52 protein-coding genes, 1 rRNA gene and 1 riboswitch are annotated in these 55,410 nt (G+C 71.7%); of the genes, 25 read left to right on the forward strand and 28 right to left on the reverse strand.

Going from position 1 to position 55,410, the window contains the following annotated elements; all coding sequences use genetic code 11:
- Positions 1–84 (reverse strand): 16S ribosomal RNA (locus IE168_RS05170); the annotation flags it as partial.
- A gap of 550 nt (positions 85–634) precedes the next feature.
- Between IE168_RS05170 and IE168_RS05175 the strand changes: the two genes are divergently transcribed.
- Complete coding sequence (locus IE168_RS05175) at positions 635–1,087, forward strand: DUF192 domain-containing protein (protein ID WP_189495912.1); 453 nt, start codon at positions 635–637, stop codon at positions 1,085–1,087.
- 48 nt (positions 1,088–1,135) lie between these two features.
- Here the strand turns inward: IE168_RS05175 and IE168_RS05180 are convergent, their stop codons facing one another.
- The gene (locus tag IE168_RS05180; protein WP_189495914.1) at positions 1,136–1,366 is read right to left on the reverse strand and encodes a rubredoxin; all 231 of its coding nucleotides are present in this window, start codon (positions 1,364–1,366) and stop codon (positions 1,136–1,138) included.
- Between the two features lie 35 nt (positions 1,367–1,401).
- On the opposite strand from IE168_RS05180, the gene thiE reads away from it, so the two are divergent.
- The 3 genes from thiE to IE168_RS05195 are packed head-to-tail and all read left to right on the forward strand — an operon-like array spanning position 1,402 to position 4,287.
- Positions 1,402–2,109: a thiamine phosphate synthase gene (gene thiE / locus IE168_RS05185; protein ID WP_189495916.1), complete on the forward strand. Its 708-nt coding sequence runs from the start codon at positions 1,402–1,404 to the stop codon at positions 2,107–2,109.
- Positions 2,106–3,407 carry a glutamate-1-semialdehyde 2,1-aminomutase gene (hemL, locus tag IE168_RS05190; RefSeq protein ID WP_189495918.1) on the forward strand — a complete coding sequence of 434 codons (1,302 nt, stop codon included), beginning with the start codon at positions 2,106–2,108 and terminating at the stop codon, positions 3,405–3,407. The genes thiE and hemL overlap by 4 nt, the downstream gene beginning before the upstream one ends.
- A complete protein-coding gene (locus tag IE168_RS05195) occupies positions 3,391–4,287 on the forward strand; it encodes an ion transporter (RefSeq protein WP_189495920.1) in 897 nt (298 codons plus the stop codon). Before hemL ends, IE168_RS05195 begins: the two co-directional genes overlap by 17 nt.
- Positions 4,288–4,305: 18 nt before the next feature.
- Here the strand turns inward: IE168_RS05195 and IE168_RS05200 are convergent, their stop codons facing one another.
- The 3 genes from IE168_RS05200 to IE168_RS05210 form a co-directional block, all read right to left on the reverse strand.
- Positions 4,306–5,511 (reverse strand): acetylornithine transaminase, encoded by a 1,206-nt coding sequence (locus IE168_RS05200; protein ID WP_189495922.1) that lies wholly within the window; start codon positions 5,509–5,511, stop codon positions 4,306–4,308.
- A gap of 70 nt (positions 5,512–5,581) precedes the next feature.
- Positions 5,582–6,403, reverse strand: a complete 822-nt coding sequence (locus IE168_RS05205) for an SDR family oxidoreductase (RefSeq protein WP_189495925.1) — start codon at positions 6,401–6,403, stop codon at positions 5,582–5,584.
- 72 nt (positions 6,404–6,475) lie between these two features.
- Positions 6,476–7,141 carry a protein kinase family protein gene (locus tag IE168_RS05210; RefSeq protein ID WP_189495927.1) on the reverse strand — a complete coding sequence of 222 codons (666 nt, stop codon included), beginning with the start codon at positions 7,139–7,141 and terminating at the stop codon, positions 6,476–6,478.
- A 51-nt stretch (positions 7,142–7,192) separates the two neighbouring features.
- On the opposite strand from IE168_RS05210, the gene IE168_RS05215 reads away from it, so the two are divergent.
- A complete protein-coding gene (locus IE168_RS05215; protein ID WP_229823138.1) occupies positions 7,193–9,193 on the forward strand; it encodes a bifunctional DedA family/phosphatase PAP2 family protein in 2,001 nt (666 codons plus the stop codon).
- Here the strand turns inward: IE168_RS05215 and IE168_RS05220 are convergent.
- From IE168_RS05220 to IE168_RS05230, 3 genes are all read right to left on the reverse strand, one after another.
- On the reverse strand, positions 9,190–9,765 hold the full coding sequence (locus tag IE168_RS05220; protein ID WP_189495931.1) for an LON peptidase substrate-binding domain-containing protein: 576 nt from the start codon (positions 9,763–9,765) through the stop codon (positions 9,190–9,192). The two genes, IE168_RS05215 and IE168_RS05220, sit on opposite strands and share 4 nt — an antisense overlap.
- A 78-nt stretch (positions 9,766–9,843) precedes the next feature.
- Positions 9,844–11,220: a UDP-N-acetylmuramate:L-alanyl-gamma-D-glutamyl-meso-diaminopimelate ligase gene (gene mpl / locus IE168_RS05225; protein ID WP_268245188.1), complete on the reverse strand. Its 1,377-nt coding sequence runs from the start codon at positions 11,218–11,220 to the stop codon at positions 9,844–9,846.
- Positions 11,217–11,783 (reverse strand): adenylate kinase, encoded by a 567-nt coding sequence (locus IE168_RS05230; protein ID WP_189495933.1) that lies wholly within the window; start codon positions 11,781–11,783, stop codon positions 11,217–11,219. The genes mpl and IE168_RS05230 overlap by 4 nt, the downstream gene beginning before the upstream one ends.
- A gap of 136 nt (positions 11,784–11,919) precedes the next feature.
- Between IE168_RS05230 and IE168_RS05235 the strand changes: the two genes are divergently transcribed.
- Positions 11,920–13,176 carry a 6-phosphofructokinase gene (locus IE168_RS05235; RefSeq protein WP_189495935.1) on the forward strand — a complete coding sequence of 419 codons (1,257 nt, stop codon included), beginning with the start codon at positions 11,920–11,922 and terminating at the stop codon, positions 13,174–13,176.
- Positions 13,177–13,194: 18 nt separating this feature from the next.
- Here IE168_RS05235 and IE168_RS05240 read toward each other — a convergent pair whose 3' ends face one another.
- On the reverse strand, positions 13,195–13,698 hold the full coding sequence (locus tag IE168_RS05240; protein WP_189495937.1) for a hypothetical protein: 504 nt from the start codon (positions 13,696–13,698) through the stop codon (positions 13,195–13,197).
- Positions 13,699–13,898: 200 nt separating this feature from the next.
- Between IE168_RS05240 and IE168_RS05245 the strand changes: the two genes are divergently transcribed.
- Positions 13,899–15,947: a sodium-translocating pyrophosphatase gene (locus tag IE168_RS05245; RefSeq protein WP_189495938.1), complete on the forward strand. Its 2,049-nt coding sequence runs from the start codon at positions 13,899–13,901 to the stop codon at positions 15,945–15,947.
- A gap of 107 nt (positions 15,948–16,054) precedes the next feature.
- On the opposite strand, the gene IE168_RS05250 is transcribed toward IE168_RS05245, so the two are convergent.
- Positions 16,055–16,600: a hypothetical protein gene (locus IE168_RS05250; protein ID WP_189495940.1), complete on the reverse strand. Its 546-nt coding sequence runs from the start codon at positions 16,598–16,600 to the stop codon at positions 16,055–16,057.
- A gap of 202 nt (positions 16,601–16,802) precedes the next feature.
- The gene (locus IE168_RS05255; protein WP_189495942.1) at positions 16,803–18,377 is read right to left on the reverse strand and encodes a M91 family zinc metallopeptidase; all 1,575 of its coding nucleotides are present in this window, start codon (positions 18,375–18,377) and stop codon (positions 16,803–16,805) included.
- Positions 18,378–18,582: 205 nt separating this feature from the next.
- Between IE168_RS05255 and ppa the strand changes: the two genes are divergently transcribed.
- Positions 18,583–19,116 carry an inorganic diphosphatase gene (gene ppa / locus IE168_RS05260; RefSeq protein WP_189495944.1) on the forward strand — a complete coding sequence of 178 codons (534 nt, stop codon included), beginning with the start codon at positions 18,583–18,585 and terminating at the stop codon, positions 19,114–19,116.
- A gap of 45 nt (positions 19,117–19,161) precedes the next feature.
- On the opposite strand, the gene IE168_RS05265 is transcribed toward ppa, so the two are convergent.
- The gene (locus tag IE168_RS05265) at positions 19,162–19,842 is read right to left on the reverse strand and encodes an ion channel (protein ID WP_189496416.1); all 681 of its coding nucleotides are present in this window, start codon (positions 19,840–19,842) and stop codon (positions 19,162–19,164) included.
- A gap of 145 nt (positions 19,843–19,987) precedes the next feature.
- Between IE168_RS05265 and IE168_RS05270 the strand changes: the two genes are divergently transcribed.
- Both IE168_RS05270 and IE168_RS05275 read left to right on the forward strand, forming a co-directional pair.
- Positions 19,988–20,776 (forward strand): RNase A-like domain-containing protein, encoded by a 789-nt coding sequence (locus IE168_RS05270; protein ID WP_189495946.1) that lies wholly within the window; start codon positions 19,988–19,990, stop codon positions 20,774–20,776.
- Between the two features lie 21 nt (positions 20,777–20,797).
- Positions 20,798–21,088 (forward strand): contact-dependent growth inhibition system immunity protein, encoded by a 291-nt coding sequence (locus IE168_RS05275; protein ID WP_189495948.1) that lies wholly within the window; start codon positions 20,798–20,800, stop codon positions 21,086–21,088.
- A gap of 124 nt (positions 21,089–21,212) precedes the next feature.
- Here IE168_RS05275 and IE168_RS05280 read toward each other — a convergent pair whose 3' ends face one another.
- Both IE168_RS05280 and thiC read right to left on the reverse strand, forming a co-directional pair.
- Positions 21,213–21,800, reverse strand: a complete 588-nt coding sequence (locus IE168_RS05280) for a DUF4136 domain-containing protein (protein ID WP_189495950.1) — start codon at positions 21,798–21,800, stop codon at positions 21,213–21,215.
- Positions 21,801–21,921: 121 nt separating this feature from the next.
- Positions 21,922–23,835 carry a phosphomethylpyrimidine synthase ThiC gene (gene thiC, locus IE168_RS05285; protein WP_189496418.1) on the reverse strand — a complete coding sequence of 638 codons (1,914 nt, stop codon included), beginning with the start codon at positions 23,833–23,835 and terminating at the stop codon, positions 21,922–21,924.
- 80 nt (positions 23,836–23,915) lie between these two features.
- Positions 23,916–24,016, reverse strand: a riboswitch (TPP riboswitch).
- 88 nt (positions 24,017–24,104) lie between these two features.
- Between thiC and IE168_RS05290 the strand changes: the two genes are divergently transcribed.
- A complete protein-coding gene (locus IE168_RS05290; RefSeq protein ID WP_189495952.1) occupies positions 24,105–26,051 on the forward strand; it encodes a S9 family peptidase in 1,947 nt (648 codons plus the stop codon).
- 46 nt (positions 26,052–26,097) lie between these two features.
- On the opposite strand, the gene IE168_RS05295 is transcribed toward IE168_RS05290, so the two are convergent.
- Positions 26,098–26,451 (reverse strand): hypothetical protein, encoded by a 354-nt coding sequence (locus IE168_RS05295; protein ID WP_189495954.1) that lies wholly within the window; start codon positions 26,449–26,451, stop codon positions 26,098–26,100.
- Between the two features lie 110 nt (positions 26,452–26,561).
- Here IE168_RS05295 and IE168_RS05300 point away from each other — a divergent pair, with 110 nt between their 5' ends.
- Positions 26,562–27,521: a homoserine kinase gene (locus tag IE168_RS05300; RefSeq protein ID WP_229823140.1), complete on the forward strand. Its 960-nt coding sequence runs from the start codon at positions 26,562–26,564 to the stop codon at positions 27,519–27,521.
- 103 nt (positions 27,522–27,624) lie between these two features.
- On the opposite strand, the gene IE168_RS05305 is transcribed toward IE168_RS05300, so the two are convergent.
- Together IE168_RS05305 and IE168_RS05310 are read right to left on the reverse strand one after the other, a co-directional pair.
- Positions 27,625–30,816 (reverse strand): efflux RND transporter permease subunit, encoded by a 3,192-nt coding sequence (locus IE168_RS05305; protein WP_268245189.1) that lies wholly within the window; start codon positions 30,814–30,816, stop codon positions 27,625–27,627.
- Entirely contained in the window at positions 30,813–31,925 is a 1,113-nt protein-coding gene (locus IE168_RS05310) for an efflux RND transporter periplasmic adaptor subunit (RefSeq protein ID WP_189495958.1), read from the reverse strand. The genes IE168_RS05305 and IE168_RS05310 overlap by 4 nt, the downstream gene beginning before the upstream one ends.
- 94 nt (positions 31,926–32,019) lie before the next feature.
- On the opposite strand from IE168_RS05310, the gene IE168_RS05315 reads away from it, so the two are divergent.
- The 3 genes from IE168_RS05315 (at position 32,020) to IE168_RS05325 (ending at position 34,829) form a co-directional block, all read left to right on the forward strand.
- A complete protein-coding gene (locus tag IE168_RS05315) occupies positions 32,020–32,676 on the forward strand; it encodes a TetR/AcrR family transcriptional regulator (protein WP_189495960.1) in 657 nt (218 codons plus the stop codon).
- Positions 32,677–32,805: 129 nt separating this feature from the next.
- Positions 32,806–33,459 (forward strand): protein-L-isoaspartate O-methyltransferase family protein, encoded by a 654-nt coding sequence (locus tag IE168_RS05320; RefSeq protein WP_189495962.1) that lies wholly within the window; start codon positions 32,806–32,808, stop codon positions 33,457–33,459.
- 23 nt (positions 33,460–33,482) lie between these two features.
- Complete coding sequence (locus tag IE168_RS05325; RefSeq protein ID WP_189495964.1) at positions 33,483–34,829, forward strand: TolC family outer membrane protein; 1,347 nt, start codon at positions 33,483–33,485, stop codon at positions 34,827–34,829.
- A gap of 27 nt (positions 34,830–34,856) precedes the next feature.
- Here IE168_RS05325 and waaA read toward each other — a convergent pair whose 3' ends face one another.
- Positions 34,857–36,161 (reverse strand): lipid IV(A) 3-deoxy-D-manno-octulosonic acid transferase, encoded by a 1,305-nt coding sequence (gene waaA / locus IE168_RS05330; protein WP_189495966.1) that lies wholly within the window; start codon positions 36,159–36,161, stop codon positions 34,857–34,859.
- Between the two features lie 68 nt (positions 36,162–36,229).
- Between waaA and lpxL the strand changes: the two genes are divergently transcribed.
- Entirely contained in the window at positions 36,230–37,135 is a 906-nt protein-coding gene (lpxL, locus tag IE168_RS05335) for an LpxL/LpxP family Kdo(2)-lipid IV(A) lauroyl/palmitoleoyl acyltransferase (RefSeq protein ID WP_189495968.1), read from the forward strand.
- On the opposite strand, the gene IE168_RS05340 is transcribed toward lpxL, so the two are convergent.
- The 5 genes from IE168_RS05340 to IE168_RS05360 all read right to left on the reverse strand — a co-directional run bounded on the left by IE168_RS05340 (position 37,129) and on the right by IE168_RS05360 (position 41,476).
- A complete protein-coding gene (locus tag IE168_RS05340) occupies positions 37,129–38,484 on the reverse strand; it encodes an O-antigen ligase family protein (protein WP_189495970.1) in 1,356 nt (451 codons plus the stop codon). The genes lpxL and IE168_RS05340 overlap by 7 nt on opposite strands.
- Entirely contained in the window at positions 38,468–39,595 is a 1,128-nt protein-coding gene (locus tag IE168_RS05345) for a glycosyltransferase (protein WP_189495972.1), read from the reverse strand. The genes IE168_RS05340 and IE168_RS05345 overlap by 17 nt, the downstream gene beginning before the upstream one ends.
- A 25-nt stretch (positions 39,596–39,620) precedes the next feature.
- Entirely contained in the window at positions 39,621–39,815 is a 195-nt protein-coding gene (locus IE168_RS05350; RefSeq protein ID WP_189495975.1) for a zinc-finger domain-containing protein, read from the reverse strand.
- A 78-nt stretch (positions 39,816–39,893) separates the two neighbouring features.
- A complete protein-coding gene (locus IE168_RS05355) occupies positions 39,894–40,724 on the reverse strand; it encodes a cupin domain-containing protein (RefSeq protein ID WP_189495977.1) in 831 nt (276 codons plus the stop codon).
- Positions 40,725–40,726: 2 nt separating this feature from the next.
- The gene (locus IE168_RS05360) at positions 40,727–41,476 is read right to left on the reverse strand and encodes a malonic semialdehyde reductase (protein ID WP_268245193.1); all 750 of its coding nucleotides are present in this window, start codon (positions 41,474–41,476) and stop codon (positions 40,727–40,729) included.
- On the opposite strand from IE168_RS05360, the gene IE168_RS05365 reads away from it, so the two are divergent.
- From IE168_RS05365 to IE168_RS05375, 3 genes are all read left to right on the forward strand, one after another.
- On the forward strand, positions 41,399–42,394 hold the full coding sequence (locus tag IE168_RS05365; protein ID WP_189495981.1) for a mitochondrial fission ELM1 family protein: 996 nt from the start codon (positions 41,399–41,401) through the stop codon (positions 42,392–42,394). The two genes, IE168_RS05360 and IE168_RS05365, sit on opposite strands and share 78 nt — an antisense overlap.
- An 86-nt stretch (positions 42,395–42,480) precedes the next feature.
- Positions 42,481–42,966: an Mpo1 family 2-hydroxy fatty acid dioxygenase gene (locus IE168_RS05370; RefSeq protein ID WP_189495983.1), complete on the forward strand. Its 486-nt coding sequence runs from the start codon at positions 42,481–42,483 to the stop codon at positions 42,964–42,966.
- An 84-nt stretch (positions 42,967–43,050) separates the two neighbouring features.
- On the forward strand, positions 43,051–43,938 hold the full coding sequence (locus IE168_RS05375) for a DMT family transporter (RefSeq protein ID WP_189495985.1): 888 nt from the start codon (positions 43,051–43,053) through the stop codon (positions 43,936–43,938).
- Between the two features lie 11 nt (positions 43,939–43,949).
- Here the strand turns inward: IE168_RS05375 and IE168_RS05380 are convergent, their stop codons facing one another.
- On the reverse strand, positions 43,950–44,837 hold the full coding sequence (locus IE168_RS05380) for an NAD-dependent epimerase/dehydratase family protein (protein WP_189496422.1): 888 nt from the start codon (positions 44,835–44,837) through the stop codon (positions 43,950–43,952).
- A gap of 140 nt (positions 44,838–44,977) precedes the next feature.
- Between IE168_RS05380 and IE168_RS05385 the strand changes: the two genes are divergently transcribed.
- From IE168_RS05385 to IE168_RS05410, 6 genes are all read left to right on the forward strand, one after another.
- The gene (locus IE168_RS05385) at positions 44,978–47,809 is read left to right on the forward strand and encodes a monovalent cation/H+ antiporter subunit A (RefSeq protein WP_189495987.1); all 2,832 of its coding nucleotides are present in this window, start codon (positions 44,978–44,980) and stop codon (positions 47,807–47,809) included.
- Complete coding sequence (locus IE168_RS05390; RefSeq protein ID WP_189495990.1) at positions 47,809–48,171, forward strand: Na+/H+ antiporter subunit C; 363 nt, start codon at positions 47,809–47,811, stop codon at positions 48,169–48,171. The genes IE168_RS05385 and IE168_RS05390 overlap by 1 nt, the downstream gene beginning before the upstream one ends.
- On the forward strand, positions 48,168–49,718 hold the full coding sequence (locus IE168_RS05395) for a monovalent cation/H+ antiporter subunit D (protein ID WP_189495992.1): 1,551 nt from the start codon (positions 48,168–48,170) through the stop codon (positions 49,716–49,718). Before IE168_RS05390 ends, IE168_RS05395 begins: the two co-directional genes overlap by 4 nt.
- Positions 49,715–50,203 (forward strand): Na+/H+ antiporter subunit E, encoded by a 489-nt coding sequence (locus IE168_RS05400; protein WP_189495993.1) that lies wholly within the window; start codon positions 49,715–49,717, stop codon positions 50,201–50,203. Before IE168_RS05395 ends, IE168_RS05400 begins: the two co-directional genes overlap by 4 nt.
- Positions 50,204–50,271: 68 nt before the next feature.
- Positions 50,272–50,514 carry a K+/H+ antiporter subunit F gene (locus tag IE168_RS05405; RefSeq protein ID WP_229823188.1) on the forward strand — a complete coding sequence of 81 codons (243 nt, stop codon included), beginning with the start codon at positions 50,272–50,274 and terminating at the stop codon, positions 50,512–50,514.
- The gene (locus tag IE168_RS05410; protein ID WP_189495995.1) at positions 50,511–50,888 is read left to right on the forward strand and encodes a Na+/H+ antiporter subunit G; all 378 of its coding nucleotides are present in this window, start codon (positions 50,511–50,513) and stop codon (positions 50,886–50,888) included. Before IE168_RS05405 ends, IE168_RS05410 begins: the two co-directional genes overlap by 4 nt.
- 22 nt (positions 50,889–50,910) lie before the next feature.
- Here the strand turns inward: IE168_RS05410 and IE168_RS05415 are convergent, their stop codons facing one another.
- From IE168_RS05415 to hppD, 4 genes are all read right to left on the reverse strand, one after another.
- Positions 50,911–51,864 carry a sodium:calcium antiporter gene (locus tag IE168_RS05415; RefSeq protein WP_189495998.1) on the reverse strand — a complete coding sequence of 318 codons (954 nt, stop codon included), beginning with the start codon at positions 51,862–51,864 and terminating at the stop codon, positions 50,911–50,913.
- Between the two features lie 59 nt (positions 51,865–51,923).
- The gene (locus IE168_RS05420) at positions 51,924–52,550 is read right to left on the reverse strand and encodes a lectin (protein ID WP_229823143.1); all 627 of its coding nucleotides are present in this window, start codon (positions 52,548–52,550) and stop codon (positions 51,924–51,926) included.
- Positions 52,551–52,635: 85 nt separating this feature from the next.
- Entirely contained in the window at positions 52,636–53,916 is a 1,281-nt protein-coding gene (hmgA, locus tag IE168_RS05425; protein WP_189496428.1) for a homogentisate 1,2-dioxygenase, read from the reverse strand.
- 330 nt (positions 53,917–54,246) lie between these two features.
- Positions 54,247–55,350, reverse strand: coding sequence for a 4-hydroxyphenylpyruvate dioxygenase (gene hppD, locus IE168_RS05430; protein ID WP_189496000.1), 1,104 nt, complete (start codon positions 55,348–55,350; stop codon positions 54,247–54,249).
- Between the last annotated feature and the right edge of the window lie 60 nt (positions 55,351–55,410).

The following is a 55,410-nucleotide window of genomic DNA, read 5'->3' on the forward strand; positions in this document are numbered from 1 at the left end:
AGCTCCCCTGTGCTGCCGTTCGACTTGCATGTGTTAGGCCTGCCGCCAGCGTTCACTCTGAGCCAGGATCAAACTCTTCACTTGAAGTTTTCAGGCCGAAGCCCAAAGTCTTGAGTGCAGTCGTTCAAACCCCGAGCTCCAATTACCCGCTTGCATTTGCATGCATTTGAATCTTTGTTGCTCTTGGTGCGAACGTCTGCAAGATGGACAACCATCCACCGGCCAGACGCCCGCACAAGTCACCTGCGCACACTGTCAAAGATCACCGGAAGTGGCCTCAGCGCCTCCTTCCTTCAACCCCTCCGCTTCCGTCGGGGCGAGCCGCACATTATAGCGCGACTTTCGCGTCCGTCAACACCCTGCCGGGTGGAAACTTCCGCCTCCCGTCGCGGCCAGGCCGACTGGCCGATCCCGCTGGGGAGCCGCACATGTTAGCGCGGTTTCGAAGAACGTCAACACCCTGTGAGGGATCTTTCCGACTTCGCCCCGCGCCTCGCGCCGTGCCGGCCACGCCGTGCGGGGCGCGCATTGTGCACGCTTCACCCGGGCATGGGAAGGGGGCATGCACTGCAGACTTGACCGTACCGCGCCACTCCACGAGTGTTGGCGCTTTCCATCCCTTCAGGTGTCCGAAATGCGTGCTTTTGGCCTGTACCTGACGCTGGCGTGCGCGAGCGTTCTTGCCACCGCATGCGCGAGCGACGAGCCGTGGGTCGAGCTGGGCGGAGAGCGGTTCACCGTGGAGCTGGCCAACGACAACGCGTCGCGCGCCCGTGGCCTGATGTTCCGCGACTCGCTGGCCGAAGGGCACGGGATGCTGTTCATCCACGACAGCGAGGAACGCCAGGCCTACTGGATGAAGAACACGCGGATCCCGCTCGACATCCTCTATTTCGACTCGTCGCTGCGACTGGTATCGCAGCAGCGCGATGTCCCGCCCTGCTCCGCCGGCGACCGCTGCCCGCCCTATCCGAGCAACGCGCCGGCGCTGTACGTGCTGGAGCTCAATGCCGGGGAAGCCCGGCGCCTGGAGCTGAAGACCGGTGTGGTCATGGAGCTGGCGCCCGGCATCCTGCCCGAGCGCTGAGCGGCCGCACGCCGCATCACCGGACCGGCCGCCGCGACGGCCGGCGCATCAGACCACCATCATCTCGAAGTCGTCCTTGGTCACGCCGCAGTCCGGGCAGGTCCAGGTGTCGGGGACGTCTTCCCAGCGCGTGCCCGGCGCGATGCCTTCCTCGGGAATGCCAAGGGCTTCGTCGTAGATGAAGCCGCAGACGACGCACATCCAGGTGCGGCGGGCGGTGCTGGTCTCGTTCATCGGATAATGGCTTGCGGCTGCTGCGTCCGCGACGCGGGCGGCCATTGTCCCACCACCCTCCGGCAACAGGAAACCACGCCATGGGCGCTCCCGCCGCAACCGCCACGCCGGTACGCGACCTCCGGCGCGGCCTCTACCTGCTGACCCCGGATGAACGCGACACCGCGCGCCTGCTCAGCCGCGTCGGCGCGGTGATCGGCCAGGCGTCGCTGCTGCAGTACCGGAACAAGCTCGCCGACGCCGCACTGGCACGGGCGCAGGTCGCGGCGCTGCTGCCGCTGTGCCGCGCGAACGGCGTGCCGCTGCTGGTGAACGACGACTGGCGCCTGGCCGCGGCGGAGGGTGCCGATGGCGCGCACCTGGGCGAGGACGATGGCGACCTGGCCGCGGCACGCGCCACGCTCGGCCCGCACGCCATCCTCGGCGCATCGTGTTACGACAGCCTCGCCCGCGCGGACGCGGCGGCGGCGGCCGGCGCCAGCTACGTCGCCTTCGGCGCCTGCTTCCCCTCGCCCACCAAGCCCGCTGCCCGCCGCGTGGCGCCCGAGGTGCTCCGGGAAGCCCGGCGTTCCGGCCTGCCGGTGGTGGCCATCGGCGGGATCACCCCGGACAATGCCCGCAGCGTGGTCGAGGCCGGCGCCGACCTGCTGGCGGTGATCAGCGGCGTATTCGACGCGACCGACCCGGTGGCCGCCGCAGGCGCCTACCTGCGGGCGTTCGAGGCCCCACTCCCACCCCTTCCACATGCGACGCGGCCCATGGCCGCACACAGGAACCATTCGAAATGAAGCACGAGACGTCACAGGCCCTGTTCTCCCGCGCCACGGCGCTCATTCCCGGCGGCGTGAATTCGCCGGTGCGCGCGTTCAAGTCCGTGGGCGGCGAGCCGTTCTTCGTCGAGCGCGCGGACGGCGCGTTCCTGTACGACGTCGACGGCAACCGCTACATCGACTACGTCGGCTCCTGGGGCCCGATGATCGTCGGCCACAACCATCCGCGCGTGCGCGAAGCCGTGGCCGACGCGATCGGCAACGGCCTGTCCTACGGCGCGCCCTGCGCGGCGGAAGTCACCATGGCCGAAACCATCACCCGCCTGGTGCCGTCCTGCGAAATGGTGCGCATGGTCAACTCCGGCACCGAGGCCACCCTGTCGGCGATCCGGCTCGCGCGCGGCGCCACCGGCCGCCAGCGCATCGTCAAGTTCGAAGGCTGCTACCACGGCCACGGCGACTCGTTCCTGGTCAAGGCCGGCAGCGGCATGCTGACCCTGGGCGTGCCGACCTCGCCGGGCGTGCCCGCCGGGCTGAGCGAACTCACCTCGACCATCAGCTACAACGATTTCGACGGCGCGACGCAGCTGTTCGAACAGATCGGACCCGAGATCGCGGCCGTGATCATCGAGCCCGTGGTCGGCAACGCCAACTGCCTGCCGCCACGCGAGGGCTATCTGCGGCACCTGCGCGAGCTGTGCACGCGACACGGCGCGCTGCTGATCTTCGACGAGGTGATGACCGGCTTCCGGGTGGCCCTGGGCGGCGCGCAGGCCCGCTACGGCGTCACGCCGGACCTGACCACCTTCGGCAAGATCATCGGCGGCGGCATGCCGGTCGGTGCCTACGGCGGACGTCGCGACCTGATGCAGCAGATCGCGCCCGCCGGCCCGATCTACCAGGCCGGCACGCTCAGCGGCAATCCGGTGGCGATGGCCGCGGGCCTGGCGATGCTGGAACTGGTGCAGGAACCGGGCTTCCACGACCGCCTCGAGGCCACCGCCAACACGCTGTGCGACGGCTTCGAGGAGGCCGCGCGCGCGGCCGGCGTGCCGCTCACCACCAACCGCGTCGGCGCCATGTTCGGCCTGTTCTTCACCGATGCGAAGGTCGACACCTACGCCGGTGCGACCGCCTGCGACATCGGCGCCTTCAACCGCTTGTTCCACGCCATGCTGGAGCGCGGCGTGTTCCTGGCGCCGTCCGCGTACGAGGCCGGCTTCATCTCCAGCGCCCACGACGACGCGGTGGTGGAAGCGACGCTGGAGGCCGCGCGCGGCGCGTTCAGGGCCGTCGCCGATGCAGCCACCCGCTGACGTGGAACATCCGGCCGAAGCCGGGCCGAGCCCGTTCGAGCGCGACTTCCTGCCGGCGTCGGAGCAGGGCGCGCGCCACCTCTGGTACCGGCGGATCTTCCACCACGACGCGCCCGACGAGCGCAACTTCGACCTCGTCCTGATCCTGGTGATCCTCGCCAGCGTGGTGGTGGTGATGCTCGACAGCGTGCCGGCGGTCAAGGCGCGCTGGCACGCCTGGCTGTATGCCCTGGAATGGCTGTTCACGCTGGCCTTCGCCTTCGAGTACGCCGTTCGCCTGTGGGTGGTGAAGCGCCCGCTGCGCTACGCGACCAGCTTCTTCGGCGTGATCGACCTGCTGGCCATCCTGCCCACGTTCCTGTCGCTGCTGTTTCCCGCCAGCGCATCGTTCGCCGTGATCCGCGCGCTGCGCCTGCTGCGCGTGTTCCGGGTGCTGAAGCTGGTGGAGTACTCCAGCGAGGCCGGCGTCCTGATCCAGGCGCTTCTGCGCAGCCGGCGCAAGATCTTCGTGTTCATCGCCACGCTGCTGACCATCGTGGTGATCTTCGGTGCGCTGATGTACGTCGTCGAAGGCCCGGAGCACGGCTTCACCAGCATCCCCACCGGCATGTACTGGGCGATCGTGACCGTGGGCACCGTGGGCTTCGGCGACGTCGCCCCGGCCACCGGCTTCGGCCGCTTCATCACCTCGGTGCTGATCGTCATCGGCTACAGCATCATCGCGGTGCCGACGGGCATCTACACCGCCGAGCTCGCGCGCTCCCTGCAGCCGCGGCGGCGGCAGGTCCGCTGCACCGAATGCGGACTACCCGACCACGAGGCCGACGCCTGGCACTGCCGCAAATGCGGCCGGGCGCTGGCGCCCGAAGACGCCGACTGAACCGCGCCGGCGGGGTGCTCAGCGCAGGGCGGCCTCGAGCCGCTCGAGTCCTTCGGCCACGTCCGCGCCGGTGATGGTCAGCGCAGGCACGAAACGCAGCACGTCCGGCCCCGCCTGCAGCAGCAGCAGGCCCTGCGCCGCGGCGCGGTCGAGGATCTCCGCCGCGCGGCCGGCATGCTCCGGCCGCAGCACCGCGCCCAGCATCAGCCCGCGGCCACGGACCTCCTGGAACAGGCCGTGCCTGGCATCGATGGCCGACAGGCCCTCGCGCAGCGCGGCCGCCTGCCGCGAGACGTTCTCCACGACCGCGGACGACGCGATCTTGCGCAGCGCCACGCGCGCCACCGCCGCGGCCAGCGGATTGCCGCCGAAGGTGGTGCCGTGGTCGCCGAACCGCATCGCGTCCGCGGCCTGCGGGCCCACCAGCATCGCGCCGATGGGGAAGCCGCCGCCCAGCGCCTTGGCCAGGGTGACGATGTCCGGCACCACGCCGTCGTGCCAGTGCGCGAACAGCTCGCCGGTGCGGCCCATGCCGCTCTGGATCTCGTCGAGCACCAGCAGCGCGCCGTGGCGGTCGCACAGCGCGCGCACGGCCTGCAGGAAGCCGGGCGCCGCCGGCAGCACGCCACCCTCGCCCTGCACAGGCTCGAGCATGACCGCGGCGACGTCGCCACCGGCCATCGCGGCCTCCAGCGCGGCGACGTCGTTGAAGTCCACGTAGCGGAAGCCGCCGGGCAGCGGCTCGTAGCCGGCCTGGTACTTCGGCTGCGCGGTGGCGGTGACGGCCGCCAGCGTGCGGCCATGGAAGCTGCCGCGGAAGGTGACGATGGTGCGGCGCGCGGCCTCGCGGCCCTGCCCCGCGGCCCATTTGCGCACGAGCTTGATGGCGGCCTCGTTGGCTTCGGCGCCGGAGTTGCAGAAGAACACACGCTCGGCGAAGCGCGAGGCCTGCACCAGTTCCTGCGCCAGGCGCAGCGGCGGCTCGCTGTGGAAGACGTTGCTGGTGTGCCAGAGCCTGCCGGCCTGCTCGACCAGCGCGGCCACCAGGTCAGGATCGGCATGCCCGAGGCTGCAGACCGCGATGCCGGCGGAGAAGTCGATGTAGTCGCGGCCTTCGCTGTCCCAGACGCGCGCGCCCTGGCCGCGCTCGAGCACCAGCTCGCGCTGGCGGTAGACCGGCAGGTAATGGTCGCGGCCGAGGGCCAGCAGGTCGTTCAGGGACATGGGAGCGGTGCGTGCGGATGGACCGGGCATTGTCTCACCCCGCCCGCGGATGCCGGGCCGCGCGCCGCGCTCAGTCGAGGAACAGGTCGGGGAACAGCGGCTTCGAGGAGTCCACGGCATATCCGGACAGGTCGGTGACGCCGGCTTCGGCCAGCACCTCGTCGTCGATCAGGAAGCGGCCGCTGAACCCCTTGGCCTCGCGCACCAGCACGGCGTGCGCGGCGTCGGCCATGATCTCGGGCCGGCGGCCGTTGCCGGGCTCCACGCCCGGAATCATGTTCAGCGCATCGGTACCGATGATGGTGCGCGGCCACAGCGCGTTCACCGCCACGCCCTTCGGCCCGAACTCGGCGGCCAGGCCCAGCGTCACGAAGCTCATGCCCATCTTCGCCAGCGTGTAGCCGGTGTGCGGGCCCCACCACTTCGGATCCAGCGACGGCGGCGGCGCCAGCGTCAGGATGTGCGGGTTCGGCGCCTCCAGCAGATGCGGCAGGCAGGCCTGCGCGCAGAGGAAGCTGCCGCGCGCGTTGACCTGCTGCATCAGGTCGAAGCGCTTCATCGGCGTGTCGAGCGTGCCGCGCAGCCAGATCGCGCTGGCGTTGTTGACCAGGATGTCGATGCCGCCAAAGGCGTCGACGGCGGCCGCGACCGCTGCGCGCACCTGGTCCTCCTCGCGGATGTCGCACTTCAGCGCCAGGCCCTGGCCGCCGGCTTCGGTCACCGCCTGGGCGGCGGTGTGGATGGTGCCGGGGAGCTTCGGGTTCGGCACGTCCGACTTGGCCACGATGGCCACGTTGGCGCCATCGCGCGCGGAACGCAGCGCGATCGCGAGCCCGATGCCGCGCGAAGCGCCGGTGATGAAGAGGGTCTTGCCGGCAAGGGAAGCAACCATGGGCGAACGTCCTTCCTGTGGAAGCGGCTACAGCCGCGATGCGGTGATGATAGGGCAGGGGACGCCCGCGGCTCAGGGCTTCGGGCCCTGGCCCTCGTTGTCCTCCCACTTGAGGATGCGGCGGGTGACGAAGCGATAGACCGGCTTGCCGGTGGCGAACCAGGCCTCGCGAAGCCACGACCGGCGTTTCAGCACGCGACGCTCGACCGGGGTGATCGAACCCGGGCAATAGGTGCGCTTGTGCTTGAGCAGGTGGCGCAGGTCCTCGCGCGCGAGCAGGCGCATCCAGCGCGAGCGCGGGTCGCCGCGCACGGCGAGCTGGAAATCGATGAGCGCCGGGCGTCCGTCCTCGAGCACCAGCCAGTTCGCCTCCTTGGCGAGGTCGTTGTGGGCGAGGCCGCGGCGATGCAGCTGCTGCAACAGCCTGCGCGCGCGCCGGAAGTAGGCGAGATCACCGCGCGGCGGGCGCTGGTACATCGCATCGCCGGCCATGAAGCTGCGGTCGAGCACGCGCCCGTCCCAGCGCAGCAGCTGCGGTACGTCGGCCATGCCCGCCACCGCGCGCAGCCCCCGCGCCTCGCGCCGGGCCAGCCACCAGGCCGGCACCCGCAGCCACCACGGCACGTGGCGCAGGTCGCGGCGCACGAACACGGCGCCCGCGGAGTCGCGCATCAGCGCGATGCGCCCGAAGCTGTCCGCCTTCAGCGCCGCGACTTCGACTGAACCCCGATGATCCATGGCGGCATTGTAGGCGGCGCAAGCGCGACGCCGGCTGCCATAATCTCGCCGGTGAGTGCCTGGTTCGACAGCCTCGTTGCCTGGATCGGCGCCCATCCCGTGGCCGCCGGCGTGGCCATATTCCTGGTCGCCTTCTGCGACGCGGTGATCATCCTCGGCGCGATCGTGCCGGCGCTGCCGCTGCTGTTCGCGATCGGCGTGCTGATCGGCCTGGGCGAGATCTCCGGCCCGTACGCCGTGGCCTGCGCCGCGGCCGGCGCCTTCCTGGGCGACGCCAGCAGCTACTGGATCGGCCACCGCTGGGGGCCGCGGCTGCGCGCCACCTGGCCGTTCAGCAAGTACCCGCAGTTGCTCGAGCGCGCGGAGCTGCTGTTCCGCCGCAACGAGACCAAGGGCATCTTCATCGCGCGCTACGTCGGGCCGGTGCGTCCGTTCGTGCCCGCCATCGCCGGCATGGCGCGGATGCCGCTCCGCCGCTACCTCCCGGCCAGCGTCGTCGCCGCGATCAGCTGGGCGGTGCTGTTCCTGGCCCCGGGCTGGCTGTTTGGCGAGGCGTACGAGGCCGTGGCCGCGGTCGCCGACCGGCTGGCGCTGGTGGTCGGCGCCCTGCTGGCGGCGATCGCCCTGGCCTGGGCGCTGGTGCTCTACACCTACCGCTGGTTCGCCAACCACGCCGACGCCCTGCTGGCCCGCGCCCTGCGCTGGACCCGCGACCATCCGCGGCTGGGGCGCTACGCGGCCGCGCTGATCTCGCCCAACCGGCCGGAGTCGGCCTCGCTGGCGCTGCTCGCAGCCTGCCTGCTGGCGATCGGCGTCGCCTGGTTCACCCTGCTGGCCACCATGCTCGCCCGCGGCGGTCCACTGGCGCTGGACCTGCGCATCCACGAGGCGATGTACGCGCTGCGCAATCCGCTGGCCGACCGGCTGATGGCGGCGCTGGCCTCGATCGGCGACCCGGTGGTGCTGGCGCTGCCGATCGCGCTGTCCACGCTGTGGCTGCTGTGGCGCCGGCGCTGGATGGCGGCGGCGCACTGGCTGGCGGCGCTGGCCTTCGGGCTGGCGCTGACCGCGGCGCTGGAGGCCGCCATCGACATGCCGCGGCCACCCACCGCGCTCAGCGGCTTCGGCTTCCCGGCGGTCGGGCTGACGATGACCACGATCACCTTCGGCTTCTTCGCGGTGCTGATCGCGCGCGAGCTGCCGGGCCGGCAGCGGGTCTGGCCCTACCTGGTCTCGGGCGCGGTGGTGGCGGTGCTGGGCTTCGCGCGCCTGTACCTGGGCGCGCACTGGCTGACCGACCTGGTCGGCGGGATGCTGCTGGGCATCGCCTGGCTGCTGGCGCTGGGCATCGCCTACCGCCGCCACGTGGCGCGCTCGTTCTGGATGCGACCGCTGGCGGCGCTGTTCTACGGTGCGTTCACCGTGGCCGCGCTGTGGCATGCGCCGCGCGCGGTCGATCCGTTGCTGGAGCGCTTCGCGCCGACGCCGCCGCCGGCCAACATCGACCTCGACACCTGGTGGCAGGACGGCTGGGCCGAACTGCCCTGGCAGCGCAACGAGCGCGATGCCAGCCGGCGCTGGCCGCTGGACGTGCAGGTGGCCGGGCCGCTGGACCCCATCGAACGCCACCTGGCCGCCCGCGGCTGGCGCACCCAGCCCCAGGCCGACTGGCGCGCGGCCCTGCTCCTGCTCGACGACGACACCCCGGCGCAGGCCCAGCGGGTGCTTCCGGCCACGCTCGGCGCCAGTGCCGAGGCGCTGCTGATGCGGCGCAGCCTCGACGACGGCCGCCTCGTGGTGCTGCGCCTGTGGCGCGCGCCGCGGCAGCCGCGCGACGGCACGCCGCTGTGGATCGGCACGGCGCAGACGCTCACCCACGTGAGGCCGTTCGACCTGTTCGGCCTGTGGTCCCCGGATCCCGACGCCAGCGGCGCCTATTCGCTGCTGCGCGGCGACCTGGCCGGGCTGGAGCAGCAGGAGGATCCGCACCCGGCCTCGGGGGAGCCCGTGCTGCGCCTGCGGACGCCGCGCGTGCCCGCGCCTTCGCCCTAGCCGATCAGTTCGAGCAGGCCGTCGAGCCGCTTGTGCGGATCATCGACACCGAGCATCGCGGCGCGACGCTCCTCCGGCATCGGCAGCATCTCGAGCAGGCGCCAGCCCACCCACACCGCGTCCTCGATGCTGCCGTCCGCGCCCGGCGGACGCCCGACCTGGTCGAAGATGCGCTCGAGCAGGGTGCCCAGCAGCGCGTGCTCCGGCCGCAGCCGGGCCACGGACGGCACCTCCCCGAGCCACTCCACGCGGGCTTCGACCAGGCCGCTGTCGCGCACCGACGTGGCCAGCACGCGGAACCTGCGCTCGCCGCGCACGCGCAGGGTGAGCAGGCCGTCGTCGTCGGTGCCGAAGTCCTCGATCACCGCTTCGGTGCCGAACTCGGCCGGGACCGCCGGCGCGCCGACCTCGTCGCCCTCGGCGATCAGGCAGATGCCGAAGCCGTGGCCGCTGCGGCCGCACTCGCCGACCATGTCCAGGTAGCGCGACTCGAACACGCGCAGGCCCATCACCGCGCCGGGGACGAGCACGGCCTGCAGGGGGAACAGCGGAAGCATGGGAATCCCGGCCATCGCCGACAGTCTACCCAGCGGACGTCAAGGCGAGGCGGCGGCCGCGCCGGCCGCGACGCGCAGGCGCACGGCCACGGCTCACTCGCCGCGCAGCATCGCCAGGAAGCGCCGCGGCGCGCCGTCGAAGCCGCCATTGGACATGAACACCACGTGGTCGCCCGCGCGCGCCAGCGCGCGCAGGCTGGCCAGCAGCGCATCCGCGTCGGGCACCGCGACGCCTTCGCCGCGCAGCGCCCCGACCACCGCGCCGGCGTCCCACTCCAGCGACGGACGGTGCAGGAACACCACCGCGTCGGCCAGCGCCAGCGACGGCGCCAGCGCGTCTGCGTGCGCGCCCAGCCGCATAGAATTGCTGCGCGGCTCCATCGCGACCACGATCCGGCCGCCGGCACCAACCCGGGCGCGCAGGCCTTCGAGCGTGGTGGCGATCGCGGTCGGGTGGTGGGCGAAGTCGTCGTAGACGCTGATGCCGCCCTCCTCGCCCAGCAGCTCCATCCGGCGCTTGACGCTGCGGAACGCGGACAGGGCCGGCAGCACCGAGGCCACGTCCACGCCCACCGCGTCGCAGGCCGCCAGCGCGCCGAGCGCGTTCATCACGTTGTGGCGGCCGAGCAGCGGCCAGCGCACCTCGCCCACGAGCGCGCCGGACCTGAGCACTTCGAAGGCGCTGCCGTCCGCGGCCAGCAGGCGCGCCTGCCAGTCCAGGGCCACGCCCGGCACGGGATCGATGCCGAAGCGCACCACCGGCGTCCACCAGCCCATCGCCAGCACTTCGGCCAGGTGCGCGTCCTCGCCGTTGACCACCAGCCGGCCGCGGCGCGGCACCGTGCGCACGAAGTGGTGGAACTGGCGCTGGATCGCAGCCAGGTCGGGGAAGATGTCGGCGTGGTCGAACTCGAGGTTGTTGAGCACCGCCACCAGCGGCCGGTAGTGCACGAACTTCGAGCGCTTGTCGAAAAAGGCGGTGTCGTATTCGTCGGCCTCGACCACGAACTCGCGGCCCTGGCCGATGCGCGCGGACACGCCGAAGTCCTCGGCCACGCCGCCGATCAGGAAGCCCGGACTGCGGCCCGCGGCCTCGAGCAGCCAGGCCAGGATGGTTGTCGTGGTGGTCTTGCCGTGGGTGCCGGCCACCGCGATGGTGTCGCGGCCGGGCAGCACGTGGTCGCGCAGCCATTCGGCGCCCGAGGTGTACGCGGGGCCACGGTCGAGCACGTGTTCGACCGCAGCGTTGCCGCGCGAGAGCGCGTTGCCGATCACCACCTGGTCGCAGCCGGGCGAGATGTGCGCGGGGTCGTAGCCCTGGCGCAGCTCGATGCCGAGACGCTCGAGCTGGGTCGACATCGGCGGATACACCGCCTGGTCGCTGCCCTCGACCGCGTGGCCGAGCTCGCGCGCCAGCGCCGCCACCCCGCCCATGAAGGTGCCGGCGATGCCGAGGATGTGCAGCTTCACTGCCGTTCGAAAGCGGCCAGGATGCGGCCGAAGACCTCGTCCAGCGTGCCCACGCCGTCCACGACGGCGAGCTTGCCGGCGTCGCGGTAGTAGCCGATCACCGGCGCGGTCTGGTCGTCATAGACCTGCAGGCGTTTGCGCACCGACTCCGGGTTGTCGTCGGCGCGGCCTTCGGCCTGCGCGCGGCCGGCGAGGCGGTCGATCAGCAGCTCGTTGTCGACTTCGAGCTGGACGGCGATGTCCATCGGCTGGCCGATGCGCTCGAGCAGGGCGTCCAGCGCGGCGGCCTGGGCCAGGTTGCGCGGATAGCCGTCGAGGATGAAGCCGTTGTCCATGTCGTCGCGCGAGAAGCGGTCCTCCAGCATGCCGAGCAGGATGTCGTCGGACACCAGCTCGCCGCGGGCCATCACTTCCTTCGCCTGCAGGCCCAGCGGGCTGCCGGCCTTGACCTCGGCGCGCAGCAGGTCGCCGGTCGACACGTGCGGCACCTGCAGGTGCTCCTTCAGGCGCGTGGCCTGCGTCCCTTTGCCGGAACCCGGCGCACCAAGCAGTACCAGTCGCATCGAACGCTCCAATCTGATCGCGGGGCGTGGACCGGGCGGAGCGTAGAATCCCCGCCTGCGGCCTTCACCGTGCCAGCTTACCCATCGCTCCCCCGCTCCGAAACCCCCAGCTTCCACCCATTTGCCCGGACCCGAGATGCCCCAAGGTACCCTCTTCTATGCGCAGTCCGGCGGCGTCACCGCCGTCATCAATGCCACCGCCTCGGCGGTGCTGACCGAGGCCCGGGCGCGGAAGGTGCGCGTGCTGGCGGGGCGCAACGGCATCCTCGGCGCGCTGCGCGAGGAGCTGTTCGACACCTCGAAGGAGTCCGCAGCGGCGGTGCGCGCCCTGGCCCATACGCCTGGCGGCGCCTTCGGTTCCTGCCGCTACAAGCTGAAATCGCTCGAGGCCGACCGTCCGAAGTACGAGCGTCTGCTCGAAGTGCTGCGCGCGCACGACGTGCGCTGGTTCCTCTACAACGGCGGCAACGATTCCGCCGACACGGCCAACAAGGTTTCGCAGCTGGCCGCCGAGTTCGACTATCCGCTGACCTGCATCGGCGTACCCAAGACCGTCGACAACGACCTGGTGGTCACCGACTGTTGCCCGGGCTTCGGCTCGGCGGCCAAGTACACCGCCGTCTCGGTGCGCGAGGCGGCGCTGGACATCGCCGCGATGGCCGACACCTCGACCAAGGTCTTCGTCTACGAGGCCATGGGCCGGCACGCCGGCTGGCTGGCCGCGGCCGCGGGGCTTGCCGGCGACGGCCCGGACGCCGCGCCGCACATCATCCTGTTCCCCGAGCGCAGCTACGAGGAGGCCGATTTCCTGGCGCGCGTGCAGAAGGTGGTCGACCGCGTCGGCCACTGCGTGGTCGTCGCCAGCGAGGGCATCCGCACCGCCGACGGCACCTTCGTGGCCGACGCCGGCGGCGGCAAGGATTCCTTCGGGCATACCCAGCTCGGTGGCGTGGCCTCGTACCTGGCGGGCCGGGTCAAGGACCGGCTGGGCCTCAAGGTGCACTGGACCCTGCCCGACTACCTGCAGCGCTCGGCGCGCCACATCGCCTCGCAGACCGACCTCGACCAGGCGATGGCCGTGGGCCGGGCCGCCGTGCGCTACGCGCTGGAAGGCCGCAACGCCACGATGCCGGCGATCATCCGCACCTCCAGCGCGCCGTATCGCTGGAAGATCGAACCCGCGCCGCTGGACCGGATCGCCAACCGCGAGAAGACCATGCCGAAGGGCTTCATCCGCCGCGACGGCTACGGCATCACGGCAGCCGCCCGCGCCTACCTGGAGCCCTTGATCCGCGGCGAGGCCTATCCGCCCTACGGGCGCGACGGCCTGCCGAAGTACGTGGCGCTGAAGAACACGCTGGTGAAAAAGAAGCTGGCGGCCTGGGAGGGCTGAACCCGGCCGGCCTGCGGACTAGCCTCCGCAGGCCTCGCCTTCCACGCCCATCTCGGCGGCGAACATCGGGATCGCCGCCAGCTTGCCGCCGGCGGCGGCCTGCTTCGCATCGTCGAGATAGACACGCGACTGGCCCTGGCCGTCGAGCTTGACCGCCTGCTCGACCGGGCGGCGCCAGACGCGCACCACCGCCTGCTGCGAGGCGCAGCCGGCATTGGGCACGCGGATCAGGTCATTGAACAGCCAGCCATCGGCCTGGGACGGCTTGGCCTTGGCCGCATCGACGAAGCGCGCGCGCGGCTGGCAGCTCGGGCTGGTGCGCACCACGGCGAAGCGGTAGGGCTCGGCGGCATCGCCGGTGAACGCGCCCTCGATGCGCGCGCAGGCCTCGGGGATCTGGCGCAGGGTGTGCACCACGCCGACCTGCTGCGGCTGGACCGCGTCGCGGGTGATCTCGGGCCTGGGGTCGGCGGCCAGGGCCGGCGCGGTGGCGGCCAGCAGGGTCAGGATGGCAAGGCGCATCGCATGGACTCGCACGGATGGGGGTGCGGCGCAGGCTCGCACGGGCCGCCTGAATCAGGCCTCCACGCCTCGCGCGGCGGCCCCCGCAACGCCCGCCGGACGCGCTGCAGCGCGGCAATACCGGTTCCGGGGGCTATGCCATAGTCGGGCGGCACGTGCTCCAACCGGTTGTTTCCGTCCACACCCTGGGGAGGGTTTCAATGCTCGAGCAACAAGGCTTGTGGCTGGCGCTTGCGTGCGCCGGCCTCGCGATCGTCTACGGCATCTTTTCCGTGCGCTGGATCCTGGCGCGTCCCGCGGGCAATGACCGTATGCAGCAGATTGCCGCGGCGATCCAGGAAGGCGCCGGCGCCTACCTGCGGCGGCAGTACACCACCATCGCCATCGTCGGCGTGGTGCTGTTCCTGGTGATCGGCTTCGTACCGGCGCTGGGCTGGCCCACGGCGATCGGCTTCGCCATCGGCGCGGTGCTCTCGGGCCTGGCCGGATTCATCGGCATGTTCGTTTCGGTGCGCGCCAACGTGCGCACCACGCAGGCGGCGACCGTCGGCCTCAACGAGGCGCTGGCGGTCAGCTTCCGCGGCGGCGCGGTCACCGGCCTGCTGGTGGTCGGCCTGGGCCTCTTGGGCGTGGCCGGCTACTTCATGTTCGTGGTCGGCGACGGGCGCGACGCGCTCTCGGTCGAGGCGGCGCTGCAGCCGATGATCGGCCTGGCCTTCGGCTCATCCCTGATCTCGATCTTCGCGCGCCTGGGCGGCGGCATCTTCACCAAGGGCGCCGACGTCGGCGCGGATCTCGTGGGCAAGGTCGAGGCCGGCATCCCCGAGGACGACCCGCGCAACCCGGCGGTGATCGCCGACAACGTCGGCGACAACGTCGGCGACTGCGCGGGCATGGCCGCGGACCTGTTCGAAACCTATGCGGTCACCATCATCGCCTCGATGCTGATCGGCGGCATCTACTTCACCGGATCCGCTTCAGACCCGGGCTACGGCTGGGCAGGCGTGGTCTATCCGCTGGTGCTGGGCGCGGTGTCGATCGTGGCTTCGATCATCGGCACCTTCTTCGTCAAGGCGCGGCCGGGCGGGAAGATCATGAACGCGCTGTACCGCGGCCTGGGCGTGTCCGGCGTGCTGGCGGCGGTCGCGTTCTGGTTCGTCACCGACAGCATGTTCGGCGCCGAGACCGGCATGCCGCTGTTCTGGTGCGCGATCGTGGGCCTGGTGCTGACCGGCCTGCTGGTGGTGATCACCGAGTACTACACCGCGACCGAGTACGCGCCGGTGCAGGACGTGGCGCGCGCCTCGGAAACCGGCCACGGCACCAACGTGATCGCGGGGCTTGCGGTGTCGATGAAGTCGACGGCGGCGCCGGTGATCGTGGTGGCCGCGGCGATCTGGACCTGCTACTCGGTCGCCGGCCTGTACGGCCTGGCGATCGCGGCCACCGCCATGCTGTCGATGGCCGGCATGATCGTGGCGCTCGATGCCTACGGCCCGATCACCGACAACGCCGGCGGCATTGCCGAGATGAGCGGCCTGGATCCCGCGATCCGCGAAACCACCGACGCGCTCGACGCCGTGGGCAACACCACCAAGGCGGTGACCAAGGGCTATGCGATCGGCTCGGCCGGCCTGGCCGCGCTGGTGCTGTTCGCCGACTACGCGCACAAGCTGGAAGGTTCGGGCCGCGCCGTGAACTTCTCCATCGACAACCCGAACGTGGTGATCGGCCTGCTGATCGGCGGCATGATTCCCTATCTCTTCGGCGCGCTCGCGATGCAGGCCGTGGGCCGCGCGGCCGGCGCGGTGGTGGAGGAAGTGCGTCGCCAGTTCCGCGAGATCCCCGGCATCATGGAAGGCACCGGCAAGCCGCAGTACGACCGCGCGGTGGACCTGCTGACGAAGTCGGCGATCCGCGAGATGGTCATTCCCTCGCTGCTGCCGCTGGTGATCCCGATCATCGTCGGCCTGACGCTGGGTGCGGACGCGCTCGGCGGCCTGCTGATGGGCACGATCGTGACCGGCCTGTTCCTGGCGATCTCGATGTGCACCGGCGGCGGCGCCTGGGACAACGCCAAGAAGTACATCGAGGAAGGCCACCACGGCGGCAAGGGCTCCGAGGCGCACAAGGCCGCGGTGACCGGCGACACCGTGGGCGATCCCTACAAGGACACCGCAGGCCCGGCGGTGAACCCGCTGATCAAGGTCACCAACATCGTGGCCCTGCTGCTGGTGCCGCTGCTGTAGTCCGGCATGCCCGGGCTCCCGGCATGGGCGCCCGGCTGGACACGAAGAAGGCGGCCCCCGGGCCGCCTTCTTCCATCGCGAACCTCCGCCTGCGCATCCGCGCGGGCTTACGGCGCCTCGAACGCTCCCGCCGCCACGTCGAACCACGGCGTGCACAGTCGCTGCTGCGCCTGGGCCATCTCGAACGGAGCGGTCCAGACCGCCACCTCGCCGGCGGACTCGGACGCCTGGAACTGCGCCTCGTCGAACGGCGCCACCCCCAGGCACCAGCGCACCCGGCCCGGGGCGTCCCCCGCGGCGAGCGACAGGTCGAACGCGAACGCGCCGTCCAGGGCGTCGCCCGCCGCCAGCCTGGCAGCCAGCGGCACCGGCGGCACGGTCGGCGTGGGTTGCGGCAGCGCGCGCGCCACATGGGTCAGGACCAGCCCGTCCGCCCCGGCCTCGAACCGCGGCGGCGGAACCTCGCCGGCCACCAGCCGCTTCGTCAGCACCGCGTGCCGGTCGCCGCGGTCGAACACGGCCAGGGGCGCCTGCCCGGTATTGCTGATGCGATAGCGCACGGCCAGCGCGCTCCCGTCGGGGTCGAACGCGACCTCGAGCAGTGCGCCGTCGCCTTCCACGGTGGTCCGGGCCACCTGGTCTTCCTCATGCATCCGCGTGGACTCCGTCGTGGCCTGTGCCTCAACAGCATGCGGAGCCAGCAGGGCTGCGGACAAGAGGGCCAGCGTGGCGCCTGTTCGCGGGTTCGGACTCATCGGCATGACTCACCTGTGGGTGACGGGGCGACAGGATGTCTGAAATGCCCGGAGCCCGCGATGAACGCGGGCTCGGGGATGGTGCGGGACTGCGGCTGGCTCAGAGCGCGTAGCTCGGGCGATCCGGCAGGCCCAGCTCCTCGCGCAGCCCGTTCTCGGTCAGATGATCGGGATTGGCGGTGGTCGGCTTGGTGCTGGGGTCGCCGTCGAAGTCATAGGCGGGGGCGGAAGTCTCCAGGCCCACGGCCTGGCGCTCGGCGTTGGGCACGCGGCCGGAGTCAGGGCCCTCGCCGCGGTAGGTGCCCGGCTGGAAGGTGCCGTTCACGCCGTTGTAGGCATGCGACATCTCGTGGTACAGCACCACGACGGGCGCGGGGAAGGCGTCCATGTGGAAGGAGGGGTTGTAGCTGATGTCGACGTTGCCGCCGGCACCGGCACGGCCGTTGACGATGTCGGCGTCGCGGCTGAAGGTCTGGGCGTAGCCGTTCTGCTCGTTGGCCAGCTCCTTGATGGTGACCACGTTGCCCTTCACGTCGGCGGCCTTGTCGAACTCGGCCAGCATCTGCTGGCCCACCGGGGACGCGCGCAGGAAGTCGAGCTCGGCCTGGATGCGCTGCACGAAGCCCTCGGAGCCCTCGACCTTGATGGTCTGGCCGGCGGCGGCGTCGATCACCACGTTGACCACGGTGGGCTTCGCGTTGGTGGCGGCGTTGACCAGGTCGCCGACCTCGGCATAGACCGTGGCGTTGACGCCGGCATTGTCGATCGTGTCGTCGCCGGCCCCGGCATAGACGGTGCTCTTGCCCTCGCCCACGGCGATGCGGTCATTGCCGGTGCCGCCGGAGAGGATGTCGCTCTCGCCACCGCCGGTGATCGCGTCGTCGCCGGCGCCGCCCTCGATGAAGTTGGTGCCGCTGCCGGCGATGAGTTCGTCGTCGCCGTCGCCGCCGTGGATGATGTTGACGCCGTCGCCGCCGGTGATCACGTCGTCGCCGCTGTTGCCGAAGATGTCGTCGCGGCCGGCGCCGGAGAAGATGATGTCGTTGCCGGCGCCGCCGTCGATGCGGTCGTCGCCGGCACCGGTGGTGATGGTGTCGTCGCCATCGCCGCCCTCGACCACGATGTTCACCTTCACGTTCGGCGCCACTTCGATCACGTCGTCGCCGGCGCCGGCGCGGAGGGTGAGCTCCTGGCCCTGGTCGAGCTTCACTTCGTAGCTCTCGCCGTTGACGTTGACGTCCAGGGTGCCGTCGTCGCGCTGCTTCACGCCGATCACGTCGTCGCTCGCGCCGGTGGTCAGCACCAGCTGGTCGCTGACCACGTAGCCGCTGCCTTCCACGGTGCGCTCGCGGGCGATGTCGAGGCCTTTCTCCGAGTGCAGCGGATCGACCACGATCGGCTTGCCGTCGGGCGTGCTGCGCTGGGTGCGTTCACCGGCGTTTTCAGCCGAACCGTCGATCTTCCGGCCGTCCCCGGACGCGTCCTTGTCGCCGATCACGTCATCGACGCCACCGGCCTCGATCGGCGACGGCGCGGGCGCGTCGCTGCCCAGCGCGTCCGGGCCATGGTCATGGTGGCGGCCCGGGGCGTCGGGATTGTTCCAGTAGCCCTGGCTCTGGAACTGGGCGGCGGCGGCGTTGGCGCCGGGGGTGAGGCTGGAGGCCTGGATGGTCATGCGGCGGGACTCGCTGTAGATACGGTGGCGTACTGTGTAATCCGCCCGTCATGTCTCCCCAAGCTGGGGCGTACCCCATCCTCGGGTGCACCCGGTGCCATTCAGGCGGCGCCGCGGCTTTGGTGCGTCGCAACAGCCGCGCGTAGAATGTCGGCATTCCCGACGGGCCACGCATCGCATCCCGTCCCCACCAACTGGAGCACCCATGGGCCTGGACCATGTGAAGACCGGCAAGAACCCGCCGGACGAGATCAACGTCATCATCGAGATCCCGAAGGACGCCGAGCCCGTCAAGTACGAGGTCGACAAGGAGTCCGGCGCGATCTTCGTGGACCGCGTGCTGTCCACGCCCATGCGCTACCCCTGCAACTACGGCTACGTGCCCGACACCGTCTGCGGCGACGGCGATCCGGCCGACGTGATGGTGATCCTGCCGCTGCCGCTGGTGCCGGGTTCGGTGATCCGCTGCCGCCCGGTGGGCGTGCTGAAGATGACCGACGAGGCCGGCAGCGACGAGAAGCTGCTCGCCGTGCCGGAGCCGAAGGTGTTCGCGGGCTATGCCCACATCACCGACATCGCCCAGGTCTCCGGCCACTGGCTGGAGCGCATCGGCCACTTCTTCGAGCACTACAAGGATCTCGAGAAGGGCAAGTGGGTGAAGCTCGAGGGCTGGGGCGATGCGGCCGAGGCCAAGGCGCTGCTGGTCGAGGCGATCGAACGCTACAAGTCCGGCGCCTGACCGTCGGCGGGCGCGCCGGCCGACCGGCCGCGCGCGCCGTTTCCGTCAGTGCTGGCCGCCGCGCCGGCGCACGATGCTCAGCGCGATCAGCCGCGACACCACCGCGGCGATGTAGCCCACGCCCGCGAACTGCTCGAGCATCACCAGCACCCGCGCGTACGGTGACAGTGGCATCACGTCGCCGTTGCCGGTGCCCGAGAGCGTCGAAAAGCTGAGAAACAGCAGCTCCAGCCAGCGCCGCGGGCGCTCCGGCTCGACCATGCCGGTGAAGCTGCCGGGCGCCAACGCCTGGCAGACCAGGAAGGCGTAGGCGAAGCCCCAGGCCAGCAGGGTGAACGCGGCGGCCGCGGCGAACAGCTCGTCCGCCGTCACCGTGTGGTCCTCGAGCATGTACACGATCAGCGCGCCGGCGGCGTAGAAGTACAGCAGCGATTCCAGCACCGCCGAGACCGCGGCCAGCGCCGGCAGGCCCAGCGCGATCGCCGCGATCGCCAGCAGCATCGCCGGCACCGCCAGCGCCCAGGCGATCCAGTTCGCGGCATGGCTGCGGAACACCACCCACACCGCCAGCGGCACCGCAACCAGGGTGAAGGCGCTGAACAGCACGCGGGTGTCGCGGCCGTCCACCAGCGGATAGACCATCAGGCTGGCTAGCTGCACGGCCAGCAGCAGCGCCGACGGATGGCGGGCCGCGATCGCGGTCCAGCGCAGCGGCTTGGGGAACATTCGTGCCATCACCCGAGTGTGCCCTGCCGGCGCGGGCTCCGCGTGATCCCCGGGTCGACCCGGGGGTGGGGTCGGTACCAGCTGTCGGAGGCCGCTCCCGGCTTCTAGCCTCTTGCGCTTCCCCCGCACGCAAGGCACCCGCCCCATGGATGTCGCACGAGCCCTCTCTCCCTCGACCGAATGGTCGCTTTCGACGGTGCAGCAGCCGTCCACCGCCCGCATGGCCATGGCGGCCGCCGCCGATCCGGACGCCGACCTCGTCGCCCACCTGCAGGACCTGGCCGACAGCGGCGGCATCGAGGACTTCCTCGACCAGGTCGGCAGCGCGATCTCGCTGGCCGGCGGCGACCCCACCTTCGGCGAACACCTCGATCCGCTGCTCGGCCGCATCCGCGACGCGTTGGGCGAGATCGACGTGCGGGGCCTGCCGCGCGTGGAGCGTGACGCGGTGGAGTCCACGATTGACGCGCTCGACGCCCACCTCGGCAACGATGGCGTCGACGGTCCGGATGCGCCCGAGGATCCCGACGGTCCCGACGCCCCGGTGCAGGTGCCCGGCGGCGGCCTCGAGGCCCACGAAGAGGTCGGCGGCCACCTGATCGAGCGCCATGTCGGCAAGAGCGAGGAATGGCTGGTCGACCGCGTGCGCCGCGACAACATCAGCGCCGCCTCCAGCTTCCGCGACCTCGGCGAAGCCGAGCACTTCGTCGCCGCCACCCTGTCCGAGCACCAGGACCGCATCGATGCCTGGGTCGATGGCAAGGGCGGCAACCGCCTGGTGATCGACGCGAGCTTCGACGCCAGCACCGGCATCTCGGTGAAGCGCGGCGAGTCCAACGCCGAGGACGTGTTCTCGGTGAAGCTGGTGCTGGAACGCTCTGACAGGCTCGACACCGGCTATCGCATCGTCACCGGCTATCCTTCAACGCCCTGATCCCGATCCCGAGGCCCCTGCATGAGCGACACGCCCGCGCTTGAGAACTTCCTGTCCGCGTACTTCCACCAGGACTGGAGCATGGAGCACGACACCGCCACCGGCGTGGTCGAGGCCTACCTGGGCAGCGAGGCGGACGCGGAGATCGTCGCGGTGCGCGACGACCTCGCACGCCTTGCCGGCGAAGGACTGGACGAGGCCGCGCTCGGCGCGCGCATGCAGTCGCTGGGCAGCGAATACGACCCGACGCGCGACGGCGGCAGCTGGCAGGCGTGGCTGGCCACGCTGCAGGCGGCGTTCACCCGCCGCTGAGCCAGAACCGCCTGTAGGAGCGGCTATAGCCGCGACCCGGTCTGACCACCTGGCAATTCGCCATCGCGGCTATCGCCGCTCCTGCAGGACACCGGGCGCCAGAAGACGCCGGCGGGGCGGTGGTTCAGTAGCTGCCGCCGGCGCGGTGCGGATACGCGGCGAAGATGTCGCGGATGGTGGCGTCGATCGCGGCATCGCGCGCCGCCGCGTCCTGGTTGCGCTTCACCCGCCCCACCGCGATGCCCTCCCACACCAGCGCGTTGCGCTTCGCATCCACCAGGTCGATGTTCATCGTGCCTTCGGTGTAGCGATGCACCGTGGTGCGATCGTGCCAGAACGGCACCGCGACATAGCCGCGATAGCGATAGCTGTAGTAGTAGGCGTAATCGACGTCGGGGATGGTGCTGACGTCGGTGCGCTGCTGCATGTAGGCGTTGATGTTGAGCCAGAGGTCGGGATCGTCCTCGCTGTAGCGGTAGCCGCGCGCCTCCATTTCGGCGCGCGCGGCGGCCTTCATGCGGCCGCTCACCAGGCTGGCATAGCCCTCGCGCTCGATCGCCAGCGGCGAATAGAAGGCGAAGCTGCGATAGGCGCTGAAGTCCGCGCGCGGATCGGAGTCCGAACTGACGCGCGGGCCGGTGGCGCAGGCCGCCAGCAGCGCCAGCAGCAGCCCGGCCAGAAGCCAGCGGAGGGATGTGGGAATGCGTGTCATGGTGGATCTCCCGTTCCTGGTGTGCGGCGACGCTAGCACGGGCGACGCTAGCACGCCGGCGACGGACGCCGCGTGATCCGCGGCGCCCGCGCCCGCCCGGCCGGCGCGCGTTTCCTTCCGTTCAGCCGGGCCGGTAGAGCTCGGCGCCGGCGGCCCTGAATTCAGCCGCCTTGGCGGCCATGCCGGCGGCGGCCACGTCGCCGGCGTCCGCATTCGAACCGGTGGCGTCCCCCTGCCCGGCGGCGAACTCGCGCACGTCCTGGGTGATCTTCATCGAACAGAAGTGCGGCCCGCACATGGAGCAGAAGTGGGCGAGCTTGTGCGCGTCCTTCGGCATCGTTTCGTCGTGGAATTCCTTCGCCTTCTCCGGATCCAGCCCGAGGTGGAACTGGTCTTCCCAGCGGAACTCGAAGCGCGCCTTGCTCAGTGCGTTGTCGCGCACCTGCGCGCCGGGATGTCCCTTGGCGAGGTCGGCGGCGTGGGCGGCGATGCGGTACGCCATGATCCCGTCGCGCACGTCCTGGCGGTTGGGCAGGCCGAGGTGCTCCTTGGGCGTGACGTAGCAGAGCATCGCGGTGCCGTACCAGCCGATCATGGCCGCGCCGATCGCGCTGGTGATGTGGTCGTAGCCCGGGGCGATGTCGGTGGTCAGCGGGCCCAGGGTGTAGAACGGCGCCTCGCCGCACTCGGCCAGCTGCTTGTCCATGTTCTCCCTGATCAGCTGCATCGGCACGTGACCGGGGCCTTCGATCATGGTTTGCACGTCGTGCTTCCAGGCGATCTTGGTCAGCTCGCCCAGGGTCTCCAGCTCGCCGAACTGGGCTGCGTCGTTGGCATCGGCGATACAGCCCGGGCGCAGGCCGTCGCCCAGCGAGAAGGCCACGTCGTAGGCCTTCATGATTTCGCAGATCTCCTCGAAGTGTTCGTACAGGAAACTCTCGCGATGGTGGGCCAGGCACCACTTGGCCATGATCGAGCCGCCGCGCGAGACGATCCCGGTGACCCGCTTCGCGGTCAGCGGCACGTAGCGCAGCAGCACGCCGGCGTGGATGGTGAAGTAGTCCACGCCCTGCTCGGCCTGCTCGATGAGGGTGTCGCGGAAGATCTCCCAGGTCAGTTCCTCGGCGCGGCCGTCGACCTTCTCCAGCGCCTGGTAGATCGGGACCGTGCCGATCGGCACCGGCGAGTTGCGGATGATCCACTCGCGGGTCTCGTGGATGTGCTTGCCGGTGGACAGGTCCATCACGTTGTCCGCGCCCCAGCGGATCGCCCAGACCAGCTTCTCGACTTCTTCCGCGATGCCCGACGACACCGCGCTGTTGCCGATGTTGGCGTTGATCTTGGTGAGGAAGTTGCGGCCGATGATCATCGGCTCGCTTTCCGGATGGTTGATGTTGCAGGGCAGGATGGCGCGGCCCCGGGCGATCTCGTCGCGCACGAACTCCGGCGTGATCCGCGCCGGGATCGACGCCCCGAACGACTGCCCCGGATGCTGCATCAGCAGCGGATGCCGCCCTCCTCCCCCGGCCGCCCCCAGCAGCTCGAGCCGCTGGTTCTCGCGGATCGCCACGTACTCCATCTCCGGCGTCACGATGCCGCGGCGCGCGTAATGCATCTGGGTGACGTTGGCGCCGTCCTTCGCGCGGCGCGGCAGCGTCCGCGCCGGGAACCGCACCGCGTCCAGCCTGGCGTCGCACTCGCGCGCGCGTCCGAACTCGGACGTCAGCCCCGGCAGCGGCGCCGTGTCGCCGCGCTCCTCGATCCAGCGCGCGCGCAGCGACGGCAGCCCCGCCGTCAGGTCGATGCGCGCGTCCGGATCCGTGTACGGACCGGAGGTGTCGTAGACGGTGATCGCCGGATTGTCCTCGCCGCCGAACAGGGTCGGCGTGCGCGTCTGCGCGATCTCGCGCATGGCCACGCGCAGGTCCGGCCGCGAGCCTTCGGCGAAGACCTTGCGCGAGCCCGGGATCGGCCGGGTGACGGAATCGGAAAGCTGCTGGGCCTGCTGCTGCAGGGGTGACGGCATGGCGTTCATCGGCATCGTCCTGTAGTGGGCGGGACGAAGCGGCGGCGCATGCTGCACGTTGCCCGCCAGCCGGCGTGCGGTGGCGGTGCGGTGCATCCTGCGAAGCTTCCCTACGCCGGTATCAGCCGGATCAGGTTCGAAGGGTCTGTCTCAACCGCGCCTTGCCGGCGCGGTACCCCCGCTTCGGGCGGCATTAGACCACATCGACGCGGACCCGCATGCCCAGCGGCCTCGGGCCGGTTAGTCTTGGCCACGGGGAATGGACGGGGAAGAAGGGAATGGGGATCTGGATCGTAGCCGCGCTTGCGGCCTGCCTGGTGGCCGGCGCCGCCCCGGCCTTCGCGGCGGAACCGGTGCCGGTGGAGGCGTTTGCCTCGTCCAACAGCATCGGGATGCTGCGACTGTCGCCGGATGGGCGCCATCTGGCCGTTTCGGTCGATTTCGGTGACGGCAACCACGCGCTGACGGTGTACCGCCTGGAGGACATGCAGCAGACTTCCCTGCTGCGGTTGCCGCGCTATGAGCTGCCCGTGCAGACCCGCTGGGTGAGTCCGCAGCGACTGGTGATCGCCAAGGGCCGGAAGATGGGATCGCGCGAACAGCCCGTTCCGACCGGCGAGATCATCGCCAGCGATCTTGACGGCGGCAACCAGACGTACGTGTACGGATACCGGCAGTCCACGCGGACCCCGGGCCTGGAGCGGGGCTTCGGCCGGATCGAGGGCCTGCCGGACGTCGCCAACGGCCGCTTCTACATGCGCCGGCTTTCGCGCGGAACCAACCGCTCCCAGCTGTACGACGTGGATGCCACGAAGACCACGGCACGGCTGGTCGCCGACATTCCCGTGAAGGACCTGTCGTTCGTCCTGGATCGCGACGGTGTGCCCCGCTATGCGTTCGGCAGCGACAGCGACGACAACTACCTGCTGTACATGGCCGGCCCCGACGGGGACTGGACACCGGTCGATGCTTCGCAGATGGGAGGCAAGTTCGTGCCGTTCTCGCTGACCGGCGACGGGCGCCAGGTGTACGCGTGGTTCAGCCGGGAAGGCGGTCCGGCCGCGCTGGTGAAGGCCAACCCCGACGGCGGCGGCCGGCAGGTCCTGGCCAGAGACGCGTTCGCCAGCGTGGGCGATCTGGAATGGAGCCCCGGTCCTGCCGAGCCGTTCGCCGCGACCGTGGGCCAGGGCAAGCCGCAGCCGGTGTACTTCGATCCGGCCTCGCAGGAGGCGCAGCTGCACCAGGCGGTCGCCCGCAACTTCCCCGACAGCCACGCCACATTCCTCAACCACAGCGACGACGGCGGCACCAGCCTGCTTTACGTGTACAGCGACCGCGATCCGGGCGCGTGGTACCTGTTCGACCGGGGCGCATCGAGCCTGTCCAGGCTGATGGTGCGGCGCGAGGGCATCGATCCGGCGCGGATGGGCGAGCGCAGGCCGATCCGCTTCCATGCCGGCGACGGGATGGAACTGGGCGGCATCATGACGCTGCCGCAGGGCGTGTCCGACCCCTCGCGCCTGCCCATGGTCCTGCTGCCGCATGGCGGACCGCACGCCGAAGGCGACGCCTGGGCCTTCGACAACGACGCGCAGTTCCTCGCCAGCCGCGGCTACCTGGTGCTGCAGGTGAACTACCGCGGCTCGCAGGGCCGCGGCGAGGCCTTCGAACGGGCCGGATACCTGAACTGGGGCACGCGCATCCAGGACGACCTGCTCGATGGCGTGCGCTGGGCGATCGACCGCGGCTACGCCGACCCGCAGCGCATCTGCGCGTACGGAGCCAGCTTCGGCGCCTACTCGGCGATGATGGCCGCCGCCCGCGCGCCGGAGCTGGTCAAGTGCGCCGTCGGCCTCGCCGGGTTGTACGACCTGAAGATGATGTACAGCAAGGGCGACATCCGCTCGACCACCTACGGGCGCAACTACCTGTCACGGGTGATCGGTCGTGACGACGCGGAGCTGGCGGCGCATTCGCCGACCGCGCTGGCATCGCGCATCAAGGCCCCGGTCCTCCTGGTCCACGGCGAGATCGACGAGCGCACGCCGCTGGCGCAGGCCAGGGCGATGAAAGGCGCGCTGGAAAGGGCGGGCAACCCGCCCGAATGGGTGGTCGTGCCGAAGGAAGGCCACGGCTTCTACAACGACCGGAACAGCATCGACTTCTACCGCCGACTGGAGTCGTTCCTCGCCCGGCACATCGGGCCCGCGCACGCAGGACCCTAGCGGGACGGGTCGCCAGGCAGGCGCCTGCCCGGCCGCGGCGGCGCGTTCAGCGCAAGGCCGCGTTGATGCCGGCCAGGGCCTTGCTGCCGGGGCACAGCGCGGGGGCGTCGAGGGAGTTCAGCGGCGCCTCGACCGTCCCCAGGTGGCCATGGAGGTCGCCGGCCTCCGGGTCGACGTGGAGCAGCCCGGTGACCACTTCGCCGCGCGCCTGGCGCTGCTGCAGATTCATGGCCGCGATCCGGTCGGGCGGGTCGTAGCCGCCGTCGAGCCGGCGCAGGCGCAGGACGCTGCCGTCGTGCTGGACCACGTCGAGCGTGCCGCCGGCCTCCTGCTCGTTCTTGATCGCCTCGCGCGCCGGGATCACGTCCAGCCGGTTCACCGCTTCGTTGTGCTCGCGCACGTGGTCGTAGCTGGCCGAGGAGGTAGTCCGGGGTCCTGGAACTGCAGCCGATGCCGGAAAGCTTGCGCCGCGCTGTCGCGGCACCCGGGCACGGTGGGACAATCCCGCGCATGGACGCATCGCATCGGCAGGCCCGCGCCTTCGCGCCCGCGGGCGTGGGCAACATCGGCGTGGGCTTCGACCTGCTCGGCCACGTGATCGAGGGGCCGCGCGACGTCGCCACGGTGCGCCGCATCGACGAACCCGTGGTGCGGATCGATGCGGTCCGCGGCGAGGTCCGCGGCATCGGCCGCATCCCCCTCGACGCCGAAACCAACACCGCCGGGCGCGCATTGCTGCAGCTTCGCGCGGCACTCAGGCTGCCGCATGGCTTCGCGGTCGAACTCGACAAGGGCATCCCGCTCGGCTCCGGCCTTGCCGGCTCGGCGGCGTCCTGCGTGGCCGCACTCGTTGCAGCCAATGCCCTGCTGGACGCGCCGTTGCCGCGCGAAGCGCTCTATCCCTTCGCGCTCGAGGGCGAGTGGGCCTCGACCCACAGCCACCAGGGCGACAACGTCGGCCCGATGCTGGTCGGCGGCGTGGCGCTGGCGACCTCCACCCTCCTGCTGAGGCTCGACGTGCCCGACTGGCTGCACTGCGTGGCCGTGCAGCCGGAGCTGGTGCTGGAAACCCGGCAGGCGCGCGCGGTCCTGGCCGAGCCGTATCCGCTGGAACAGGTGGTGCGGCACTCCTCGCACCTGGCGCTGTTCCTCACCGGGCTGTCGCGCGGCGACGCCGGCCTGATCGCCGACGGCCTGCATGACGTGCTGGTCGAGCCGCGGCGCGCGCCGCTGATCCCGGGCTTCGCCGCGGTGAAGCAGGCCGCGCTCGACCACGGCGCGCTCGGCGCCAGCATCTCCGGCGGGGGGCCGAGCTGCTTCGCCTGGTTCGCATCGCGCGCCGCGGCCGAGGCGGCCGCGCCCGACATGGTGGCCGGCTTCACCGCCGCCGGCGTCGCCGCCCGGGCGCACGTCTCGCCGGTGGCGGCCCCCCCCGCCGGACTCCTCGCCCCGCCAACCGCCCCCCTGTAGGAGCGGCTACAGCCGCGACCGGGCTGGCCGCACCTCCGGACAAACAGGCGTGCAACCGGCGGTCGCGGCTGTAGCAGCTCCTACAGGGAGGCCGGACCGCGGATCAGGGCGATGCCGCGGGCGCGGGCGGCGGCGCCTCGTCCCGCTTCACGCGGAACCAGGCGGCATACAGCGCCGGCACGAACAGCAGCGTCAGCACGGTCGCCACCGCCAGCCCGCCCATGATCGCCACCGCCATCGGCCCGAAGAACACGCTGCGCGACAGCGGGATCATGGCCAGGATCGCCGCCAGCGCGGTCAGCACGATCGGGCGGAAGCGGCGCACCGTGGCGTCGATCACCGCGTCCCAGCGCGCGTGCCCGGCGTCGATGTCCTGCTGGATCTGGTCGACCAGGATGATCGAGTTGCGCATCACCATGCCGGCCAGCGCGATCGTGCCGAGCAGCGCCACGAACCCGAACGGCACCCGGAACACCAGCAGGAACAGCACCGCACCCACCAGGCCCAGCGGGGCGGTGGCGAACACCAGCAGGCTGCGCGGGAAGCTGCGCAGCTGCAGCATCAGCAGCGTGGCGACCGCGAACAGGAACAGCGGCATGCCGGCCCGGATCGAATCCTGGCCGCGCGCGGAGTCCTCCAGCGTGCCGCCGGTCTCGAGCAGGTAGCCCGCCGGCAGCGCGTCGCGGATCCCGTCGAGCGTCGGCAGGATTTCCGCCACCACGTCCGCCGGCATCGCATCGCCGCGCACGTCGGCGCGCACGGTGACCGTGGGCAGCCGGTCGCGGTGCCAGATGATGCCGTCCTCGAAGGCGTATTCCAGCCGCGCGACCTGCGACAGCGGCACCGGGCTGCCGTCGGCGCCGTGCACGACCAGGTCACCGAGCGCGTCGAGCCCGGTGCGCTCGTCGAGCGGGCCGCGCACCAGCACCTCGATCAGCTCGTCGCCTTCGCGGTAGACGGCCACCGACTGGCCCGACAGCGAGGCCGACAGGAAGCGCGCCAAGCCCTGCGAGTCCACGCCCAGCACCCGCGCGCGATCCTGGTCGACCACCAGGCGCACGACCTTGCTGGGCTCGTCCCAGTCGAGGTTGACGTTGGCCACGTGCGGATTCGCGCGCACCTGGTCGGCGACCTGGCGGGCGATCTCCCGCGCGCGGTCGGCGTGCTCGCCGGAGACCCGGAACTGCACCGGATAGCCTACCGGCGGGCCGTTTTCAAGCCGGGTCACGCGCAGCTGCAGCTCCGGGAACAGCGGCGCGGCCTCGTCGATCAGCCAGTCGCGCAGCGCCTCGCGCGACTCGACGTCGCGCGCGAGCACCACGAACTGCGCGAGGTTGGTCTGCGGCAGCTGCTGGTCCAGCGGCAGGTAGAAGCGCGGCGAACCGCTGCCGACGTAGGCGACGTGGTTCTCGATTCCCTCGCGCTCCGCGAGCAGGGCCTCCAGCCGGCGCGCGGCCGCGTCGGTGGCGCGCAGCGAAGCGCCTTCGGCCAGCTCGAGGTCGACCATCAGCTCCAGCCGCTGCGAATCCGGGAAGAACTGCTGCGGCACGAAGCGGAAGCCGAGCAGCGACAGCACCAGCAGCGCCACCGTCGCCGCGATCACCAGCCAGCGGTGCACCAGGCACCAGCCCAGCAGGCGGCGCAGGCGGCGGTAGAACGGGCGCTGGTAGGGGTCGTGGCCGTGCGCGTGCGGCGCGCGCGGCGCCAGCGCGAAGGCGTACTGCGGCCAGCGGTCGGCCAGGCGTTCGCGCCAGGCACGGTGGCGCGCGGCCAGCGAGCCTGGCTTCGGCGGCTGCGCCCCCGCGAAGTCCGGCAGCATCTTCTCGCCCAGCCAGGGGATGAACAGCACCGCCGCCACCCACGACACCACCAGCGCGATCGTCACCACCTGGAACAGCGAGCGCGTGTACTCGCCCACCGACGAGGCCGCAGTCGCGATCGGCAGGAAGCCGGCGGCGGTCACCAGCGTGCCGGTCAGCATCGGGAAGGCGGTGTGCGACCACGCATAGCCCGCGGCGGTGAAGCGGCTGTCGCCCTGCTCCATGCGGATGGCCATCATCTCCACCGCGATGATCGCGTCGTCCACCAGCAGGCCCAGCGCCAGCACCAGCGCGCCCAGCGACACCTTGTGCAGGCCGATGCCGAAGTAGTGCATCAGCGCGAAGGTCATCGCCAGCACCAGCGGGATCGACACCGCCACCACCAGCCCGGTGCGCAGGCCCAGCGAGAAGAAACAGACCAGGAGCACGATCACCACGGCCTCGACCAGCACCCGCACGAATTCGCCCACCGATTCGCGCACCGCGGCGGGCTGGTCGGAGACCTTGTGCAGCTCCATGCCCAGCGGCAGCGTCGCCTGCAGGCGTTCGGCCTCAGACGCCAGGGTCTCGCCCAGCGCGAGGATGTCACCGCCTTCGCGCAGCGCCACGCCGATGCCGATCGCGTCCTCGCCCATGAAGCGCATGCGCGGCGCAGCCGGATCGGCGTAGCCGCGGGTCACCTCGGCCACGTCGCCCAGGCGCAGGGTGCGGTCGCCGGCGCGCACCGGCAGCGCGCGGATGTCGTCGATGGAGCGGAAGGCGCCGTCCACGCGCAGCTGCACGCGGTCGCTGGCGGTCTCGACGAAGCCCGCGGGCGTGACCGCGTTCTGCTGCGCCAGCGCCTGCTGGATCGCCGCCAGCGGCACGCCGAGGTTGGCCAGGCGCACGTTGCTGGCCTCGATGAAGACCTTCTCGTCCTGCAGGCCGATCAGCTCGACCTTGCCGACATCGGGCTGGCGCTGCAGCTCCAGCTCGATGCGCTCGGCGTAGTCCTTGAGCACGGCGTAGTCGAAGCCTTCGCCGGTCAGCGCGTAGATGTTGCCGAAGGTGTCGCCGAACTCGTCGTTGAAGAACGGCCCGACCACGTCCGCTGGCAGCGTGGCGCGGATGTCACCAACCTTCTTGCGCACCTGGTACCAGAGGTCGGGGACGTCGCGCGAGGGCAGCGCGTCGGCGGCCATGAAGATCACCTGCGACTCGCCCGGCCGCGAGTACGAGCGCACCATCTCGTAGCGGCCGGTCTCCATCACCGCCCGCTCGACGCGGTCGGTGACCTGGCGCGCGACCTCCTCGGCGGTGGCGCCCGGCCACAGCGTGCGCACCACCATCGCCTTGAAGGTGAAGGGCGGATCCTCGGACTGGCCCAGCTGCCGGTACGACCAGGCGCCGACCACGGCCGCCACCAGCATCACGTAGAGCACCAGCGCGCGGTTGCGCAGCGCCCATTCCGACAGGTTGAAGTGGGCGCGGCTCACGGCGTCGGCGCCGGAGCGTCCTGCGCCCCGGCGCCGACCGGGCGGTTGTGGCGGTCCACCGCGCTCACGGCCTGGCCGTCGCGCAGCAGGTGGCCGCCGGCCAAGACCACCCAGTCGTCCGCGGCGAGGCCCGAGGCCACCGGCACGCGCTCGGCGCCGAACTCGCCGGCCTCCACCGCGACCGGATGCACGCGGCCGTCGTCGAAGACCCAGACCGTGGCTTCGCCATCGTTGCCCCCCTGCACCGCCGACAGCGGCACCGACAGCGCCGCGCCCGCCCCGGCCGCGTGGACCTCGGCGCTCTGCCCGAGCGCCACGCGCGCGGCGTCGGCCTCGTCGATGGCGACCCGCGCGGCATAGGTGCGCGCGACCGGGTCGGCCGCGGGCGAGATCTCGCGAAAGCGGCCGCGCAGGCGCTGGCCCGGGGCGGTCCAGAGCTCGACCTCGACCGGCTGGCCGACGCTGAAGGCGCCCACCGCCGATTCCGGCAGCGCGATCGCCACCTCGCGGCCATCGTCGGCGGCCAGGGTGAAGACCGCCTGCCCGGCCGCCACCACCTGTCCGGCTTCGGCCTGGCGGCTGGCGATGACGCCATCCACCGGCGCGCGCAACTCCGCATAGCCGGCCTGGTTGCGGGCCACCTCGGCCTGCGCGCGGGCGGCCCGCGCCTCGCCGTCGGCGGCGCGCCAGGCGGCCTCCTGCGCATCGAGCGCGGAGCGGCTGACCAGCTGGTCCCGGGCCAGCGCGGCGTAGCGCGCGCGGTCGGCCGCGGCGCGCTTGAGCTGCGCCTCGGCAGCGGCCAGCCGGGCCCCGGCGGCGCGCGCCTGGGCCTCGAAATCACCCGGATCGATCACCGCCAGCAGCTGGCCGCGGGCGACCCGGTCGCCGGCGTCGACTTCGCGCCTGACCAGCTGGCCGCCGATGCGGAAGGCCAGCGGGCTTTCGGCGCGGGCGCGGATCTCGCCCGGGAAGCTGCGCGAGGTCCCGGGCGCAGGTTGGGGCCGCTCCACCAGCACCGGGCGCGGGGGTGGTTCCTGCGCGCCGCGATCGCCGCAGGCGCACAGCGCCATCACCATCGTGGCCACGGCCGCAGCGCGGATCCTTCGCATGCCCGACATCGTCGCTCCTGGTCCGCAGTCCGCGGCACGTCGCCCGGGCGCGAATGCTATAGTTACAGAACTACACGGTCCAGTATTGATGCCGATGTCCACAGCCAGCGCCCCCCAGGCCAGCCAGCGTCCCGCCCCGGGCCGTCCGAAGGACCTCGCCAAGCGCGCGGCGATCCTGGAGGCCGCGGAGTCGCTGTTCCTGGAGCACGGCTTCGAAGGCGTCAGCATGGACCAGATCGCGGCCCGCGCCGGCGTGTCCAAGCTCACCGTCTACAGCCATTTCGGCGACAAGGACGCGCTGTTCTTCGACGCCGTCGAGCACTACTGCGACAGGCAGGTGCCGACCACGCTGTTCACGCCCTCGCCGCAGCAGCCGCTTCGCGAACGCCTGGCCGGCATCGCCCGCGCGGTGTACGCGCTCATGGCATCGCCCGAGGCGGTGGCCGGCTTCCGCCTGATGTGCGCCTCGCTGCGCGCCGACAGTGCGCTCGCGGACCGCTTCTGGGCCGCGGGCCCGGGCCACCTGCAGGCCGGCTTCGCCGCGCTGCTCGCCCGGCGCACCGCCGCCGGCGAACTCGCCGTCGACGACCCCGTGCGCGCGTCCGCCCAGTTCTTCGCCCTGCTCCGCGGCGACCTCCATCCGCGCCTGGTGATGGGCTGCGATGCGCTGGCCGGCTTCGACATGGACGCCCACGTCGAGGCCACGGTCGACGTCTTCCTGCGCGCCTACGCCGCGCGCCAGGGCACCTGAACGACCGCCAGCCGGCCCGGTGACTTCCGGCACTCAATGCCGCGCGCCGCCGGCGGCGATGCTGTCCCGGCCAATCCCGCCGATTCGACGTAAAATGGCCGGTCACCCGATCAGCCAGGCTCCAACACCATGACCCTCGATTTCGCCAAAGCCCGTGAAGCCATGGTCGAGCAGCAGGTCCGCCCCTGGGACGTGCTCGACCCGCGCGTGCTCAACGTGCTCCTGCGCCTGCCGCGCGAGGCCTACGTGCCCGAGGCGCACCGCGCGCTGGCCTATGCCGACATCGCGCTGCCGCTGGCGCACGGCGAGTCGATGATGAAGCCGGTGGTGGAAGGGCGCGTGCTGCAGGCACTGGCGCTGGACGGCAGCGAGGACGTGCTCGACATCGGCACCGGCAGCGGCTTCCTCGCCGCCTGCCTCGGCCGCCTGGCGCGCTCGGTGACGTCGATCGAACGCCACGCGGAGCTGGCCGCGCAGGCCCAGGCGACGCTGCTCGCGCAGGGCGCCACCAACGTCTCGGTCGCGCACGCCGATGCCTTCACCTGGGAACCGGGCCGGCAGTTCGACGCCATCGTCGTCGGTGGCGCGGTGGATGCCGTTCCCGAGCGCTTCCTGGGCTGGCTGCGCCCGGGCGGCCGCCTGTTCGCGGTCCGCGGCCGCGCACCCGCGATGGAGGCCGTGCTGGTGCACGCCGACGTCAACGGCCCGCGCATCGAATCGTTGTTCGAAACCGACCTCGCCTACCTGGCGGGCGCGGAGCCGGCCCCGGCATTCGCGCTCTGACCGCCCCTACAAGGACTCCCCCGATGATCCGTCGCCCCCTCGCACTCGCGCTCCTCCTCGCCCTGCCCGCCGCGGCTTCGGCCGAAGACCTGCTGCAGACCTACGAGCTGGCGCGCAACAGCGACACGCAGCTGGCGATCTCGGAGTCCAACCGCGACATCTCGCGCGAAGGCCGGGTGCAGGCGCGCGCCGCGCTGCTGCCGCAGATCAACGGCAGCGCGTCGCTGAGCCGCAGCTACTCCGCCGGCGTCGACGGCGACGCCCGCCGCCGCAGCGTCGGCGTCGACCTCAGCCAGACGGTGTTCGACCTCGGCGCGATCTCCAACCTGCGCGCGCAGCAGGACCTCGATGTCGCCGCCGGCTTCGACCTCGACGCCGCCAACCACGAGCTGATCACCCGTACCTCGGCCGCCTACTTCAACGTGCTGGTGGCGATCGAGACGGTCGCCGCCGCCGAGGCCGCCGAGGCCGCGCTGCAGAAGCAGTTCGACTTCGCCGACAAGCGCCTGGAGGTCGGCCTGGCGCCGATCACCGACGTGCACGAGGCCCGCGCCCAGTACGACGCCGCGCGCGCCAACACCATCCTGTCGCGCAACGCGCTCGAGGACGCCTACCAGGCGCTGGCCGAGATCACCGGCCGCCCGGTGCGCACGCTGCGCGCGCTGCCCGAAGGCTTCCAGCCCGAAGCCCCCGAGGGCGACGGCCTCGAGCGCTGGCTGGCCACGGCGATGGAGAACAATCCTTCGCTGCGCGCCGCCGAATACGCGCTGCGCGCGTCCGAGCACAGCGTGACCACCGCGCGCGCCGGCCACTTGCCGCGGCTGACGCTGGGCGCGGGCTATGACAATGGCGCGGCCTGGGGCGACCTCGGCCCGGGCGGCGTTGGCGGCACGTCCACCGGCGAGGGCCACAGCGTCGGCCTGACCCTGACCGTGCCGATCTTCGCCGGCGGCGCGACCCAGTCACAGGTCCGCCAGGCGCTCTCGCGCCGCGACATTTCCCAGCAGCAGCTCGAGCAGTCGCGCCGCGCGCTGGACCGCAACACCCGCAATGCCTACCAGACTGTCGTCGCCGGCGTGGCCGAGATCGAGGCCCGCCGCCAGGCGCTGGTCTCCGCGCGCAGCGCCTACGAGGCCTCGCAGGTCGGCCTGGAAGTCGGCACCCGCACCGTGGTCGACGTGCTGATCAACCAGCAGAACCTGTTCAACGCCGAACAGCAGTACGCGTTGGCGCGCTACAACTTCCTGCAGAACCGCCTGCTGCTGGCGCAGGCCGCCGGCACCCTGGGCATCGACGACGTGCAGGAGATCAACCGCCTGCTCACCGTCGAGGCCGCCACGCCGGACACGCAGGCGACCACCGGCGGCTGAGGCCGCGGGCGGTCCCGATGCACCACCTCACGCCGGGGGCAACTCCGGCGTGATCATGTCCAGGGTCAGCGCGAGCGCGCCGCGCCCTTCCTTCACCAGCCGCAGGCCCTCGGCCACCATCGCGGCGCGCGCGTCATCGTCGCCCAGCAGGGCCTCCAGCTCCGCCGCCACCGCGTCCGCGTCCGCGCCGATGCGCAGCGCGCCGGCCTCGTCCATGCGCTGCGCGATGTCGGCGAAGTTGTGCAGCTGCGGCCCGGTGACGACCGCCACGCCCAGCGCCGCCGGCTCGAGCAGGTTGTGCCCGCCCACCGGCTGCAGGCTGCCGCCGACGAAGGCGACTTCGGCGCAGGCGTAGAAGTGCACCAGCTCGCCCAGGGTGTCGATCACGAAGACGTCGTCCTCGCCGTCGGGCCACTGCGTCAGCTGGCGCGTGGCCACGCGCCAGCCGGCCTCGACGCAGGCCTGGGCCACCGGGCGGAAGCGCTCGGGATGCCGCGGCGCCCACAGCAGCAGCAGGTCCGGCCAGCGCGCGCGCAGCCGCCGATGCATGGCGATCACCGCGGCCTCCTCGTCGGGATGCGTGCTGGCCGCGATCCAGGCCCGGCGGCCGCCGCTGTGGGCGGCGAAGGCGGCCGCGGTGCGGCGCGCGGTTTCATCGACGCGGATGTCGAACTTCAGGTTGCCCAGCACCGAGACCGCGTCCGGACGCGCGCCCAGCTGCACGAAGCGCCCGGCGTCGGCCTCCGACTGCGCCGCCACCCGCGACAGCGTGCGCAGCGCGCGCCCCACCAGCGGACGCAGCGCGCGGTAGCCGCGCAGTGAACGCTCGGACAGCCGCGCGTTGACCAGGTAGGCCGGCACGCCGTGGTCGCGGCAGCAGAACAGCAGGTTGGGCCAGAGCTCGGTCTCCAGCACCAGCGCCAGCCGCGGGCGGAAGTGCGCGAGGAAGCGGCGCACCGCGCCGGAGAGGTCGTAGGGCAGGTAGACGTGCTCGACGCGCTCGCCCCACAGCGCGCGCACGCGCGCCGAACCGGTCGGGGTGATGGTGGTGACGAGCAGGCGCAAGTCCGGGCGCAGGTCGAGCAGCGCATTGACCAGCGGCGCCGCGGCGTTGACCTCGCCGACCGAGACCGCGTGCACCCAGATGCAGCCGTCCAGCGGCGGCGTGCGGTAGGCGGCGTAGCGCTCGCCCCAGCGCTCGAGGTACTCGGCCTGCCGGAAGCCCCGCCAGATCAGGTGATAGACGGTGACGGGCACCAGCACGTACAGCACGGCCGAGTACAGGCCGCGCAGCAGGCGTTCGACGGCGCGGTTCCGGGGGGCGGCCTCCATGCGGCAAGGATAGCGAAGCCGTCGCGGCCGCGGGCGGACCCCCGGGCGCGTCCCGGTAGAATCGACGCATGACCGCAACCGTCGACAGACCCCCGCTGGGTCCGCGGCACTGGCCGACCTGGATCGGGATCGGCGCGATGGCGCTGCTGGCGCGCCTGCCGTGGCCGCTGCAGCGCGTGCTCGGCCGCGCGCTCGGGCGCCTGCTCCAGCGAGTGCTGCCGGCGCGCCGCCGGGTGGCCGCACGCAACCTCGAGCTCTGCTTCCCGCACCTCGACGCGGCCGCGCGCGACGCACTGCTGCGCGAGCACTTCGCCGCGATCGGCATCGGCCTGTTCGAGTTCGCGCGCGCCTGGTGGGGCTCGATCGCGCCCCTGCGCGAAGGCCTGGTGGTGGAAGGCCTCGAACACATGGAAGCCGCGCGTGCCGGCGGCCGCGGGGTGATCGTGGTCAGCGGCCACTTTACCACGCTCGAAGCCTGCGGCCGGCTGATGTGCGACCACGTGCCGCTGGCCGGCATGTACCGTCCGCACGCGCAGCCGGCCATGGAATGGGCGGTGCGCCGCGGGCGCCTGCGCTATGCCGCGGCGATGTTCCCCAAGCAGGACCTGCGCGGCTCGGTGCGCCACCTCAAGCGCGGCGGGCTGCTGTGGTACGCGCCCGACCAGGATCCCAGCCGCGGCGACAGCGTGTTCGTGCCGTTCTTCGGCCAGCCCGCGCACAGCCTGACCTCGACCCACCAGCTGGCGCGGATGTCGGGCGCGGCGGTGATGTTCTTCCAGCATGCGCGGCGCGCGGACGGCGGCTACACACTGAAGCTGTTCCCGGCCAGCGAAGGCTATCCCTCGCGCGATGCCACCGCCGATACCGCCGAAGTCATGGCCGCGATCGAAACGATGGCGCGCGCGGCGCCGGAGCAGTACCTCTGGATCCACCGCCGCTTCAAGCGGCAGCCGGACGGCGGCTCCGCCTACTGAGCGGCCGGCATGCCGGCACGGTCCGTCGGCGCCTGGCCCGCGCGCGCCAGCAGGCTGCCCGCGTACAGCGCGGCCAGCATCAGGGTCAGCGCGCCCCAGAAGGTGGAGTAGAACGCGAGGTGGGTGTTGAGCGGGAACACCGTCACCAGCAGCGCGAGCATCGCCGGCCGCGCGCGTTCACGGGCGGCGTTGCCCGCATAGCGCCAGGCGCGCACGGCCAGCGCCACGCCGGACAGCCACAGCAGCAGGCCCAGGACGCCGGTTTCGCTCAGCACTTCGAGCACGATCTGGTGCGCGTGCAGCGCCGGGCCCTCGCCCCAGACCGCCACCGTCGCGGGATCCGGGTCGCAGGCGGGAAACGCCTCGCGGAAGCCGCGCGCGCCGACGCCGTTGACCGGATGTTCGCGCACCATGCACAGCGCCGCGTCCCAGATCCGCGCGCGGCCCGAGAGCGCGGCGTCGACGCCGGTGGCGCTGGCCTGGAAGGCCAGGGTGGTGCGCTCGAAGCGGGTGCGCACCTCGGGCGACGTGATCGCGATCGCCAGCGTCACCAGCGCCCCGGCCGTGAACACCGCCAGCAGCCGCCGCCAGCCGAGCAGGCGCCAGCCCGACAGCAGCAGCACCAGGCCGTAGGTCAGCCACGAGGCGCGCGAGCCGGCGAACACGATCACTACCCCGATCGCCGCCGCGGCGACCACCCAGCCGGCCGTGCCCCAGCGCCGCCCGGCGGCGTACAGCGCGAACGGCGACAGGCTCGCCAGCACCACGCCGAGCTTCAGATTGCAGGGTCCCAGCACGCCGCCGAGGCGGTCGGCATGCGCGACCTGGCCGAGGTCGCACATCGGCCGGTCGCTGATGGCCTGCTTGATGGCGTCGATGCCGCGGAACAGCGGGCTGGTGTCGAACACCACTTCGACCAGGGCATCCAGCGTCCACAGGCCGATGATCACCGCCAGCCCGGTGAAGGTCAGCCGCCGCCCGCGGTCGTCGGCGACGGCGATCGCCACCAGCCAGAGGAAGGGCAGGTAGCGCAGGTCGACCGCGGCCTCGCGCAGCGCGCGCCCCGCATCGACCGATCCGATCGACGACAGCAGTTCGGGCAGCCAGTAGGCGAAGAACAGCACGCTGGTGAGCGCCCAGGCCGGGCCGCTGAGCAGCTGCGCGCCGCCGCGGAAGCGACTGCCGACAAGCTTGATGATCGCCGCGAGCGCCCCGAGCACCACGATGCCCTCGGCATAGCCAGGCGCCGGCCACAGGGCGACGAAGGCCAGCACCCAGTGCGGGGCCCAGCGCCAGCCGGTGGTGAGGCTCCCGTTGGCGGGAAGGACGGCGTCAGCGGAGTTCGTCATAGACCGAAAGCGTGGCGTCCTGCATGGACCGGAGCGTGTAGCGGAGGGGCAGCGCTGGAATCGTAGCCGCTGCGGCCGCATCGCGCGCGAGCAGCGCGTGCGCGCCAGCACGCAGCGCCGCCGCGTCGAAGGCGGGGATCGCACCGGCCGGCTGCAGCTCGCGCAGCAGTTCGCCCACGCCGCCGTGGTCCCAGCCCAGCACCGGCCGACCGGTGGACAGCGCCTCGACCACAGTGCGGCCGAAGGCCTCGGGCTTGCGCGAGAGCTGCAGCACCAGGTCGCTGGCGGCATACGCGGCGGCGATGGCGGACGTGGGCGGCGTTATCGCCACCGCGTCCTCGAGACCCAGTTCGCGCGCACGCGCCTCGAGTTCACCGACGTAGGCCGCACGCGCGGGATCACGGGCGCCGGGCATCCACAGGCGCGCGTCGAGGCCGTCGGCGCGCAGCGCGGACAGCAGGTCCAGCGCGTCGGCGTGGCCCTTGAGCCGGGTACCGCGGCCCGGCAGCAGCAGCAGGGGGCCGTCCCCGCCCAGTCGCGGATCCGCGGCGGCGGCCGCGGCGCGGGCGGCGCGATCGGGCAGCGGTGCCCGCGGGAACGCCGCCGGATCGATGCCGCGCGGGATCACGCGCAGGCGCGCCGGGTCGGTCCGCGGGTAATGGCGCAGGACGTAGCCGCGCACGGTGTCGGACACGCAGACCACGCGCTCGCCGCGAACCATGACCTGGCTGTAGCGCGAGGGCGAGTTGAGGCCGTGCACGGTGGTGACGAAGCGCGGGCGCGCCGCGGCCGGCAGTCCACGCAGCGCGCGCCAGCCGATCCACGCCGGCAGGCGCGAGCGCGCGTGCACGATGTCCACGCCCTGCTCCGCCAACAGCCGCCGCAGCGGGCGTACCAGGCCGAGGGTGGCCAGGGACTTGCGGCCGATGTCGAGCGCGACGTGCTCCGCGCCGGCGTCCAGCAGCGCGGGCAGCAGCCGGCCGCCCGCGGACACCACCAGCGCGCGGTGCCCCGCCGCCACCAGGGCCGCGGACACTTCCAGGGTGGAGCGTTCGACGCCGCCCGACTCCAGGGCCGGGAGCAGCTGCAGGACGGTCAGCGGCCGGGGCACGTGCCGGCGGCGCGCGCAACCGCGCTCAGTCGACCAGGACGAAGTGGCTGCCGCAGTACGGGCAAGCGGACTGGCCGCCCTCGCTCTCGATGGGCAGGTAGACGCGCGGATGCGAGTTCCACAGCGCCATCGACGGCAGCGGGCAGCTCAGCGGCAGGTCGGCGCGGCGCACCTCGTACTGCTTCTGGGCGTTGGCGGGCTGCGGCTGGGCGGTGGACATCGTGCGTAACCAGGGCTGCGGGGACCGGCACAGTTTAGCCTGCCGCGGCCCTGCCGGCCCGGATCAGGCCGACACGGATCAGGCCGGCATTGTCAGGAGCAGGAGACTCGCGGGGCCGGAGCCGAACGCAGCGACGGACACCGGCGCGCCGGCGTCGCCTGCCAGCCAGCCGACGCCATCGCCGGCGGCCAGCGGCATGCCGGATCCGGCCGCCGCCAACACGACCGCTTCGCCCTCGAGCACTTCCAGCCAGCAGCGGCCGGCCTCGCCCGGCGCAAGCGACAGGCACAAGCCGGGTTCGAGCCGGGCGGCCAGCACCTGCGCACGCTGGCGCAGGGGCAATGGGTCGCCATCGCTCACGGGTGCAGCCGGGCCTGCCGGATCTGCCGACACGACCCTGGCGGCGGCCGCGGCCCCATCCGCGAGCAGCGTCCAGCCCGCCGCGGCCCCAACGCAGGACCCGGCCTCCACGTCGCCGCCGCCCCGGCGGTTCGCCACCGCAGGCGGCGCATTGACCCGGTCCGGCAGCAGCCAGAGCTCGACCAGGCGCAGGGGCGCGGTGGCCGAGGCATTGGCCAGCCTCGCGCCGAGGCCATGCCCCGCGCCGATCCAGAGCAGGTCCCCGGCATCGACGCGGTGGCGCCCGGAATCGCCGCAATCGGCGTCGAGCGCGCCCGAGATCACCAGCAGGAAGCGCTCCACGTTCGCGACCCGGCCCTCGTCGCGCACCGCACCGGGCGCCCAGTCCTGGCGCGACAGCACGCGCAGCGCGCCCCAACCCATCCACGCGCGGTCGATCGCGCCGCCACGCGAGAAGGCTTCGACGGCGACGATGCCGCCGTCGGCGGACCGTGCGCGTGCGGCGGCCGGCCGCAGCCGCGGCCCGCCCGGGTCCGCCTGGCCGTCCACGCTCATTCGATGCGCGCGGCCTCGTCGAACGACAGCCGCGGCGAGCGCGGGAACAGCTGCGCCGGGTCGCCGTGGCCGAGGTTGACCAGGATGTTGGAGCGGATCGAGGTGCCGGCGAAGAACGCGGCGTCCACCATCGCGTTGTCGAAGCCGCTCATCGGTCCGCAGTCCAGTCCCAGCGCACGCGCGGCCAGGATCAGGTAGGCGCCCTGCATGCTCGAGCCGCGCAGGCCCACGCGCTCCAGGCGCGCCTGGTCCGAACCGGCGAACCAGGAGCGCGCGTCGGTGTGCGGGAACAGCACCGGCAGCTTGTCGTAGAAGGCCAGGTCATGGCCGACGATCACCGTCACCGGCGCGGCCAGGGTCTTGTCGCGGTTGCCGTCGCTCAGCGCCGGCGCCAGCTTCGCCTTGGCCTCGGGCGAACGCACGAACACGAAGCGGGCCGGGCAGGAATTCGCCTCGGTCGGGCCGAACTTCAGCAGGTCGTACAGGGCGCGCAGGGTGGCGTCGTCGACTTCGCCACCGATGGCGTTGTGGGTGCGGGCTTCGCGGAACAGGCGGGCGAGCGTGGCGTCGGGCAGCGCTTCGGGCATCGGGATCCTCGTGGTTCGGTGCAGGCAGGACGCCAGTGTAGAGTCCCGGCGGAGATTCCACCCAGCCCACGGCCCGCACGCATGGTGTCGACTCCCGCAGATGGCGACGCGCCGCGCACGCTGGCGCTGAGCGATGGCCGCGCCGGAAACGCGCGCCAGGCGCTGGCGCTCGCGCGCGCGCTCGTGCCCATGGCCGACGAGCACGTGCTCGTGCCGAAGGCGCCGTGGCGATGGCTGGCGCCGCGCCGGTGCCCGGGCGACGCCCATGCCTTCGGCCCGGGATTCGCGGGCCTGCTGGCGGCGCCGCCGGCGCTCGCGGTCGGCTGCGGACGCCAGGCGGCTCTGGCCACGCGGCTGCTGCGCGGGCGTGGCGCGCGCGTGGTGCAGGTGCTCGATCCGCGGCTGCCGGCGCGGCACTGGGACCTTGTCGTCGCGCCGGAGCACGACGGCCTCGCCGGCGACAACGTGATCACGCTCGCCGGCAGCCTGCATCCGGTCGACGACGCATGGCTGGCGCAGGCGCGGGCGGCGTTCCCGGAGTTCGCCGCGCTGCCGTCGCCGCGGATCGCGGTGCTGGTGGGCGGCCCGAGCGGCCGCGCCGGTTTCGAGGTCGCGGATTTCGATGCGCTGATGGCCGACGTCGCCGGCATGGCCGCACGCGACGGCGGCAGCCTGATGCTGGTGGCCTCGCGGCGCACGCCGGACGCCGTGCGGGCGGCGCTGCGCACCTGGGCGGCGCCCGGCGTTCCGGTGCGCGCCTGGGCGGAGGCCGGCGACGGCCCCAACCCCTACGCCGGCATGCTGGCCTGGGCCGACCGCATCGCCTGCACCGCAGACTCGGTCAACATGCTGTCTGAAGCCTGCGCCACCCGCGCACCGGTCTTCGTGCACCGTCCCGGCGCGATGCGCGGCCGGCCGCGGCGCTTCGTCGACGCGCTGCTGGCGCGCGGCCGCGTGCGTCCGCTGGAGGCCGACGCCGCGCCATTCGACGCCGCCCCGCTGCGCGAGACCGCGCGCGTGGCCGCCGAGGTCCGCCGCCGCCTCGGCCTGCCTGCCCCCGGCACCACCGCACCGTAGGCGCGCAGCCAGGCGGCGGCCGCCGCGTCGCGGACGGGCCGTGGATTGCCCTATGCTCGAAGCAGGCAGCGACCGGGGACCCGACCATGTCAGCAAGCGGACACGCAGACCGTCCGATCGACCGCTGGTTCGCCAGCTATTCCGACGACCACCGCAACCCGACCAACCAGGCCATCCACGTGTTCGCGGTGCCCGCGATCCTGTGGAGCGTCATCGCCCTGCTGTGGTGCATCCCGGCGCCGGGCACGTTGTTCAGGCCGGGCATCTGGGCGGCGCTGCCGATGTTCGCGGCGTGGCTGTTCTACCAGCGCGGCTCGCGCGTGCTCGGCACCGGCATGCTGCTGGTGTTCGCGGCGCTGTCGGCGCTGACCTGGTGGCTGTTCGAAGCGCTCGGCCGGGGCGGCCTGCTGAAGCTCGCCATCGCGGTGTTCGTGGTCGCCTGGATCGCGCAGTTCGTCGGCCACAAGCTCGAGGGCCGCAAGCCCAGCTTCCTCACCGACCTCGTCTACCTGCTGGTCGGCCCCGCCTGGGTGCTGGCCAAGCTCTACCGCCGGCTCGGCCTGCGCTGGTAGCCGGGCGCCGCCTGAAACGCAGCGTCGCGGCGCGAATGCCCATGCGCGGCTCGAAACCACCTTCGGCGCGGGCGACAATGGCGCATGTCGCCCCGTGACCTCTTCCTGATCCTCGCCGTGTGCACGGCCTGGGCGGGGAACTTCCTGTTCTCCGCCTACGCCCTGCTCGAGATCCCGGCCTTCCTGTACACGGCGCTGCGCATGGCGATCGTGGCGCTGGTGCTGGCCCCGTTCCTCAAGCCGGTGCGCCGGGAGCAATGGCCGCGCTTTTTCGCGGTGGCGCTGTGCATGAACGTGCTGCATTTCGGCCTCAGCTTCTGGGCGCTGCGGCTGGCCGGCGAACTGTCCGCGGTCGCTGTGGTCATGCAGAGCTACGTGCCGATGTCGGCGCTGCTGGCCTGGCTGGTGCTCGGCGAGCGCTTCGCATGGCGCACCGGCACCGCGATCGCGGCAAGCTTCCTCGGCGTGCTGGTGATCGGGTTCGACCCGTCGATCGTCGACAGGCCGGCGGCGATGCTGGCGATGCTCGCCTCGGCCGCGTTCCTGGCGCTGGGCACGGTGATGATGCGGCGCCTGGGCGGGATCGGGCTGGTCACCCAGCAGGGCTGGAGCGCGCTGATCGCGGTGTTGCCGCTGCTGGCGATCAGCCTCGTCTTCGAGCCCGGCTCGCTGGCCACGCTGGCCGACGCCAGCCCGCGCGCCTGGATCGGCGTGTCGTACTCGGCGCTGGTCGCATCGCTGCTCGGCCACGGCGTGTACTTCCTGCTGCTGCAGCGCCACCCCGTGGCCCAGCTGACGCCCTGGCTGCTGCTGACGCCGCTGCTGGCAGTGGCCCTGGGCATCGTGTTCTGGGGCGACGAGCCCGGTCCGCAGCTGTGGATCGGCGGTGCGCTGGTGCTGGGCGGCGTGGCGACGATCGCGCTGCGCGCGATGGCCAAGGCGCGCCCGTTGCCGCCTGCGCGCGATATCTGAGCCCTCCGGACTCAGCGGGGCTGGAACATCCCCGCCACCGGCCTGAACGCCCTCGGCGCATGGCCCAGTGCCTCGGCCGCAGGCACCACGTCGAACACCAGGTCCTGGCGCAGGCGGGCCTGCGCCGCCCGCCCGAAGCCCTGCAGGCGGCCGCTGGACCGGAACGCCGCCGCGAGCAGGGAAAACACCGGCGCCGGCAGCTCGACAAGCCGGGCGGGCGGCTCGAGTACCTCGAGCACGCGCGCGACCATGTCCCGATAGGACAGCGTCTCGCCACCGGGCAGGTCGTAGGCGCAACCACCCGCGCCCCGGGCCCCGAGCGCCGCGACGGCGGTGGCCGCCAGGTCGTCGACGTGCACCGGCTGCCGGAGCCCGACCGCGCCACGCGGGAGCGGAAACATGCCTGTCCGCCGGGCCATCGCCGCGATGCGGCTCAATGTCCGGTCGCGTCCGGCCCCATAGATGAGCGTCGGCCTCAATACGACGGCATCCGCGTCGCGCGCGCGCGCGCTGGCGAACAGCCCATCTTCCGCCGCGCCAAGACGCGCAGCCAGCGTGCGCTCCGCGTCGTCCACCGAGCCCAGCTTGACCGTCAGGCTGGTCGAACCGAAGGCGATGACGACGGGCGCATCGACGCCGGCGTCGGCGTACCAGCGCGCGAAGTGGTCAAGCGGGCCACAGCTGATGACCGCTCCGTACTCGCGCGCCACTGCGGGCATGGCCTCGAAACCGCCCCGCAGCCACCGCAGGCCGGGGGCCGGCACGCGCCCCTTCCGCGACAGCGCATCGACGTCCCAGCCCGCCTCCAGCAGGCGTGGAATCACCGCCGCGCCCACCTGCCCGCTGCCCCCGAAGACCAGCGCGCGCGCACCTTGAACGGTCACCACCACGGCGTCCAGGCAGGAATGGCAATGGTGGCTGCGATGGAACACATCCGCGCAGGATAAGCGACCCTGGCCTCCGGCCGTGACAAGTCGCGCTGCTAGAATCGAGGACGCCGTGCGGAGCGCGGCATCCCCCTGCAAGACCAAGGACTCAGATGCTTGAACTGATGCTGGCCCTGCCCTTCGTGCTGGCGCTGGTGCTCGCGATCCTGCGCGACGCACCGGCCCGGGCGGTCGCGTGGCTCGCGGGCCTCGCGCCGCTGCTGGCGCTGGCGGTGCTGGCATGGCTCACGCCCGCGGTGATGGCCGGCGACATCCCGCGCGCGATGCACGAGTGGCTGCCCCAGGCCGGCCTCGCCTTCAGCCTGCGCCTGGACGGACTGGGCTGGATGTTCGCGGCGATGGTGCTGGGCATCGGCGCGCTGGTGGTGCTGTACGCGCACTACTACCTCGGCCCGCAGGAAAAGACCCGGCGCTTCTTCTGCTTCCTGCTGCTGTTCATGGGCGCGATGCTGGGCATGGTGCTGTCGGGCAACCTGCTGCTCACCGTCGTGTTCTGGGAGCTGACCTCGATCAGCTCGTTCCTGCTGATCGGCTTCTGGTTCCACCGCGACGACGCCCGCGAGGGCGCGCGCATGGCCCTGACCATCACCGCCGCCGGCGGCCTGGCCCTGCTCGGCGGCGTGGTGATGATCGGCCGCGTGGTGGGCAGCTACGAGCTCGACGCGGTGCTCGCCGCCGGCGACGCGATCCGCGCCAACGAGCTCTACCCCTGGATCCTGGGCCTGGTGCTGGCCGGCGTGTTCACCAAGAGCGCGCAGTTCCCGGTGCATTTCTGGCTGCCGCACGCGATGGCGGCGCCGACCCCGGTGTCGGCCTACCTGCACTCGGCGACGATGGTGAAGGCCGGCGTGTTCCTGCTAGCGCGCCTGCATCCGTCGCTGGCCGGGACCGACCTGTTCTTCTACGTGGTCTCGACGGTCGGCGCGCTGACGCTGCTGGTCGGCGCGTGGAACGCGATCTTCCAGCACGACCTGAAGGGCGTGCTGGCGTATTCGACGATCTCCCACCTGGGCCTGATCACCCTGCTGCTCGGCCTGTCGACGCCGATGGCGGTGGTCGCGGCGCTGTTCCACATCCTCAACCACGCCACGTTCAAGGCCTCGCTGTTCATGGCCGCGGGCATCATCGACCACGAGACCGGCACCCGCGACATGCGCCGCCTGGGCGGGCTGCGGCGGATCATGCCCTACACCAGCGCGCTGGCGATCATCGCGTCGCTGGCGATGGCCGGCATCCCGCTGCTCAACGGCTTCCTGTCCAAGGAAATGTTCTTCGCCCAGGCGCTGGAGATCGAGGGCCACGAGGAGATGCGCTGGTTCATCACGGTTGCGGCCTTCCTGTTCGCGACCTTCGGCGTGGCCTACAGCCTGCGCTTCGTGCGCGACACCTTCCTCGGCCGCGGGCCGCGCGCGGTGGAGGACGAGGTGCACGAGCCGCCGCGCTTCATGCAGGTGCCGGTGGCGATCCTGGTGGTCACCTGCGTCGCGGTCGGCATCGCGCCGCAGTGGACCATCGGCCCCGCCCTGGCCACGGCGGCGAGCGGCGTGCTGGGCGAGGCGGTGCCCGACTACAGCCTGGCGGTCTGGCACGGCATCAACACGCCGCTGCTGATGAGCCTGGGCGGCGTGGTCTGCGGCGTGCTGCTGTACCTCGTGCTCAACCGCGTGCTCGACCTGCATGCGGTGGTCCGCCAGTCGCAGGGACGCCGCCTCTTCCATCTCAACATCGAGGCGCTGTTCCGCCTCGGCCGCCGTTTCACCCACACCGTCGCCAACGGCAGCATGCAGCGCAGCCTGCTGTGGCTGGTGCTGGTGGCGATCGCCGCCGGCGCCGCGCCCTTCGTCGCCGCCTGGGGCGAGCCGCGCGAGCCGGTGGCCTTCGTGGCGCAGCCGATGGTGCGCCTGGCGTGGGTGCTCTGGCTGCTGCTGGTCTGCTCCGCGCTGGGCACCCTGGCGCTGTACCGGCACCGCCTGCTGGCGGTGCTGGTGATGGGCGGCTGCGGACTGGCGGTCAGCCTGACCTTCGTCGCGCTGTCGGCGCCCGACCTGGCGCTGACCCAGCTGCTGGTGGAGCTGGTGACCGTGGCACTGATGCTGCTTGGCCTTCACTACCTGCCCAAGGATTCGCCGCCAGAGCGCACGCGCTGGCGGCGCCTGCGCGACGGCGCGGTGGCGCTGGCCGCCGGCGCCGGCGCGGCCGCGCTGGCGTGGACGATGATGACCCGTCCGCCCACGAACGCGGTGGCCGCCGAGATCACCGCGCGCTCGCTGCCCGAGGCCTGGGGCAGCAACATCGTCAACGTCATCCTGGTCGACTTCCGCGGCTTCGACACCCTGGGCGAGATCACGGTGTTCGGCATCGCCGGCCTGGTGGTGCACGCCATGCTGCGCCACGCGCGCATGGCGCCGGAGAAGGTGATGCCGGGCCCGCCGATCAAGCTCCCGGTGCCCGCCGACCTCGCGCAGATGATGTTCCCGCTGACGCTCGTGGTCTCGATCTTCCTGTTCCTGCGCGGCCACAACGCGCCCGGCGGCGGCTTCATCGCCGGCCTGACGCTGGCGGTGCCGCTGCTGATCCAGTATGTGATCCAGGGCGCGGCCTCGGTGGAGACGCGCTTCGGCTTCGACTACATTCGCGCCATCGGCCTCGGCCTGCTGATCGCGCTGTTCGGGGGCGCCGCGTCGATGCTGCTCGACCTGCCCTTCCTGTCCAGCGGCCACTACGACCTCGAGCTGCCGCTGCTGGGCACCATCCCGCTGGCCAGCGCCGCCGTCTTCGACCTCGGCGTCTACCTGGTCGTGTTCGGAAGCACGATGCTGATCCTGTCGATGATGGGCACGCTCAAGCCTTCCAAGAAGATGATCGCCCACCGCGGCACGATCGACCCGGCCACGCGCTCGGCCATCACCGGGGAGGCGAGCTGATGGAGTTCGCCATTGCCAGCGGTATCGGCGTACTGGTCTTCGCCGGCGTGTACCTGGTGCTGCGCGCGCGCAGCTTCGACGTGATCCTCGGGCTCACCCTGCTGTCGTACGCCACCAACCTGCTGATCTTCTCCAGCGGCCGGCTGACCGTGGGCAAGCCGCCGGTGCTGCAGCCAGGCATGGAGGCGACCCTCGCCAACCACACCGACCCGCTGCCACAGGCGCTGGTGCTGACCGCGATCGTGATCTCGTTCGCGATGACCGCGGTCAGCATCGTGCTGGCCATGCGCAGCCGCGCCGACAACGACAGCGACCATGTCGATGCCGGCGATGTCCGCGACGAACGGGAGGCGGGTCGATGAGCCAGCTTCCTATCCTGCCGATCCTGCTCCCGCTGCTCGGCGGCGCGCTGTCGCTGTTCGTCGAGCACCGCCGCATCGGCACCGTGGTCCAGCGCTCCGTGGCCTGGATCTTCATGCTGGCGACGCTGCTGGCCTCGGTGCTGCTGGTCGCGCGTGCGGACCAGGGTTCGATCCTGGTCTACCTGCTGGGCGACTGGCCCGCGCGCATCGGCATCGCGCTGATGGCCGACCGGCTGTCGGCGCTGATGGTGCTGGCCACCTCGCTGCTGGGCGCGGCCTGCCTGCTGCACGCCTGCTCCGGCTGGGACCGGCGCGCGCCGCATTTCCACGCCCTGTTCCAGCTGCAGCTGATGGGCCTCAACGGCGCCTTCCTCACCGGCGACATCTTCAACCTGTTCGTGTTCTTCGAGGTGATGCTGATCGCCTCCTACGGCCTGCTGCTGTCGGGCGGGCGCGGCGTGCGCATGAGCGCGGGCCTGCACTACGTCGCCTTCAACATCGCCGCATCGACCCTGTTCCTGATCGCGCTGGGCCTGGTCTACGGCGTGTTCGGCACCCTCAACATGGCCGAACTGGCCGCGCGCGTGGCCACCGTGCCGGCCGGCAGCCTGCCGCTGGCCAAGGCCACGATCGGCCTGCTGCTGGTGGTGTTCTGCGCCAAGGCGGCGCTGCTGCCGCTGTACCTGTGGCTGCCCGAGGCCTACACGCGCGCGCCGGCCGCGGTGGCGGCGCTGTTCGCGATCATGACCAAGGTCGGCATCTACGCCGTGCTCCGCGTCAGCTCGCTGATGCTGGGCGACGACGCCGGGGCGATGGCGGGATATGGCTGGGACTGGATGCTGCCGGCCGCCGTGGGCGGGCTGGCCCTGGCGACGCTGGGCGTGCTCGCGGCCTCGCGGCTGCGCGTGCTGGTTGCCTACGTGGTGCTGGTGTCGGCGACGACGCTGTTCATCGCCTTCGGGCTGCGCTCGGCCGGCACGATCGCCGCGGGCCTGTACTACCTCGTGCACAGCAGCTTCGTCGCGGCGGCGCTGTTCCTGGTCGCCGACCTCGTGCGCCGCGGCCGCGGCGACGCCGGCGACGCGCTGCGCGCGTTCGCGCCGGCGCCGGGCGTGCGGGTGGTGGCCGGGGTGATGTTCCTCATCGGCGCGGTGTCGGTGGCGGGCCTGCCGCCGCTGTCGGGCTTCGTCGGCAAGACCCTGCTGCTGCAGGCGGTCCCCGAGCCCGACATCCAGTGGGCCTGGCCGGCGATCCTCGGCAGCAGCATGCTGGTGATCGTGGGCCTGACCCGCGCCGGCACGCGCATCTTCTGGAAGCCGGCGCCGTTGCGGCCCTCGCCGGCCGGTGATGGGCCACGCAATGCGCGCGGCCGCCTGCGGCTGCCGGAGACCATCGCCACCATGCTGCTGCTGTCCTATGGCGTGGCGATGGCGGTGGCGCCCGGGCCGGTGACGGCCTACGCCCGCGCCACCGCCGAACAGCTGCTCGCGCCGGCGACCTACGTCGACCAGGTGCGCGCGGCGCTGCCCGCGAGGAGGCTGCCGTGAGCCGCCGCTTCCTGCCCTCGCTGCCGCTGACGCTGGCGATCATCATCTTCTGGCTGCTGCTGGTGTCCGAGATAAATGCCGCCCAGTTCACCCTGGCGCTGGCGCTCGGGCTGGTGATCCCGCTGTATGCCGCGCGCATCGACCGCGAGTTCGCGCGCATCGGCACCCTCAGGCCGCTGCCGAAGCTGCTGGTGGTCCTGGTCTGGGACATCGTGATGTCCAACATCCGGGTCGCGCGGCAGGTGCTGGGGCGCGAGTCGCGGATCCACTCCGGCTTCATCTGGTACCCGCTGGAGATCGGCAACATCCACGGCATCACCGCCCTGGCCTGCTGCATCACCCTGACGCCCGGCACGGTGACCGCCGCGCTGTCCGACGACCGCCGCTACCTGCTGGTGCACGTGCTCGACCTCGCCGACGAGGCCCAGCTGGTGGCCGACATCAAGCGCCGCTACGAGCGCCCGCTGATGGAGATCTTCCCGTGAACACCCCCGAACTCGCCGGCCTGCAGCTGTTCGGCCACGGCCTGATCGACCTCGCCATCGGCGTCTCGATGTACGTGGTCGGCACCGCCATGCTGCTGGCGCTGTGGCGCCTGCTGCGCGGCCCGACCGTGCCCGACCGCATCCTCGCGCTGGACACGCTCAACGTCACCGCGATCGCCGAGCTGATGCTGCTGGGCATGCACCTGAAGAGCGCGGTCTACTTCGAGGCCGCGCTGGTCATCGCCATGCTCGGCTTCGTCAGCACCGTGGTGCTGAGCAAGTACGTGATCCGGAGGGACATCGTCGAATGAACGTGTTCTGGGAACTGCTGCTGGTCGTGCTGCTGCTGGTGGGCAGCTTCTTCATCCTGATGGGCGGCATCGGCCTGGTGAAGCTGTCGGAGTTCTTCCGCCGCCTGCACGCCCCGACCAAGGCCAGCACGCTGGGCGTGGGCTGCGTGCTCGTCGCCTCGGTCGGCTACCACCTGTTCATGGACAGCGACCCGCAGCCGCGCGAGCTGCTGATCGTCGCGTTCCTGCTGATCACCGCACCGATCAGCGCGCACCTGATGTCGAAGGCCGCGCTGTCGCTGCGCATGGACGAGTGGCCGCAGCTGCCCGGCAAGTCCGACGAGGACACCCATGTGCCGCCGCGTCCCGACGGCGGCGACGACGACGGCTACTGAGCGCGCGCCCGACCCGGCGCGCTCAGCCCAGCAGGGCGAACTCCAGCACCACCCAGGCGGCGAAGGCCGCCAGCAGCAGCCCGCCCTCGCCGCGGCTGAGCGTGGTGCTGCCGCGCAGCAGCGGCACCAGCAGCAGCGCGAACAGGAAGGCCACCGGCAGCTCCAGCCGCACGAACGAGGCCGGCACCGGCACCGTGCCGCCGACCGCCGCCATGCCGCCGAGCACCAGCAGCAGGTTGAAGACGCTCGAGCCGATGACGTGGCCGGCGACGATGTCGCCCTGGCCGCGACGCGCCGCGACCACCGCCGCCGCGGCCTCCGGCAGCGCGGTGCCGATCGCCACCAGCACCAGGCCCGCCACCAGCGAATCCATGCCCAGGGCCTGGCCGATCACCGGCACCTGCGCGACGACCCAGCCGGCGCCGAACCAGAGCAGCACCGCGGCCACGGCCACGCGCACCAGGTTGAGGCCGAGCCGGCCGCGGGTGGCGGTGAAGGCGTCGACTTCTTCGCGCACCTCGGGCGATTCGTCGTCCGCGCGCATGGCGGTGAACGCGACCACGCCCGCGAAGGCCAGCAGCATGGCCAGGCCCTCGATGCGCGACAGCCCGCCGTCGAGCGACAGCAGCACCACGCCCAGCGTCGCCAGCAGCAGCACCGCCAGCAGGGGCGAGAGCGCGCGCCAGCGCAGCACCAGCGGCGCCGCCAGCGCCGCCAGGCCCAGGGTCAGGCCGATGTTGGCGATGTTGCTGCCGACGGCGTTGCCCAGCGCCAGCGCGCGGTCGCCCGAGGCCACGGCGCGCGCGTTGACCGCCAGCTCCGGCAGCGACGTCGCGACCGCCACCAGGCACAGGCCGATGGCGAACCGCGGAATGCGCAGCCCCTGCGCCAGCCCGGCGGCGCCCTTGACCAGTGAATCGCCGCCGAGCGCCAGGAACAGCAGGCCCAGCAGGGTGAACGCGATCGCTTCGGACATCTGCCTTCCCCTTCAGTCCGGTGGAAACGGTCAGCACGCGCCAGCGCGGGAAGCCGGGCTCAGCTGCAGCCTTCGACGTATCCGACCTGCGGTGCAAGACCGACGCGCCAGCTGGTCACGCGGCCGGCGGCATCGAGCTCGAAGATCAGCTGCGAGGGCAGCGCGCCGCCGTCCTCCGGGCTCATCAGCACCTGGCCGCCCTCGACGTACTTGTGCGGCATCGCCGTCAGGCGCTTGCCGTAAAGGCCTTCCAGCGCCGCCTGGTCCATGCCCACGCGCCCGCCGCCGGGCGCGGTGATCTCGGTGGACTCCACGCTGTAGCGGACGAACAGGTCGTTCTCGAACATGAAGGCCAGCTGCGCCGGCGTGGACTGGCCGGCGGGCGACAGGTGGTAGCAGGCCTGCGGATCGTCGACGGCCCCGGCCGGCTCGAGCGGATTGCCGCTCCAGTCCGCGCGCGCCTCCTCGGCCGACATGCCGAAGTCGAGCGCGCCGTACCCGTCCATGCGCGAATCGCCCGATGCCGGGATCGCCGCCGCGGCGCCCGGGGGTTCGGTGCCCGGCTCGATCGCCTCGATGGCGTCGGCGGCCGCCTCGACACCCGCGTCGGCGGTGCGCTCGGCGTTGCAGGCGGCAAGCGCCGCGACCAGGGCGAGTGATGCGAAGGCGGGACGGATCGGGCGCATGCGTGGGCTTCCGGAGGATGGACGGCCAAGGCTACGACAAAACCCCGCGCACGCGGCGTGGAGGCCGCGATCGCGCGCCGCGTCGTCAGCCGGCGCGGAAGTGCCGCTGCAGCCCCGCCCAGCAGGCCTGGTACTGCCGCTGCCGGTGCGCGGCGTCGAGCGCCTGGCGCGTGGGCCGGATGACGCCGCGGGTTTCGAACATGAAGGCCATGGTGTCGGCGATGACGTCGGGCTTCGACAGGTCGGCGTTCGACGCCTTCTCGAAGGTCGCCGCGTCCGGCCCGTGCCCGGTCATGCAGTTGTGCAGGCTGCAGCCGCCGGGCGCGAAGCCCTCGGCCTTGGCGTCGTAGGCGCCGTGCACCAGGCCCATGAATTCGCTGGCGATGTTGCGGTGGAACCACGGCGGCCGGAACGTGTCCTGCGCCACCAGCCAGCGCGGCGGGAAGATCGCGAAGTCCATGTTGCTGGTGCCCGGCGTGTCGCTGGGCGAATGCAGCACCAGGAAGATCGAGGGATCCGGATGGTCGAAGCTGATCGAGCCGATGGCGTTGAAGCGGCGCAGGTCGTACTTGTACGGCGCGTAGTTGCCGTGCCAGGCGACCACGTCCAGCGGCGAATGGCCGATGTCCGCCCGCCACAGGTGGCCCTGGAACTTGGCGATCAGCTCGAAGTCGCCATCGAGGTCCTCGTAGGCCGCGACCGGGGTGAGGAAGTCGCGCGGATTGGCCAGGCCGTTCGAACCGATCGGCCCGAGGTCGGGCAGGCGCAGCAGCGCACCGTGGTTCTCGCAGACGTAGCCGCGGGCGGCGCCGTCGGGCAGTTCGACCCGGAAACGCACGCCGCGCGGAATGACCGCGATCTCCTGCGGCTCCACGTCGATGGCGCCCAGCTCGGTTGCGATGCGCAGCCGGCCCTGCTGCGGCACGATCAGCAGCTCGCCGTCGGCGCTGTAGAAGTAGCGCCCCCGCATCGGCGCATTGGCCGCGTACATGTGGATGCCCACGCCGGTGCCGGCCGCGGAGCCGCCGTTTCCGGCCATGGTGAACAGGCCATCGACGAAGTCGACCCGCGCACCTTCAGCCGGCATCGGGAGCGGATCCCAACGCAGCTGGTCCGGCGTCACCGGCCCGTGGCCGAAGTCCTCGTGGAAGCGCGGCTGCGCGAAGGGCTCGAAGCCGCCGTGCATCGCCGCCGGCCGGATCCGGTACAGCCAGCTGCGCCGGTTGGCATGCCGCGGCGCCGTGAACGCCGTGCCGGTGAGCTGCTCGGCGTAGAGCCCGTGCGCCACCTTCTGCGGCGAATTCCGCCCCACCGGCAGCGTCCCGGCCACCGCCTCGGTGGCGAACTCGTTTCCAAACCCCGACATGTACTCGGCCACGGCTCTCTCCCGGAACGGCTTGAACAGCATTTTTGCCACGGATGACGCGGATGGACGCGGATTTGCACGGATAGAGCAAAAGCTCTTTTCAGCCACGGATTTGCGCGGATTACGCGGATCTGGCCGAGGCAAGGTTGCTGCCGGAAGCCAGCCTGAAAAGAGCAAGTGCAGGGCGTGGTGCTGGTGCTGGCCCAGGTCGGATCCGCGTAATCCGCGCAAATCCGTGGCCAAAAGCCTTTCCGCTTTTTCTGCCCTTCCCGCTCTATCCGCGAAAATCCGCGTCCATCCGCGTCATCCGTGGTAAAGCGAAGCGCGCTTTTAAAGCACTCCCCGCTGCATCTGGTCACGCTCGATCGACTCGAACAGGGCCTGGAAGTTGCCCTCGCCGAAGCCTTCGTTGCCCTTGCGCTGGATGATCTCGAAGAAGATCGGGCCAAACGCGTTCTTGCCGAAGATCTGCAGCAGCTTGCGCTGCTTGGTCTCCGGGTCGGCGTCGATCAGGATCGCGTTCTTCCGCAGGCGCTCGACGTCCTCGCCGTGGTCGGGCACGCGCTGGTCGATCACGTCGAAGTAGGTGTCCGGGGTGTCGAGGAAGTCGATGCCGGCCTCGCGCATCTTCTCGATCGACTCGTAGATGTCGTCGGTGAACAGCGCGATGTGCTGGATGCCCTCGCCCTTGTAGTCGCGCAGGTACTCGTTGATCTGGCTCTTCTCGTCGGACGACTCGTTGAGCGGGATGCGCACCACGCCGTCGGGCGCGGTCATCGCCTTCGACAGCAGGCCGGTCTTCGCGCCCTTGATGTCGAAGTAGCGGATCTCGCGGAAGTTGAACAGCGTCTCGTAGTAGTCCGACCACTTCTGCATATTCCCGAGGAACAGGTTGTGCGTCAGGTGGTCGATGAAGGTCAGGCCGAAACCGCGCGGGTGCTGGTCGACGCCGGGCAGCGGCTCGTAGTCGGCGTAGACGTCCTGGCTCGAATCGTCGATCAGGTACAGCATGCAGTCGCCGATGCCCTTGATGACCGGGAAATCGACGGCGCGGGTGTCGGCCTTGTGCTCCATCTTCTCGCCGCCCTTGGCAAGCACGTGCTCCAGCACCTCGGACGGCGCTTTCCTGAAGCGGATCGCGAAGCCGCAGGCCGAGGGGCCATGCTTGGCCGCGAAGTCGGACGCGAAGGAGTCCGGCTCCTCGTTGAGCAGGAAGTTGATCGTGCCCTGGCGGAACAGGGTGACGGCACGCGCGCGATGCTTCGCCACGGCGGTGAAGCCGAGCTTCTCGAGGTAGTCGCGCATGCGCGCGCCTTCACCGGCCGGGGCGGCGAACTCGACGAACTCGAAGCCGTTGATGCCCATCGGGTTCTCGAACGTGGTGACCTGCATGCCGAGGTTCGGCTGGGTGCTGGCCTGGGTCTGGGCGCTCATGGCGGCTCCTGGCAGTGGACGGGAGGGGCCGACTGTTATAGTTTCAGATGAAACCAGTTG

This window comes from Luteimonas padinae (genome assembly GCF_014652935.1).
Taxonomy (GTDB): Bacteria; Pseudomonadota; Gammaproteobacteria; order Xanthomonadales; family Xanthomonadaceae; genus Luteimonas; species Luteimonas padinae.

Bases quoted from the DNA above. Each gene is read 5' to 3' on its own strand.
- IE168_RS05325 (WP_189495964.1), top strand. From the start codon at position 33,483: ATGATCCGTCGCCCCCTCGCACTCGCGCTCCTCCTCGCCCTGCCCGCC.
- IE168_RS05180 (WP_189495914.1), bottom strand. From the start codon at position 1,366: ATGGCCGCCCGCGTCGCGGACGCAGCAGCCGCAAGCCATTATCCGATG.
- IE168_RS05310 (WP_189495958.1), bottom strand. From the start codon at position 31,925: ATGCGAAGGATCCGCGCTGCGGCCGTGGCCACGATGGTGATGGCGCTG.
- IE168_RS05370 (WP_189495983.1), top strand. From the start codon at position 42,481: ATGTCAGCAAGCGGACACGCAGACCGTCCGATCGACCGCTGGTTCGCC.
- IE168_RS05340 (WP_189495970.1), bottom strand. From the start codon at position 38,484: ATGACGAACTCCGCTGACGCCGTCCTTCCCGCCAACGGGAGCCTCACC.
- waaA (WP_189495966.1), bottom strand. From the start codon at position 36,161: ATGGAGGCCGCCCCCCGGAACCGCGCCGTCGAACGCCTGCTGCGCGGC.
- hppD (WP_189496000.1), bottom strand. From the start codon at position 55,350: ATGAGCGCCCAGACCCAGGCCAGCACCCAGCCGAACCTCGGCATGCAG.
- IE168_RS05405 (WP_229823188.1), top strand. From the start codon at position 50,272: ATGTACGTGGTCGGCACCGCCATGCTGCTGGCGCTGTGGCGCCTGCTG.
- IE168_RS05385 (WP_189495987.1), top strand. From the start codon at position 44,978: ATGCTTGAACTGATGCTGGCCCTGCCCTTCGTGCTGGCGCTGGTGCTC.
- IE168_RS05195 (WP_189495920.1), top strand. From the start codon at position 3,391: ATGCAGCCACCCGCTGACGTGGAACATCCGGCCGAAGCCGGGCCGAGC.
- IE168_RS05395 (WP_189495992.1), top strand. From the start codon at position 48,168: ATGAGCCAGCTTCCTATCCTGCCGATCCTGCTCCCGCTGCTCGGCGGC.
- IE168_RS05255 (WP_189495942.1), bottom strand. From the start codon at position 18,377: ATGACCATCCAGGCCTCCAGCCTCACCCCCGGCGCCAACGCCGCCGCC.
- IE168_RS05390 (WP_189495990.1), top strand. From the start codon at position 47,809: ATGGAGTTCGCCATTGCCAGCGGTATCGGCGTACTGGTCTTCGCCGGC.
- IE168_RS05365 (WP_189495981.1), top strand. From the start codon at position 41,399: ATGGTGTCGACTCCCGCAGATGGCGACGCGCCGCGCACGCTGGCGCTG.
- thiC (WP_189496418.1), bottom strand. From the start codon at position 23,835: ATGAACGCCATGCCGTCACCCCTGCAGCAGCAGGCCCAGCAGCTTTCC.
- IE168_RS05230 (WP_189495933.1), bottom strand. From the start codon at position 11,783: ATGCGACTGGTACTGCTTGGTGCGCCGGGTTCCGGCAAAGGGACGCAG.
- IE168_RS05290 (WP_189495952.1), top strand. From the start codon at position 24,105: ATGGGGATCTGGATCGTAGCCGCGCTTGCGGCCTGCCTGGTGGCCGGC.
- IE168_RS05350 (WP_189495975.1), bottom strand. From the start codon at position 39,815: ATGTCCACCGCCCAGCCGCAGCCCGCCAACGCCCAGAAGCAGTACGAG.
- IE168_RS05410 (WP_189495995.1), top strand. From the start codon at position 50,511: ATGAACGTGTTCTGGGAACTGCTGCTGGTCGTGCTGCTGCTGGTGGGC.
- IE168_RS05265 (WP_189496416.1), bottom strand. From the start codon at position 19,842: ATGTTCCCCAAGCCGCTGCGCTGGACCGCGATCGCGGCCCGCCATCCG.
- IE168_RS05320 (WP_189495962.1), top strand. From the start codon at position 32,806: ATGACCCTCGATTTCGCCAAAGCCCGTGAAGCCATGGTCGAGCAGCAG.
- IE168_RS05250 (WP_189495940.1), bottom strand. From the start codon at position 16,600: ATGCATGAGGAAGACCAGGTGGCCCGGACCACCGTGGAAGGCGACGGC.
- IE168_RS05240 (WP_189495937.1), bottom strand. From the start codon at position 13,698: ATGCGCCTTGCCATCCTGACCCTGCTGGCCGCCACCGCGCCGGCCCTG.
- hemL (WP_189495918.1), top strand. From the start codon at position 2,106: ATGAAGCACGAGACGTCACAGGCCCTGTTCTCCCGCGCCACGGCGCTC.
- IE168_RS05245 (WP_189495938.1), top strand. From the start codon at position 13,899: ATGCTCGAGCAACAAGGCTTGTGGCTGGCGCTTGCGTGCGCCGGCCTC.
- IE168_RS05205 (WP_189495925.1), bottom strand. From the start codon at position 6,403: ATGGTTGCTTCCCTTGCCGGCAAGACCCTCTTCATCACCGGCGCTTCG.
- thiE (WP_189495916.1), top strand. From the start codon at position 1,402: ATGGGCGCTCCCGCCGCAACCGCCACGCCGGTACGCGACCTCCGGCGC.
- IE168_RS05275 (WP_189495948.1), top strand. From the start codon at position 20,798: ATGAGCGACACGCCCGCGCTTGAGAACTTCCTGTCCGCGTACTTCCAC.
- IE168_RS05315 (WP_189495960.1), top strand. From the start codon at position 32,020: ATGTCCACAGCCAGCGCCCCCCAGGCCAGCCAGCGTCCCGCCCCGGGC.
- ppa (WP_189495944.1), top strand. From the start codon at position 18,583: ATGGGCCTGGACCATGTGAAGACCGGCAAGAACCCGCCGGACGAGATC.
- IE168_RS05280 (WP_189495950.1), bottom strand. From the start codon at position 21,800: ATGACACGCATTCCCACATCCCTCCGCTGGCTTCTGGCCGGGCTGCTG.
- IE168_RS05375 (WP_189495985.1), top strand. From the start codon at position 43,051: ATGTCGCCCCGTGACCTCTTCCTGATCCTCGCCGTGTGCACGGCCTGG.
- IE168_RS05270 (WP_189495946.1), top strand. From the start codon at position 19,988: ATGGATGTCGCACGAGCCCTCTCTCCCTCGACCGAATGGTCGCTTTCG.
- IE168_RS05235 (WP_189495935.1), top strand. From the start codon at position 11,920: ATGCCCCAAGGTACCCTCTTCTATGCGCAGTCCGGCGGCGTCACCGCC.
- IE168_RS05420 (WP_229823143.1), bottom strand. From the start codon at position 52,550: ATGCGCCCGATCCGTCCCGCCTTCGCATCACTCGCCCTGGTCGCGGCG.
- IE168_RS05175 (WP_189495912.1), top strand. From the start codon at position 635: ATGCGTGCTTTTGGCCTGTACCTGACGCTGGCGTGCGCGAGCGTTCTT.
- IE168_RS05220 (WP_189495931.1), bottom strand. From the start codon at position 9,765: ATGGCCGGGATTCCCATGCTTCCGCTGTTCCCCCTGCAGGCCGTGCTC.
- hmgA (WP_189496428.1), bottom strand. From the start codon at position 53,916: ATGTCGGGGTTTGGAAACGAGTTCGCCACCGAGGCGGTGGCCGGGACG.
- IE168_RS05210 (WP_189495927.1), bottom strand. From the start codon at position 7,141: ATGGATCATCGGGGTTCAGTCGAAGTCGCGGCGCTGAAGGCGGACAGC.
- IE168_RS05300 (WP_229823140.1), top strand. From the start codon at position 26,562: ATGGACGCATCGCATCGGCAGGCCCGCGCCTTCGCGCCCGCGGGCGTG.
- IE168_RS05200 (WP_189495922.1), bottom strand. From the start codon at position 5,511: ATGTCCCTGAACGACCTGCTGGCCCTCGGCCGCGACCATTACCTGCCG.
- lpxL (WP_189495968.1), top strand. From the start codon at position 36,230: ATGACCGCAACCGTCGACAGACCCCCGCTGGGTCCGCGGCACTGGCCG.
- IE168_RS05415 (WP_189495998.1), bottom strand. From the start codon at position 51,864: ATGTCCGAAGCGATCGCGTTCACCCTGCTGGGCCTGCTGTTCCTGGCG.